The 57,671-nt window shown below is 49.9% G+C and carries 46 protein-coding genes and 1 pseudogene (1 of these 47 running past the window's edge); 23 read left to right on the top strand and 24 right to left on the bottom strand.

What is annotated here, in order from left to right; all coding sequences use genetic code 11:
- Positions 1-276, top strand: partial view of an urease accessory protein UreD gene (locus ACN4EG_RS12605; protein WP_431629883.1) — the end only. The gene continues 597 nt to the left of window position 1, outside the view; 276 of the gene's 873 nt are visible here — the last part of the coding sequence; its start codon lies off the left edge, out of view; it ends in the stop codon at positions 274-276.
- A gap of 157 nt (positions 277-433) precedes the next feature.
- Here ACN4EG_RS12605 and ACN4EG_RS12600 read toward each other — a convergent pair whose 3' ends face one another.
- Positions 434-1,366: a branched-chain amino acid ABC transporter permease gene (locus ACN4EG_RS12600; RefSeq protein ID WP_431629882.1), complete on the bottom strand. Its 933-nt coding sequence runs from the start codon at positions 1,364-1,366 to the stop codon at positions 434-436.
- Positions 1,367-2,006: 640 nt separating this feature from the next.
- Here ACN4EG_RS12600 and ACN4EG_RS12595 point away from each other — a divergent pair.
- The 3 genes from ACN4EG_RS12595 (at position 2,007) to ACN4EG_RS12585 (ending at position 7,746) form a co-directional block, all read left to right on the top strand.
- Positions 2,007-4,757, top strand: coding sequence for a glycoside hydrolase family 9 protein (locus tag ACN4EG_RS12595; RefSeq protein ID WP_431629880.1), 2,751 nt, complete (start codon positions 2,007-2,009; stop codon positions 4,755-4,757).
- A gap of 613 nt (positions 4,758-5,370) precedes the next feature.
- A complete protein-coding gene (locus ACN4EG_RS12590) occupies positions 5,371-7,056 on the top strand; it encodes an AIPR family protein (RefSeq protein ID WP_431629879.1) in 1,686 nt (561 codons plus the stop codon).
- A gap of 282 nt (positions 7,057-7,338) precedes the next feature.
- Positions 7,339-7,746, top strand: coding sequence for a GFA family protein (locus tag ACN4EG_RS12585; RefSeq protein ID WP_431629878.1), 408 nt, complete (start codon positions 7,339-7,341; stop codon positions 7,744-7,746).
- Between the two features lie 68 nt (positions 7,747-7,814).
- Here ACN4EG_RS12585 and ACN4EG_RS12580 read toward each other — a convergent pair whose 3' ends face one another.
- Positions 7,815-8,948 (bottom strand): cob(I)yrinic acid a,c-diamide adenosyltransferase, encoded by a 1,134-nt coding sequence (locus tag ACN4EG_RS12580; protein ID WP_190573333.1) that lies wholly within the window; start codon positions 8,946-8,948, stop codon positions 7,815-7,817.
- A gap of 739 nt (positions 8,949-9,687) precedes the next feature.
- Between ACN4EG_RS12580 and ACN4EG_RS12575 the strand changes: the two genes are divergently transcribed.
- From ACN4EG_RS12575 to larE, 6 genes are all read left to right on the top strand, one after another.
- Positions 9,688-10,971 (top strand): glycoside hydrolase family 10 protein, encoded by a 1,284-nt coding sequence (locus ACN4EG_RS12575; RefSeq protein WP_431629877.1) that lies wholly within the window; start codon positions 9,688-9,690, stop codon positions 10,969-10,971.
- Between the two features lie 125 nt (positions 10,972-11,096).
- The gene (gene fraC, locus ACN4EG_RS12570; RefSeq protein ID WP_431629876.1) at positions 11,097-11,654 is read left to right on the top strand and encodes a filament integrity protein FraC; all 558 of its coding nucleotides are present in this window, start codon (positions 11,097-11,099) and stop codon (positions 11,652-11,654) included.
- A 278-nt stretch (positions 11,655-11,932) separates the two neighbouring features.
- Positions 11,933-12,988, top strand: a complete 1,056-nt coding sequence (locus tag ACN4EG_RS12565) for a DUF5357 family protein (RefSeq protein ID WP_431629875.1) — start codon at positions 11,933-11,935, stop codon at positions 12,986-12,988.
- A 102-nt stretch (positions 12,989-13,090) separates the two neighbouring features.
- Positions 13,091-13,870 carry an ABC transporter permease gene (locus ACN4EG_RS12560; protein ID WP_431629874.1) on the top strand — a complete coding sequence of 260 codons (780 nt, stop codon included), beginning with the start codon at positions 13,091-13,093 and terminating at the stop codon, positions 13,868-13,870.
- Positions 13,871-14,052: 182 nt separating this feature from the next.
- Positions 14,053-16,224: an ATP-binding protein gene (locus ACN4EG_RS12555; RefSeq protein WP_431629872.1), complete on the top strand. Its 2,172-nt coding sequence runs from the start codon at positions 14,053-14,055 to the stop codon at positions 16,222-16,224.
- 379 nt (positions 16,225-16,603) lie between these two features.
- The gene (gene larE, locus ACN4EG_RS12550) at positions 16,604-17,461 is read left to right on the top strand and encodes an ATP-dependent sacrificial sulfur transferase LarE (RefSeq protein ID WP_431629871.1); all 858 of its coding nucleotides are present in this window, start codon (positions 16,604-16,606) and stop codon (positions 17,459-17,461) included.
- Between the two features lie 17 nt (positions 17,462-17,478).
- On the opposite strand, the gene ACN4EG_RS12545 is transcribed toward larE, so the two are convergent.
- The 6 genes from ACN4EG_RS12545 to ACN4EG_RS12520 form a co-directional block, all read right to left on the bottom strand.
- On the bottom strand, positions 17,479-18,336 hold the full coding sequence (locus ACN4EG_RS12545; RefSeq protein WP_431629869.1) for a PIG-L deacetylase family protein: 858 nt from the start codon (positions 18,334-18,336) through the stop codon (positions 17,479-17,481).
- Between the two features lie 33 nt (positions 18,337-18,369).
- Positions 18,370-19,626, bottom strand: coding sequence for a glycosyltransferase family 4 protein (locus ACN4EG_RS12540; RefSeq protein ID WP_431629867.1), 1,257 nt, complete (start codon positions 19,624-19,626; stop codon positions 18,370-18,372).
- 420 nt (positions 19,627-20,046) lie between these two features.
- Entirely contained in the window at positions 20,047-21,282 is a 1,236-nt protein-coding gene (locus tag ACN4EG_RS12535) for a class I SAM-dependent methyltransferase (RefSeq protein ID WP_431629865.1), read from the bottom strand.
- Between the two features lie 11 nt (positions 21,283-21,293).
- Positions 21,294-22,343: an NAD-dependent epimerase/dehydratase family protein gene (locus tag ACN4EG_RS12530; protein ID WP_431629864.1), complete on the bottom strand. Its 1,050-nt coding sequence runs from the start codon at positions 22,341-22,343 to the stop codon at positions 21,294-21,296.
- Between the two features lie 3 nt (positions 22,344-22,346).
- Positions 22,347-23,120 carry a glucose-1-phosphate cytidylyltransferase gene (gene rfbF / locus ACN4EG_RS12525; RefSeq protein ID WP_431629862.1) on the bottom strand — a complete coding sequence of 258 codons (774 nt, stop codon included), beginning with the start codon at positions 23,118-23,120 and terminating at the stop codon, positions 22,347-22,349.
- 38 nt (positions 23,121-23,158) lie between these two features.
- Complete coding sequence (locus ACN4EG_RS12520) at positions 23,159-24,142, bottom strand: glycosyltransferase family 2 protein (RefSeq protein ID WP_431629861.1); 984 nt, start codon at positions 24,140-24,142, stop codon at positions 23,159-23,161.
- Between the two features lie 1,356 nt (positions 24,143-25,498).
- On the opposite strand from ACN4EG_RS12520, the gene ACN4EG_RS12515 reads away from it, so the two are divergent.
- The 5 genes from ACN4EG_RS12515 (at position 25,499) to ACN4EG_RS12495 (ending at position 32,830) form a co-directional block, all read left to right on the top strand.
- Positions 25,499-27,304, top strand: coding sequence for an ABC transporter ATP-binding protein (locus ACN4EG_RS12515; protein ID WP_431629859.1), 1,806 nt, complete (start codon positions 25,499-25,501; stop codon positions 27,302-27,304).
- A 335-nt stretch (positions 27,305-27,639) separates the two neighbouring features.
- Entirely contained in the window at positions 27,640-28,956 is a 1,317-nt protein-coding gene (locus tag ACN4EG_RS12510) for a glycosyltransferase family 4 protein (protein ID WP_431629857.1), read from the top strand.
- Between the two features lie 43 nt (positions 28,957-28,999).
- Positions 29,000-30,172, top strand: a complete 1,173-nt coding sequence (locus ACN4EG_RS12505; protein WP_431629855.1) for a glycosyltransferase — start codon at positions 29,000-29,002, stop codon at positions 30,170-30,172.
- Positions 30,169-31,470: a glycosyltransferase family 4 protein gene (locus ACN4EG_RS12500; protein ID WP_431629853.1), complete on the top strand. Its 1,302-nt coding sequence runs from the start codon at positions 30,169-30,171 to the stop codon at positions 31,468-31,470. Before ACN4EG_RS12505 ends, ACN4EG_RS12500 begins: the two co-directional genes overlap by 4 nt.
- A complete protein-coding gene (locus ACN4EG_RS12495; RefSeq protein ID WP_431629852.1) occupies positions 31,451-32,830 on the top strand; it encodes an O-antigen ligase family protein in 1,380 nt (459 codons plus the stop codon). Before ACN4EG_RS12500 ends, ACN4EG_RS12495 begins: the two co-directional genes overlap by 20 nt.
- 59 nt (positions 32,831-32,889) lie before the next feature.
- Here the strand turns inward: ACN4EG_RS12495 and ACN4EG_RS12490 are convergent, their stop codons facing one another.
- From ACN4EG_RS12490 to ACN4EG_RS12470, 5 genes are all read right to left on the bottom strand, one after another.
- Positions 32,890-34,089 (bottom strand): VWA domain-containing protein, encoded by a 1,200-nt coding sequence (locus ACN4EG_RS12490; protein ID WP_431629851.1) that lies wholly within the window; start codon positions 34,087-34,089, stop codon positions 32,890-32,892.
- Between the two features lie 95 nt (positions 34,090-34,184).
- Positions 34,185-36,542 carry a DUF5682 family protein gene (locus ACN4EG_RS12485; protein WP_431629850.1) on the bottom strand — a complete coding sequence of 786 codons (2,358 nt, stop codon included), beginning with the start codon at positions 36,540-36,542 and terminating at the stop codon, positions 34,185-34,187.
- A gap of 13 nt (positions 36,543-36,555) precedes the next feature.
- Positions 36,556-37,695, bottom strand: coding sequence for an ATP-binding protein (locus tag ACN4EG_RS12480; protein ID WP_431629848.1), 1,140 nt, complete (start codon positions 37,693-37,695; stop codon positions 36,556-36,558).
- A 76-nt stretch (positions 37,696-37,771) separates the two neighbouring features.
- Positions 37,772-39,289 carry a DUF5691 domain-containing protein gene (locus tag ACN4EG_RS12475; protein ID WP_431629847.1) on the bottom strand — a complete coding sequence of 506 codons (1,518 nt, stop codon included), beginning with the start codon at positions 39,287-39,289 and terminating at the stop codon, positions 37,772-37,774.
- Between the two features lie 14 nt (positions 39,290-39,303).
- A complete protein-coding gene (locus tag ACN4EG_RS12470) occupies positions 39,304-40,629 on the bottom strand; it encodes an SWIM zinc finger family protein (RefSeq protein WP_431629845.1) in 1,326 nt (441 codons plus the stop codon).
- A gap of 365 nt (positions 40,630-40,994) precedes the next feature.
- Between ACN4EG_RS12470 and lpxD the strand changes: the two genes are divergently transcribed.
- Positions 40,995-42,020 (top strand): UDP-3-O-(3-hydroxymyristoyl)glucosamine N-acyltransferase, encoded by a 1,026-nt coding sequence (lpxD, locus tag ACN4EG_RS12465; protein ID WP_431629844.1) that lies wholly within the window; start codon positions 40,995-40,997, stop codon positions 42,018-42,020.
- A 173-nt stretch (positions 42,021-42,193) separates the two neighbouring features.
- Here lpxD and ACN4EG_RS12460 read toward each other — a convergent pair whose 3' ends face one another.
- The 3 genes from ACN4EG_RS12460 to ACN4EG_RS12450 form a co-directional block, all read right to left on the bottom strand.
- Complete coding sequence (locus tag ACN4EG_RS12460; RefSeq protein ID WP_431629843.1) at positions 42,194-42,949, bottom strand: ABC transporter ATP-binding protein; 756 nt, start codon at positions 42,947-42,949, stop codon at positions 42,194-42,196.
- 164 nt (positions 42,950-43,113) lie between these two features.
- On the bottom strand, positions 43,114-43,638 hold the full coding sequence (locus ACN4EG_RS12455; RefSeq protein WP_431629842.1) for a DUF4352 domain-containing protein: 525 nt from the start codon (positions 43,636-43,638) through the stop codon (positions 43,114-43,116).
- Between the two features lie 176 nt (positions 43,639-43,814).
- Positions 43,815-44,954 carry a branched-chain amino acid ABC transporter permease gene (locus ACN4EG_RS12450; protein ID WP_431629841.1) on the bottom strand — a complete coding sequence of 380 codons (1,140 nt, stop codon included), beginning with the start codon at positions 44,952-44,954 and terminating at the stop codon, positions 43,815-43,817.
- A gap of 170 nt (positions 44,955-45,124) precedes the next feature.
- Between ACN4EG_RS12450 and ACN4EG_RS12445 the strand changes: the two genes are divergently transcribed.
- The 3 genes from ACN4EG_RS12445 to ACN4EG_RS12435 all read left to right on the top strand — a co-directional run bounded on the left by ACN4EG_RS12445 (position 45,125) and on the right by ACN4EG_RS12435 (position 47,590).
- Positions 45,125-45,343, top strand: a complete 219-nt coding sequence (locus ACN4EG_RS12445) for a hypothetical protein (RefSeq protein ID WP_431629840.1) — start codon at positions 45,125-45,127, stop codon at positions 45,341-45,343.
- Positions 45,340-45,687, top strand: coding sequence for a cytotoxic translational repressor of toxin-antitoxin stability system (locus ACN4EG_RS12440; RefSeq protein ID WP_431629839.1), 348 nt, complete (start codon positions 45,340-45,342; stop codon positions 45,685-45,687). Before ACN4EG_RS12445 ends, ACN4EG_RS12440 begins: the two co-directional genes overlap by 4 nt.
- A gap of 301 nt (positions 45,688-45,988) precedes the next feature.
- Positions 45,989-47,590, top strand: a complete 1,602-nt coding sequence (locus ACN4EG_RS12435) for a glucose-6-phosphate isomerase (protein WP_431629838.1) — start codon at positions 45,989-45,991, stop codon at positions 47,588-47,590.
- On the opposite strand, the gene ACN4EG_RS12430 is transcribed toward ACN4EG_RS12435, so the two are convergent.
- The 3 genes from ACN4EG_RS12430 to pip all read right to left on the bottom strand — a co-directional run bounded on the left by ACN4EG_RS12430 (position 47,520) and on the right by pip (position 49,625).
- A complete protein-coding gene (locus ACN4EG_RS12430) occupies positions 47,520-47,792 on the bottom strand; it encodes a hypothetical protein (RefSeq protein WP_431629837.1) in 273 nt (90 codons plus the stop codon). The two genes, ACN4EG_RS12435 and ACN4EG_RS12430, sit on opposite strands and share 71 nt — an antisense overlap.
- 90 nt (positions 47,793-47,882) lie before the next feature.
- The gene (locus tag ACN4EG_RS12425) at positions 47,883-48,182 is read right to left on the bottom strand and encodes a ferredoxin (protein ID WP_431629835.1); all 300 of its coding nucleotides are present in this window, start codon (positions 48,180-48,182) and stop codon (positions 47,883-47,885) included.
- A 468-nt stretch (positions 48,183-48,650) separates the two neighbouring features.
- On the bottom strand, positions 48,651-49,625 hold the full coding sequence (pip, locus tag ACN4EG_RS12420) for a prolyl aminopeptidase (RefSeq protein ID WP_431629834.1): 975 nt from the start codon (positions 49,623-49,625) through the stop codon (positions 48,651-48,653).
- A gap of 159 nt (positions 49,626-49,784) precedes the next feature.
- Here pip and ACN4EG_RS12415 point away from each other — a divergent pair, with 159 nt between their 5' ends.
- A complete protein-coding gene (locus tag ACN4EG_RS12415; RefSeq protein ID WP_431629832.1) occupies positions 49,785-50,684 on the top strand; it encodes a response regulator in 900 nt (299 codons plus the stop codon).
- 42 nt (positions 50,685-50,726) lie between these two features.
- Here the strand turns inward: ACN4EG_RS12415 and ACN4EG_RS12410 are convergent, their stop codons facing one another.
- Together ACN4EG_RS12410 and ACN4EG_RS12405 are read right to left on the bottom strand one after the other, a co-directional pair.
- Entirely contained in the window at positions 50,727-51,794 is a 1,068-nt protein-coding gene (locus ACN4EG_RS12410) for an ABC transporter permease (RefSeq protein WP_431629830.1), read from the bottom strand.
- A 147-nt stretch (positions 51,795-51,941) separates the two neighbouring features.
- Positions 51,942-52,559 carry a Uma2 family endonuclease gene (locus ACN4EG_RS12405; RefSeq protein ID WP_431629828.1) on the bottom strand — a complete coding sequence of 206 codons (618 nt, stop codon included), beginning with the start codon at positions 52,557-52,559 and terminating at the stop codon, positions 51,942-51,944.
- Between the two features lie 466 nt (positions 52,560-53,025).
- On the opposite strand from ACN4EG_RS12405, the gene ACN4EG_RS12400 reads away from it, so the two are divergent.
- Entirely contained in the window at positions 53,026-54,096 is a 1,071-nt protein-coding gene (locus ACN4EG_RS12400; protein ID WP_431629826.1) for a fatty acid desaturase, read from the top strand.
- 279 nt (positions 54,097-54,375) lie between these two features.
- On the opposite strand, the pseudogene ACN4EG_RS12395 reads toward ACN4EG_RS12400, so the two are convergent.
- The 3 genes and pseudogenes from ACN4EG_RS12395 to ACN4EG_RS12385 form a co-directional block, all read right to left on the bottom strand.
- A pseudogene (locus tag ACN4EG_RS12395) lies at positions 54,376-54,522 on the bottom strand (IS701 family transposase); the annotation flags it as partial.
- A 34-nt stretch (positions 54,523-54,556) separates the two neighbouring features.
- A complete protein-coding gene (locus ACN4EG_RS12390) occupies positions 54,557-54,793 on the bottom strand; it encodes a hypothetical protein (protein WP_431629825.1) in 237 nt (78 codons plus the stop codon).
- A 91-nt stretch (positions 54,794-54,884) separates the two neighbouring features.
- Positions 54,885-55,400 (bottom strand): hypothetical protein, encoded by a 516-nt coding sequence (locus ACN4EG_RS12385; protein ID WP_431629824.1) that lies wholly within the window; start codon positions 55,398-55,400, stop codon positions 54,885-54,887.
- Between the two features lie 92 nt (positions 55,401-55,492).
- Between ACN4EG_RS12385 and ACN4EG_RS12380 the strand changes: the two genes are divergently transcribed.
- Positions 55,493-56,371 carry a DUF362 domain-containing protein gene (locus ACN4EG_RS12380; protein WP_431629822.1) on the top strand — a complete coding sequence of 293 codons (879 nt, stop codon included), beginning with the start codon at positions 55,493-55,495 and terminating at the stop codon, positions 56,369-56,371.
- 81 nt (positions 56,372-56,452) lie between these two features.
- Entirely contained in the window at positions 56,453-57,538 is a 1,086-nt protein-coding gene (locus ACN4EG_RS12375; RefSeq protein ID WP_431629820.1) for a dipeptide epimerase, read from the top strand.
- The last annotated feature ends 133 nt before the right edge of the window (positions 57,539-57,671 follow it).

Below are 57,671 nucleotides of genomic sequence, written 5' to 3'. Positions count from 1 at the left end.
GGACTGAACCACTGTCCGATCGTCGGTACCTTTGCTTGGATAGGGCGATCGCTGGAAAAAGCCGACCTGGAAGCGATTCGGCAACTCTGGGAACCGATCGCGGCTCGCTATCCTGGGGATCAATTGGGCGTCACCCGCTTACCGCAAGGCTTGCTTTGTCGCTACCGAGGCCATTCCAGTACGGCAGTGCGACAGAGCTTCATCCAGATTTGGCAATGGATTCGATCCCGCCAAGGCCGCCCCTGGGATGAACTTCCCCGCGTTTGGATGCTGTAAGTTCTCTGACCGCTGTTAGCGATCAAGGGTTTCGCTGACGGATGATCAGGTGTTGTGAATGATGTCAATGGTCGATCGATTTCTGATCAATGGTCGATCGACGAAATTTAATCCATAACGCGCATCATGACAACGCGCATAATTACAGCGCACATGATTACATGGTGCCGCGAAACAGTCCTTGGGGACGTAATAGTAAGACCAACATCATGATTAACAGTGCAATGCCGATTTTGTAATCTGGACTCATTAACTTGACGATCGGCGCGAGGACTGGATTTTGTAATAACGTCAGATAGGCATCTCCTAGGATCTGCCGCATCCCAGCCCCCACTTCCTGCGCCAACCCGATGACAAAAGCACCCACGATCGCGCCGTAGGGATTACCAATACCTCCCAGAATCACCGAGGCAAACAACGGCAGAATTAAAAACCAACCCATATTGGGATTAATTTTTTCAATCAGCCCCAACATACTGCCGGAAACTGCCGTCAGCCCCGCCGCAATCACCCACGTCCACAGGATGACCCGATCGACTTTAATGCCCGTCACCCGCGCCAGATCAATGTCATCGGCCACCGCTCGCATGGCTTTACCAATTTTGGTATTTTGCAACAGGTAATGCAGTCCCCCGATCGCCGCAAGCGCCATTCCCATCACCAACAAACTGTTAAACGGCACCCGCACTCCCCAAAAATTGAGCGTTTCCGCCACAGGCAAATCATAGTTTTGTGGACTCGCGCCCCACACCATAATCACCCCATTGCGAATTGCCAGGGCAAGGCCGATCGAGATAATGATCAGCGTGGTGGGCGTTGTCCGTTGTTTGCGCATGGGTGCCCAGAGGAACTTGTCCGTCAGCAAGGCAAACCCAATGACCACGATCGTAGACAAACCCATGGCTAACCAGATATTCAACCCGAGGCTATTGAACAAAAACGTTAAGTAAGCAGCAAGGGTCATCAAATCCCCGTGGGCAAAGTTGGAGAGTCGCAAAATGCCATAGGTCAGGGTCAGTCCCACCGCAGATAGGGCCATGATGCTGCCAAGGGACAGGCCATTGACGATCGGTTGAACCAGTTGCTCCATTGCCAAGCACCGAATGAAGGAGGATATCGCCCTTGATTGTCTCTGAATCCTGCGCCTTTGGAAAGGGGCTGTGGCGGTTGCTGAGCGAGGCGATCGCTGACTGGAGTAGGGCTTGGCAAGATTAGTCTCAGGGGATTCACTGAGTTGATCCCCCCTGACGCCCGTGATTACCGCTGGTGCTTTAATATTTCTTTAAAAAGAAAATCCGGTATTTAACGGAAAATTTGGGATACCTAAGTGATAAGTCAATCATAATTAGTAATCAGTGACTAGTGATGAGTGACCAGTCATTGATGACCCGTTATCCCTGATCGGTCATCTTTGATCGGTCAGTTGTTTCCTGTTGCTTTCTGTGCTCGTTTTCGTTGGATTACCTATTGACTATCCATTCTGTGCTGAGACTGTATCTGTGCTAAGACCATCCATTCTGTGCTGAATCTTTTCTACTCACGCTAACTCGTCATTCGGTGCTGAATCGTAATGATTTGCTGAGCCTGCGTACTGAGCCTGCGTACTAAGACATTGCTGAGCCTGCGTAAGACATTGCTGCTGAGCCACTTTGTGCTGAGCCGTTCTGTGCTGCGCATTGCTCGCAGATTGCCCCATGTTCTTTCTACTACTTGTGTAAGGAGATTCGGCCATGCTATCCACTGCATCGGTTACATCGTCGCTCAGTTTAGGGGGCGGCACGGGACTTAAAGCCGACTATTACGATAATTCCGACTTTACCAATTTGAAACTGACCCGAACGGATGCGACGGTGAATTTCAATTGGGGTTCGGGAGCCCCCGCATCGACGATCGGGGTAGATACCTTTTCTGCCCGCTGGACAGGACAAGTCCAGGCCGTCTATTCCGAAACCTACACCTTTTACACCACGGGCGATGATGGCATTCGGTTGTGGGTGAATGGGCAACAGTTGATCAATGGCTGGAAAAACCAGAGCGCAACGGAATATAAAGGCACGATCGCGCTGCAAGCGGGTCAGAAATATAATATTCGGCTGGAATACTATGAAAATGGCGGTAATGCGGTGGCCAGACTGGCTTGGTCTAGCGCCAGCCAAGCCAAGCAAATTATCCCCCAAGCTCAACTGTTCAATACCATTCCCGTTACAGATACGATCGCGCCCACGGCCACCGCAGCTTCTACAAACATTACAACTGCCACTGCCAATGGTTACACCTTTACCGTAACCTATAGTGATAATACAGGCATTGACGTTAGTAGCTTGGATAGCAGTGATATTCGTGTCACAGGGCCGAATGGCTACAGTCAACTAGCGACTCGCGATGCCGTTAATAGCACCACCAACGGCACCCCGCGCACAGTGACCTACCGGATTACCCCACCGGGGGGAGGCTGGGACAGTGCAGACAACGGCACCTACACGATCGCCCTGCAAGCCAATCAGGTACGGGACATCAATGGCAATTGGGCCACCGCAGGTATCTTGGGCACGTTTTCAGTCAATATTCCCACTGTGACTCCAGGACGGTTTAACTACGGGGAAGCGTTGCAAAAGTCGATTTATTTCTACGATGCCCAACGATCGGGCCGTTTGCCGAGCAATAATCGCGTTGAGTGGCGCGGGGATTCAGCCTTGCTGGACGGTTCCGATGTGGGGCGGGATTTGACCGGTGGTTTCTACGATGCGGGCGATCGCATTAAATTCAGCCGCACGATCGCCTATTCTGCCGCGATGTTGTCCTGGGGCTGGCTAGAAACGCCGACGGCCTATCAGTCCACTGGGCAGTCGTCCTTTTTGCTCAGTGATATTCAATGGGCCACGGATTACCTGCTGAAAGCGTTTACCAACGATACGCCGGGGCAGTATGAGTTCTATACCCAAGTGGGCAGCATGGGCAGCGGTCGTCGCGATGATCACCAAAATTGGGTACCCGCAGAAGTCATCCATGAAGTGACCGATCGGCCTTCCTATAAAATCAATATCCAGACCCCCGACTCCGCGATCGCGGGACAGGCGGCGGCAGCCTTGGCTTCAGCGTCGATCGTCTTTCGGCAAAATGGCAATGCCACCTATGCCAATACGCTTTTAACCAAAGCAGAACGGTTGTTTGACTTTGCCAATACCTATCGCGGCATGAACGCCCAAATTGCGCCCAACGGAAGTCGAGATACGTCATCGCCCTATCAAGATGTGAGTTTCTACGATGAATTGCTCTGGGGAGCCACTTGGTTACACAAGGCAAAACTGGCTCAAAACAATGCCTACGGCAATAGTTATCTCACCCGTGCGGAACAAATTTACAACGATGGTGCTGCCGGATCGATTCGGGGAAATTACACATCCGAGCAAAGCTGGCAATGGGTCGATAAAGGAGCCAAGGTATTGCTAGCGGAATTGACTAATAAAGCAGTCTATCGCACAGAAGTGCAAAATTATTTGGATTACTGGACAGTCGGCTATAACGGACAGCGGATTGCCTACACCCCCGGTGGTTTGGCTTGGCGGGATGCCTGGGGTTCCCTGCGCTACGCCACGACCCAAGCCTTTGTCGCCTTGGCCTATAGCGATTTAGTGTCTGACACGACGGTGAAGTCGCGCTATCAGAATTTTGCGGTGCGGCAGGTGAATTACGCCTTGGGGGACAATCCCTATGGTCGCAGTTACATGTTGGGCTTTGGAGCCAATCCCATGACCTCGGTACACCACTCCACCGCCAACGGGCCTTGGGCAGGCTGGAACCAGTTCACGTCCAGTACGAAACCCCGCCACATCCTCTATGGTGCGTTGCTGGGGGGGCCGAACCAGCAGGACGGCTTTACGGAAGATATGACGAACTACCAAACCAATGAGGTAGCGATCGACTACAACGCGGGACTAACGGGGGCTTTAGCGCGATTGTATAGTCTGTATGGTGGCAATCCTTTGGCCAGCTTCCCCGCGCCGGAAACGCGCAGTGATCAGTTCTTTGTGGAAGCGAATGTGAATGCGACGGGCAGCAATTTTGTGGAAATTAGAGCTTGGGTGAATAATCAATCCGGTTGGCCTGCGAAGGTGACGGATAAGCTGTCTTTCCGCTATTACTTCACGTTGGATAATGGTGTGAATCCCGCGAATTTAACGGTGACGATTCCCTATTCGGAAGCGGCAGTAACCAGCCAAATTCGCCAATACCGCGACAATATCTACTACGCAGACATTAATTTAACGGGAACTAAGATTTTCCCTGGGGGGTATGATGCCGCTGGCAAACCTACCTTCCGTAAGGAAGTTCGATTCCGCATCAATAGCCCACTGGCTTGGAGTTCTGGCAATGATTGGTCATTCCAAGGCGTTGCGGGGACGGGCAGCCAGCCAATTAAGGTGCGCAATATAACGGTGTATGACAACGGCGTGAAGGTCTTTGGGGTTGATCCGGTGTAGAGCTTTCTTAAGGGTTTGGGAGGAAGCAAGGAGCCGTTGGATTCCCGCAAGACACAATTCACCGATTCCATACGTTACGGTATGCGGATCAGATTCATTGGCGTCAACCGATGCCGATCGTCCATTCCGATGGACAATACATCGGCATATTGAGTCGCGAACAGCTGCAATCGTTATCGCAGCATCAGTGTCCCGCAGGTTGGTTTAGCAGTCTGTGGGCACTTTGGTTAGGGAGATCGGGGTTCTAGCAAAAGTAACTGGCTCATTTTCCCAGGAACCCGTCCACGGAAGCAGAGAGGGTGGTCATTGAGAGCGATCGGGGTGTTTTCTCCCTCATTTGTGTGATGCAGAGTTCGATCTATCTTTCAGGTGGATTCGTGGGCAGTCGTTTTCCGGCAAAAATCTAGAAAAACTTCATGATTAGCCCAGCCTAACCGATCGTCGCACCTGACTGGCAATGCTAAACTAGTTTCAGCAACAGCAACTCACAGCAGGTGAACTTTGCGTTATGCCACCTTCAGTTATCGGTAGGGTTAAATTTTTTATTTAAAGTTAAGATTGGTGACAGGTTAATTATTCGGCTACTTATGCAGTAGCTTTCAGTATAAAAAGTATGAGTGCTATTCACTTACGCCAGATTAAGGCATTTCTGGAGCAAACTTTTTCTGAAAAGATTGACATGAAGGACTGGAGCAAGAAATCTGCTGACAGCCGAGAGTTATCTTTTCTGTCAAGGAGTCTAGCTGCATTTTCCATTATGCATTTGACTGATATTTCTGCTGAAGAAGCATCAGTCTCGATCGTAGATGGAGGTAAAGATAACGGAATTGATGCAATCTTTTATGACAAAAGGGAGCGTGTGCTTTATTTAGTTCAATCTAAGTGGAAGCAAAATGGTTCGGGTAGCTTTGAGAGAGGTGACTTGCAGAAGTTTATTTGTGGTGTTAAAGATTTAGTCAATGAAAGATTTGATAGATTCAACAAAAAGGTTCAAAGTAAAGCTGATGAAATTGATGAAGCATTGAATGATTCTGACACCAAGATTATGCTTATCTTAGCGTATACAGGACAAGATTCATTAAGTGCAGAAGTGAAGCAAGATCTGGACGATTTTGCACGAGATACTAATGATGCAACAGACTTGATGTTTATTAAAGTCTTTGATCAGAAGTATATTTACTATGCAGTAGCTCAGGATTCCAAGGGAGTGCCTATAGACTTTGAAGTAATGCTATATGACTGGGGGCAAACTAGAGAACCATATCAATCATTCTACGGGCAAGTTTCCGCGGCGGAGTTAGCAACTTGGTGGGAAAAGTTTAATACGAAACTCTTTACGCCGAATATACGAACTTATTTGGGGGAAACTGATGTTAATAATGGCATTATTGAAACTCTAAAAAAATCACCTGAAAAATTTTGGTATTATAACAATGGTGTAACGGCACTATGTTCTTCGATTCGGAAAAGACCTATTGGAGGTTCCAGTCGCGATTCAGGGGTTTTCGAGTGCAAAGATGTTCGAATTGTCAATGGGGCACAGACAGTTGGCTCCGTTGCACGAGCATTTACTCTATATCCAGACTCGGTACAACAGGCAAAAGTTTCTATACGTTTCATCTCTCTTGAAGATTGTCCTGAAGACTTTGACCGAGAAGTAACACGCTCCAATAACACCCAAAATAGAATCGATAGCCGGGATTTCATTGCTCTCGATCCAGAGCAAGAGCGAATTCGTAATGAACTCCGCCTTGAAGGAATCATTTATGCTTATAAAGCTGGAGAAATTGCTCAACTGAGAGAGAAAGGTTTTGAAATTGAGGAAGCAACTCTAGCGCGTGCTTGTTCATTTAATGACGTTACATACGCTGTTCTAGCTAAAGGCAAAATTAGCAGACTTTGGGATGATATACAGAAAGCTCCATATAAAGCCTTATTCAATGGTAGCGTTACTGGCCCATCACTTTGGAGAGTAGTACAAATTATGCGTCTAATTAGTGAACAACTGGATAGAGAGAAACTAGAACGGAAGAAAAACAAAGAGCATCTATATCTTGTTCATGGAAACTTGTTCATAGCCCACGTAACTTTTAGAGCCATTCCAGAGAATTTAATTAAGAGTTTGGATAATGTAGCAGAAGATGACTCAAGAATAATTCAGAAAACGACCTTGCGTGTTTTAGATAGTGTTATTAGTTCTATAAATACACTTTTCCCAGACGTATACGCAGCTAATCTTTTCAAAAATCTCAAAAAATGCAGAGAATTGCTTGATTTAACTATCAGCAATCTGTCCTAACCTCCTTCGCATTATCGGCATAACATAGTCCCTGAGGCTGACAGCACAAGGGTTATCGGTGAAAATTCAAGTTTGTCTGCCGCCGTACAACTTCGACGTTATCTGGTTTTGAATCGCTGCTGATTGAGTTGTAGGTGGCAGTAATATAGCTTTAAGGAAATCAACCACTAGATACAGTATCCCTTAAGATCATGAGTTGGAGGAAAATGGACAGGATACAAACTGCTTCTAACTTGAGCCACTACACTTTAAATTGGAACCGTTTACCTGGAGGACAATGACATGGTAACAGGCAGTTGTCTTTGCGGTCAGATTGCATACGAAGTAGAACTCATACCAGAGAAGACCTTTAACTGTCACTGTTCCTTCTGCCGCAAAGCTCATGGCTCTGCTTTTGCAACCCTAACCCTTGCAAAAGGGGATACCCTCAAAATCACAAAAGGCGGAAACTTACTCAAAGAATATAAAAACGCTTTGAATGGCTACAGAGCATTTTGCTCAAACTGCGGAACCAGGTTGATGAATTACCCGCAAGATAAATCGCTGTATCTCGCGATCGTTCTTTCCACAGTAGATACCCCGATCGACTTCCATCCTGTGGCCCATGTCAATGTGGAGTCTAAAGCCCCTTGGCATGAACCCTACGAAGGCATTCCATCCTTTCAAGCGCTACCCGATGGGATTGTATAATCGAGCGATCGCAGATTAATTCAATGGGTGATCAGAGTCAGCAGATTTGTTCTGACACCAGCAACACTCTAAAAATCCACACCCCGCTTCAAATCCACCCCGCGTGCTGCATAGTGCTTGTGGCACACCATTTCTGAATGCACACTGGCCAAGTCAAAATAAGCCGGATGATTTTTGCAACGCCCAGTGATAATCACCTCGGTATCCTTGGGCTTGCGCAGCAACGCCTGCACGATCGGTTCCTCAGGCAATAACTCTAGATCGATCGTGGGATTTAACTCATCCAAAATAATCGTCTTATACATCCCCGACGCGATCGCCGACTTGGCAATTTCCCAGCCCCGCTCCGCCTCCACATAATCAATATCCTGCTGCTGCCCCCGCCAAACGATCGCATCCCGGCCCGATCGTTGGTGATCGACCAGGTTGGGGTAACTTTGGCGCAGGGCTTGAATCGCGCTGTCCTCTGTGTAACCCACGCCACCCTTGAGCCACTGCATAATCAGCACCCGATGGGACTTGTCCTGACTAATGCCTCGCCCGATCGCCTGCAATGCCTTACCCAACGCACTCGTCGATTTTCCCTTCCCTTCCCCGGTATAGATCTCAATGCCTGTAATGCCTTGCCCCTCTGGTAGCGTGTGATAGTGCGGCTTCATTTCTGAATGCAGATCGGCAATATCCACCAGCGCCTGGGGTGCACCCCGACCCGTCGCAATAATTTCCATATGCTCTGGTTTGCGTTTCAGTGTCCGCACCACTTCATCCACAGGCAACAGTCCCAAATCCAACACCGGATTCAGTTCATCCATCACCACCACGGAATACAGCCCCGACGCAATCGCCCCCTTAGCCACATCCCAGCCCCGTTGCGCTTCTAGGCGATCAAACTTAGTAATCTCCTCCGCTCCAAAAAATTCCGCCCGCCCCGTACGCACTTGGTCGATCAAGTGGGGAAAGCCCCGTTGCAGCGCCTCGATCGCGGCATCTTCGTCGTAGGTACGCCCCGGCCCCTTCAAAAACCGCAACAATAACACCCGCGTTTGGGAAAAGGTCTGGATGCCTAGGCCGATCGATCGAAGCACCACCCCCAAGGCTGCCTGGGACTTACCTTTGCCCGCCCCATCATAGACATGGATCTGCCCGACCAGTCGTTCCGTCCGATCCTGTGCTGTACGAATGCCAATGCCTGTCCGAACCATAGGTCTATTAACGAGAAGGGCCAACGAAAGGGAAACTTCAGAACCGTCGCATTCTGAGAAAGATTGCTCAGTCGGCTAGAGCAAGAGGTTCCCAAGCCGGAGGAAGGCTGAGAGAATTAGGCCAAACCGACCAGAGCAAGGGTGATTGGAAATGTGAGCATATCTTAGCGAACTTTTGCGTTTTGGAACAGGATTTTATTGAAATCAACACTAGATATAGTGTCTATTTTGCCAACCCAAGACAGAAGTAGGTGTTGCAGGTGTGAACGTTGCAGGCATGAACGTTGCAGCGGGGAAGGGAGACGATGATGGCTAAAGGCAGGAAAATGCCAGCCAAACCAAGGTTTATCCTGAAGCTAAGCCCCGATCGATGAAACCAGAGGATAGGTCATTTCGCCCCTTGTGCCCTGACGGTGGGGAATCACGGGTTGAAAGCTTGAAAGCATGGTTGGCCATCATCCGTTGGCAATAACCGTTGCAGGGAACAATTTGGACGATTGTCATTTCAACAATCAACAGTAGCGTGCTCCAGCGTCTGTTCTATCACTTGCCCCAGCCGTTGAATTCTCCCATTCACCGCCCGCGATCGAGTTCCCAAGCAGAGAAAAAGGATCCTTGTAGACTGGAGAGCAATCTATCCAGAGTGATCAACATGGATCCCGGTTGCCTAGCAAGTGCCGCTGCCTAGCTCGCTTAAATTTGCTTTCTCCTGATTGATCGTGCACTTCTGTAGATACCCATGAGCATCTTCTCCTCCCTTCCCTTCCCCCATCCTCCAGCGTCCCGCCGTTCCCATCGGTCTACCTCATTGTGGCGATTGCGTCTTCGGCTACGATGGCTGTGGCCCATCCTCTTTCTACTGTCCTGGGGGATTGTCCTGCTGTCAGGGATGCCTGCGATCGCCCAGTTGGATGCTTTTCCCATCGCGCCTCCGCCCCAATCCCCCCGGCAGGAAATTCGGGGCGTGTGGATGACCCTGAACGACATGGACGTGATGCAGGATCGCCAGCGCACCCAGGAGGCCATGGGCCAACTCAGCAGCCTCCACTTCAATACGATCTATCCCGTCATTTGGAACTCGGGCTATGTCATGTACTCCAGTCCCCTAGCCCAACAAATGGGGATCCAACCTTTTCTATACCGAGGATCCGACGGCCACGATATCTTGCAGGATCTGGTGAACCAAGCCCATCATCGGGGTTTGCTAGTGATTCCCTGGTTTGAGTTTGGCTTTATGACGCCGGAAACTTCAGAACTGGCGATGGCCCATCCCAATTGGCTGACTCAGAAACGGGATGGTAGCCAAACCTCCGTTGGGCCTGCCGGAGAAGTCGCTTGGCTCAATCCCTTCCATCCTGAAGTGCAACAGTTCATTACCCAACTCGTCTTGGAAGTCATGGATCAGTACGACATCGATGGCATCCAGTTTGACGACAATATGAGCTTGCCCCGTGAGTTTGGCTACGATCGCTACACCAGCGAACTCTATAAGAAAGAAACGAAAAAAGCACCTCCCACTAATCCCGCTGACGAGGCTTGGGTTAAGTGGCGGGCTGACAAAATTACCGCCTTCATGACCCAGTTGAACCAAGCGGTCAAAGCGAAGAAGCCCCAAGCCATCTTCTCCGTATCCCCGAACTACTACGACCACGCCTACAAGTTCCATCTCCAAGACTGGCTGAACTGGGTGCGTAAGGGGATCGTGGATGAACTGGTGATGCAAGTCTATCGATCGGACTTGCAAAGCTTTGCCGCCAAATTGTCTCGTCCCGAAGTGCAAGAAACCCAGCAAAAAATTCCCACCGCGATCGGCATCCTAGCGGGCCTGCGCAATAAGCCCGTTTCCATCCAGCAAATTCAATCGCAGGTGTGGGCAGCTCAACAGGCGGGCTTAGGGGTCTCGTTCTTTTACTATGAAACCCTGTGGGATCAGTCACCCGATCCCTTGGCCGATCGCCTCGCGGGTTTCCAATCCCTTTTCCCCAATCCCGCCGCCCGCATCGCAGGCTCAGTGACCCATTAACCTCACCGCTAGAATCTCCATGGCGGATCTTGAGTTTCCCTGCCAAAGTTCCCGACCAAAGTTTCCGTTCCAAATAGAGAGAACGCGCGTAAAATCGTGGGAACAGAGCGCTAAGTTGGGTCGAAATGCCACCGATCACCACGTATACCGATGTTTTGCCCCTGCGGGCGATCGCCTTTCAGTTACTGTTTCTGATTTTGGCGATCGCGGTTGAGGCTGCCGTTTTGAACGTCCGGCTGGATTTAGGACGCAAAGTCAGCATGCAGTATGCCGCTACTATCAATCTATTTACGACGGTATTAGGATGGATAGTTTTCTTTGTCGTAGAACCTTTGCTGCCAGAGTCCTCGCGCATCATGGTTGTTGAGTATGTATTTTTCGGGATCAAGTCAATTCCTCCAGCCATGATCGGCGTTGGGTTTGCAATTTTCTTGGCCACATTTTTACTCAAATTACAGGGCATTGAATGGCTAGAGTTGCTCCTGGAAAAAAATAAGATCGTAGAGAAAAAGAGCAATGAGCCCCCTAAATTTAAAGGGCGTCGGCAACAGCAAAACCCCGTCTTTGAGATCGAGGCAAACCGCCCCTTAGCAGTTCTTTGGGCCAATGCCTTCAGCTTTACGGCGATTAGCATTATTTTGGCCATTCGGATTCTGGTTCCCCCGTTGCCCGTGCCCCGGTAGCTCTAAGCTTGGGTGGCTCTAGGCTTTGGTAGAGTTCACTAGATCGGTTCACTCCATAGACCCGCTGAGGTCTAACCCACGAGTTCCTCGCTAATCAGTTCCTAATTAATTCAGTTCCTACTGTCAGTTCCCAATCAGCGTACTTTCGAATTCATGATTCTCGATTCATAATTCCCTAAGAAACGCTGGGGCCTGTAGAAAAAATCGTCTATTCCTTTGATCGTCTGGGCCACCTTGCTGCCAGACCTCCTCAACACAGTTGCCATGAACATGCTGCTATGAAAGAGTTTATTCAAGAAATTCGTGACTTTCTCACCCCCAAACAGCCTGCATCCTGGCAAACTTTGTTGTTGCTAAGTTTGTTTTCGTCATTCATTGCGTTTTTCACGACCTCGATCGCGCAAAACATCATTTCATCCTGTGGGTGGATTTTCTTGATTTTGGCGGCTTGGTGGTTTGTGTATGAACCCCCCATCAAAAAAGCACTGACGTTTCCTGGTATTTTTACTCAAATCTTTATTGGGCCTTGGATTGTCGCTGCATTGATCTGTCTCTTCCTGTTTGGCAGTTGGGGCAACTATGGTCAACTGACGGCCATTACCCCCCCTGCTTTTATTGTCTGGCCGCTCTTATCCGCTGTCATTGGTCTGATCCCCAACTTCATTAAAACCAATGGTGATAGCAAAACCCCGGAATTTACTTGGCCTGGAAAAGATAAGCGCCAAGGGATGGTGCTATTTCTGATGAGTCATTTGTTGGTAGCCTGCTGGTTCCAATTTTATTTTCTCTTGCAAGGTTGGCTGAGCGTCTATCCCAGCTTGCTATCCGATGACTTTACAAGTAGTTCATTTGTTGTGCGGGTCTCGAACTTCGATCGGGGATCGCCCTTGGGTAAAGATGTTTTAAATACGGCAGAAGCTCAACTGCGCAGCCGGCTAGAGAAGCAAACTTGGGGCGAAATTGAACGATGGTTCTTTGAGAACAAAGCCCAAAAACAGTGGGTCAACGATCTGGAATCCGATGTTAGTAAACAATTGACCCAACGATGGCGCTTTTTTGAAGGTCAACTGTGGGATCTCCAGGGCAAAGTCACCACCGATCGCTTCGATACGGGAGCCATGTATAACGTGCAGTTAGACGCCATTTGGCAAGGCCCCAGTTCTCAACAGTCGGGGTACTACCTAACAAAAACCTGCGAAATCACTCCCAGTCGCCAGTTTTATCGCAAGGCGGGTGTCACGCTTCCTAGCAGCCGAGTGATCGGTCGTCTCAAATGCAGCGAAGTGAGCAAACCGATCGAGATTAAGCCCGACTCCAAACCCGTGGGAACCTAGAAATATGCATAGGGAAGGCTTACGGATAGAATAAGATCCACTATCTAGCTGTTTTCTCGATCGAGTTCTCAAGTTCAGCCGTTTCTCTAGCTCACTACGTCTATGTTCGGTTCCATCGCCAGAATTACAGTCATTGCATCGAATGTCTTTCGGGAAGTCATTCGCGATCGTGTCCTGTACTTGGTCGGCTTTTATGGCATCACCTTAATTTTGGCCCAACGGCTCTTGCCGGAAATTGCCGCTTCTACTGAACAAAAGATCTTGCCTGATCTGGGCTTAGCGACGATGCAGGTTCTGGGTTTACTGTTGACGATTTTTGTGGGAACGGGTCTGGTTAATAAGGAAATTGAAAAACGCACAGTATTTGTTCTGATCGCCAAACCCGTCAGTCGATCGGAATTTATAATCGGCAAGCACTTAGGATTATCTGGCGTCTTAGCGGTACTGGTTGCGGCGATGACTGCGCTTTACGCTGGCGTCCTCACCTTGGGACGAATTGATTTTAATGGACTCGCCCTATTGTGCCATTCTGCCTTTCTCTGGCTCCAACTCTCGCTGATCACTGCGATCGCCATTGGCTTTGGGGTGTTTACCAGTTCCCTGCTTGCTGTGCTTATGAGCTTTGCGGTGTACCTCATGGGAGCGCTTAGCCGTGACTTGGTTACATTGGGCAAAGTGTCTAAAAATCCGATGATCGAGCAAGTTACCCGCTATCTCTACATGGTTTTGCCCGATCTCTCTCGGCTCGATCTGAAAAACCAATTGAACTATAACCTCATCCCTGGCACGGATGTCCTTTTAGCGAATGCTGGATATGGTTTACTGTATATAGTTCTTGTCTTGGCTCTGGCTTCGTTGATTTTTGAGCGACGAGAGTTTTAATAGTAACCATGGCTCGATCGTCCTATTGAGTGGCTCATTCTAATAACCCATAGGCTTGACTGCCTAGGTGTTGACTGCCTAGTGTTGACTGCCTAGGTTTGACTGAGCTTAGGCCCAAGAGCTAGATAACGTGAACTGGATCACATGAATGCGACCAAGCTGATGTGTCTGATTGTGTCCCTATGAACTCTTCGACTCAGTGTTATTGGGCGGCTGCCCTCATTTCAGGTGACTGCAACCAGGATTTCGCCTGTGAAGTCCCTTACGAAGTCGCCCATGGAGTTACAGAGGGTACAGATAGCATGCCTGGGAATCACGATCGCGCGGTTGGCTTGGAGATCGCTACAGTGGAGCACAAGTTGCATGCCTTTCGGGATGAATTGGATGATTGGCTAGAATCCTGCACAGTCCAGGGAAGAACCTATGCGGGCGATCAGCAGAATCCACGCTTGCTTCCGTGGGATAGTTCCCAGGAGCCACTGCTTCAACAATTGGTGCAGGCGATCGCCCGTCTCTTGGTGGGGGAAGAAGTGGCGATAGCCCTAAACTCTGTATTTCGAAATATTTTGGGGGCAAACTATCTTTCTATTGATAATTGCAGTTCAGGTAGTTCTAGCTCGAATAATCTACCCGCTACGCCGTTGACCTATCCTAAGGGGCAGGAACTTGGAAGGAGTGACCGCTCAGCTAATCACAGCTCAGCTAGCTACACCCTTGCCGCCTATGTTGGAAGCTGTTTACTGGCAAATCCTCCCTTGGGTTTGAATCAGGCGATCGACGCCGAAATGTTGCTACAGTGGGAAGCTCAAGATTGCTGCTGGGCTTGGCGACTCACGGTTCATAACCAGGAAATGGGTTGGCTGATAGTGCGTCCGCAGGTGAAGGATGCTGCCCTTTTAGAAGCAATTCTCCAGCCGGCTAGGACGGCTTTTATTCAACGGGTTGCGGCTTTGGTGGGTCGATATCTAAGCCATGCACGATCGTACAATCAATTCCAAGTACAAGCCCAAACGCTGCAAACGAGAAATCAGGAATTACAGCAAATTAGTCAACTCAAAAGTGAGTTTTTAGCCAATACGAGTCACGAAATCCGAACGCCGTTAAGTTCCATTCTTGGGTTTACCCATCTTCTGCGTGAACAGGGCTTTAATCCTGGAAGTCTGCGCCACCAAGAATATCTCAAAATAATTCTCACCAGTGGTCAACATCTTTTAGCCCTGATTAATGACATTCTTGATCTATCTAAAATTGAAGCGAATCAACTGGATTTGCATTGGGAGCGGGTTGAGCTAGAACCGCTGTGTCGCACAGTACTAACCCTGGTGCAGGAAAAGGCCAACGATCGGGGGTTATCCCTCAAGTTGGATATTCCGGATCATCTCAGTGCGATCATGGCCGATCCACTCCGCCTCAAGCAAATCCTGTTCAACTTGCTGTCCAATGCCCTGAAATTCACCTCAGAGGGGGCTGTGGGATTACGAGTGGCTCAAGAAGGTGAATTGATGCGGCTAACGGTTTGGGATACAGGGACAGGGATTCCTCCAGAACAGCAGAATTTACTGTTCAAACCCTACCAACAGTTGCCTAACACTGTAACGAGTTCCACGGAAGGAACGGGATTAGGATTGGCCTTGACCCAAAAGTTGGCTGAACTCCATGGGGGCTGGGTAGAGTTGCAATCGGAATTAAACCGGGGTTCAGCGTTTACGGTCGTTATCCCAACTTCTTTACCCTCTGCCTCAGATCTTGGCCTTGAGGCTTTAGATCAGAGTGATTCTACGCCGTCAAGATCGCGATTCAACTCTCAAGTTCGTTGTGCGGATTCTTCTCTGTCTTCTGCCTCTGCTCCTCCTAAAACCAAAACCCTTACAGAAAATTATTCAAGGCAATCAGCCCAGAAAATAGCGAGTCAAACCGGAAATCAAGCTGAAAATCTAATCGAGCAACAACAGGAGAGTAAACGGGTTTCTGGTGAGATTCTTCTGGTGGAAGATAACTTGTTTAATGCTCAGTTGCTCATGACCTATTTAGGAAAATTAGGTTATCAAGTGTCTTGGGCAAAGGATTCTGAGGAAATGTGGCAATCCCTGGCGCATAGTTTGCCGCAGATGATTTTGATGGATATTAATTTGCCGGAAGTGGATGGGTTAACGTTGATTCGTCAGTTACGATCGCAGGCGTGCTACCAAGAACTACCCATTATTGCCCAAACGGCAATGGCGATGTCAGGCGATCGAGAAACCTGTCTAACCGCAGGTGCAACGGATTACGTAGCAAAACCGATCGATTTGAAAAAACTCGCGCTTTTAATTGCACAATATATCTCCCAAAACATCTCTGGTAAGGCACCCTAGATTAATTTGGCTGGGTAACAGGTTGACTTGTTAAAATGCTGAAGTGTGGAATTGCTAGAGTGCGAGTATCTTTATGTGACCTGCTCTGATATCTGGATGATTATAGCGGTAGCCAAAATCATTAGGACAAGCCTATTTTTTGCTTGCAAACCGTTCGATCTCCCTAAATCCCCTTAAAAAAGGGGACTTTAAAAGAATTTAACCGAATTCCTTCCTTATTGGGGGGATCTAGGGGGGATAGAATCGATTGCATTCATGAATCAATTTGATATCAGTGGTCTAGGCTCATTGGCTATAGCTATAACTTAACCATGTCCACTAGTGAGCTCAATTGTGACTAGTTTTGTGTTTGATTTACTGTTAAGAGGGTTTTAAGCTGATGAATATCGCAGATCGCCGACCGACGCTCGATCGTCTGTGTAACTTGTTTGCAGAAATGGATAAAGCCTTGATTGCTTACTCTGGCGGTATTGATAGTACGTTAGTGGCCAAGGTCGCCTACGATGTTTTAGGCGATCGTGCCTTGGCGATCACCGCAGAATCCCCCTCCCTGCTTCCGGAAGACTTGGAAGATGCTCGTATGCAGGCTGCCTACATTGGCATTCCTCACCAAGTGGTCCAAACCCACGAAATGGACAATCCCAACTACACTGCCAATCCCATTAATCGCTGTTATTTCTGCAAAAGCGAACTGCACGATACCCTCAAACCCTTAGCGCTGCAATGGGGGTATCCCTATGTGGTGGATGGCGTCAATGGCGATGATTTGCGGGATTATCGACCGGGTATTCAAGCGGCTAAAGAACGGGGTGCCCGATCGCCGTTAGCAGAATTGGGGATTACCAAACTGGAAGTGCGGGAATTATCGAAGGCATTGGGCCTGCCCTGGTGGGACAAGCCCGCGCAACCTTGTTTGAGTTCTCGGTTTCCCTACGGCGAAGAAATTACGATTCCGAAATTACAGCGAGTCGGTCGGGCAGAATTGTATTTGCGTAAGTTAGGTTGGCAAAATATTCGCGTGCGATCGGAGGGAGAAACGGCCCGCATTGAAGTCTTACCCGAGCAAGTCAAACAATTTGTTATGGACACCGATTTGCCAAACCTGGTTCAGGTCTTTCAAGAGTATGGGTTTCTCTACGTCACCTTGGATTTAGAAGGCTACCGTAGCGGTAAGTTAAATGATGGGTTGATGCAGCAGCAAATGAAGACAAAATCGTTTCGTGGAATTCTAAGTTGACGAGATTATCATTTTGGCTAGCGTGTTTTGTTGGATTCCCAGCAATAGAAGATTTCCTGGGGTTGCAACAAGCAATCTAGAAAGTCTCCCTCTGAGACTTCCGCCAAGGTTGTCCATTTGGACATCTCAAACAACTGCTCCATCTGGGACTTGTGACAGGCTAAGGCTCGTTGCTTCTGGTTCAAGACTGGGGCAATATCCACAGCAACGGTGAAATCCTTCCAAGGATACCAACCCTGTTGAACAGTCCGAATCAGAGATTTGATCCCCATCTTAAAACGACCGATCGCGCCCACCTGAAGCCAATCTAAGCGCATCCAAGGCCAATGGCACCAAAACCAAATGGGGTACTCATAGACCGTGACCTTGAGCGAAGTCCGTCGCAACGCTGTGGTGACGATTTGGTGGGTCGATCGGTGATCGGGAATAAACCCCGGTTCACGATAGTAGGGAATAAAAATCTGTTGAGGCTGGAATTTTAAAAGAAGTTGTTCCACCTGGGCGATCGCCGCCTCTTGGTGACTGGCTAGTTGTCCATCAGGAAAGCCTAGGAACTGCACCTGCGACTGAGGTAAACCCAGGGTTTGAGCCGCCGCGATCGCTTCCTGGGTACGGATTTCCGCTAACTGTTGCGGGGGAATTAAATGGGCATGGGATGCCTGTCCATCGGTCATAAAGACCACTTGTACGCTAGCCCCAGCCCGGTGTTTTTGGATGATTGTGCCGCCGCAACCCAGGGTTTCATCATCTTCATGGGGCGCAAAGACGATCGCCGACTGAGAATATTCAGCCGTTGCCATCGCTGATAACTGAGCCTGCAATCGTCGCCGGAGTTGAGCTTTTCTCCAATTCCGCAAGGAAAACCATTTAGCCATAAGTTTCATCAGACATCGTCGCAGGGGTTGCTGCTAGATGGGTGGGGTAGTTTGATACAGAAATTCTAGACGTTGAATCAGCGGCTGCCAATCAAAATCGACCACAGCCCGTTGACGATTTTCGATCGCGAGTGTTTGCCGTTGTTGAGACTTTTCTAACAACTCAACGATGCCTGCTGCGAGGGCATTTGCATCGTGGGCGGGAACCACTTGACCTTGGGCATGATTTTGCACTAATTCCGGCAAAGCGCCTTTATCGGAAACAATAACTGGCAGACCCGCTGCCATCGCTTCTGCCACGGGCAGCCCGAAGGCTTCGTTGCACACCGAGGGGAAAACGAATAGATCAGCCGTTTGGTAATGCTGGGGTAAATCGTAAAATTTCACATTCCCTACAAAGCGTACCTGTTGACCTGCTGGACGCGATCGTTGCCACTGGTGTAAGTATTGCTGCCACTCACTTTCAGGGTAAAACCGCTCTAAGGCCAGCACCTGAGGATCGTCATCCATATCAATCAGGAACCCCATGGGTAGGACTTCCTGTGGCCCAATTACATCAAGCTGTACATCGGGAAATTGTCGATGAACTTGCTCAAAGGCATCTAATAAAACGTGAATCCCTTTTTCCGGCGAGAGACGGCCTATGTACAAAATTTTCAGAGGCTGGGTAGAGGGTGGCGCGGAGGATCGATTGTTCGCGGGCCTAAAGTAACTCGTATTGACCCCATTAAGGACTGTATGGCAACGATCGGCAATCTCTGGAAATCTTTGACGGATGCCATTAGTAATGAATTCACTGCATCCAATGATTAAATTGGTTTGATGAAGCCGAGGAGCAAGCAAGGTCTGATCCAACTTTGTCAACCATTCGCAGTGCATGTGTAAAACAATTTTAATCTTTGGATTCAACCATCGAACAATGGGAATCAACTGAGAAAAGTTATGAATATGAACAATGTCACAGCCCATTGTCCTCAGCGCCATTGCCAATTGCAAACCATAGGAAAAATAAGTCAGTTTTGATGCGAAAAGCGGATTGGTTGATGACCAAATTGGCAACTTAGATAAAATCTTAAGAACTACTTTGTCTAACAAGATCGGTAAATAGCGATAGACAATATTTTTATGTCGTTTCGTTGTTTGAAGCCACTTACCACGATTGAAAATATAAATTTCATGGCCAAGACTGGCTAATCTCTGGGCAGTTTCATGGATTAGGATTGGGATAGATCCCGATGGATTTTCTGGATTTAAATCGCCCCAGGGTTGATTGACAATTGCAATTTTCATAAACATATGAACGACTTCAGACTGAGTGGAAAGAGAGACTGTCGGATTTCGGATTTCCCCAATCAAGATAATTCAACTTCCTCAAAAATCCTTGTCATCTCAACTACATCAATCCACAAAATTTAGTGATTTTCAACCGTGAGATTACCCTAAATATTGATGCTTGCTTTTTAAGTTACTTTTGTAAAAATTCAAATGAATTGCAGGCAAAAATATTATTTCTTAACTGTTTAGCTATAGGTGCCAACTCAAAAAAGACCTATCGGCAAATGTTTGAAACTCACTCACTTGAGCGATCGCTGTCAAGCTGCTAGCATGTCTCAAACCATTACTCGATAGGTCTTCACTCAAAATACAACTTAGAGTTGTGAGGCTAGTTAACCATGGTTAACCCACTTCATGCCTGTTTCCCTAGGCGAATTAACCCACAATCTTCGGCGTTGGAATAGGCACAATGAATTTACCCCCTCGGCTTTGGTATGTCGCCTGTTGCTTAATGATTTCATCTGCAAAGTTCCAAGCCAAAATCAACACATAGTCGGGTTGATCTTCCAACAGGCGACTGGGAGGCACGATCGGTAAATGGTTCCCGCCCATATAGCGTCCCTGCTTGAACTGATTGAGATCGGCAACGTAATCTAACAGGGTCGTATCAATGCCGAAGTAGGCTAACAACGTCGTCGCCTTGGCCGCAGCGCCATAACCCACAATCCGTTTACCTTGGGCTTTCAGATCCTTCAGGATTGCCAGCAGGTCAGTTTTAATCTGATTAACCCGCTCTGCAAAGGTCAGATAATAGTCAATACGATCGACCTTACGTTCCACTTCCATGGACAGCAATTGCTTAACCGAATCCTGCACATTTTCCTGGGGCTCGACGAACAAGCGCAGAGAACCCCCGTGGATTTGGGTGCGAACAATGTCATTCAGGTACAACCCATGGCTACGGAAAAGCCGATCGAGGGCTGTCACAGAAAAATAACAGAGGTGCTGGTGATAAATTGTGTCAAATTCCCCATGATCAACCAGATCTACTACATAGGGACATTCGATCACAGCGACGCCATCTTCTTTCAGCAGGATTTTAATCCCCGCCACAAAGCCGTTCAAATCCGGTACGTGGGCTAGCACATTGTTGGCGAGGAAGACATCTGCCTGCTTACCCTCTGACCGTAACTGCGTGGCTAATTCCTGGGTAAAGAATGTATTCAGGGTGTTAATTCCCTTTTCCAACGCGGACTTAGCGGGGCCTTCTGCTGGGTCAATGCCGAGAACGGGAACCCCTTTCTCAACAAAGTTTTTCAGCATGTAGCCATCATTACTAGCTGCTTCGATGACAAGGCTCTTTTCGTTTAACCCTCGCCGATCGATTAACGATCGGGCACTGCTTCCAAAGTGCTCCATCAACATGGGAGACACCGAAGAAAAATAAGGATAATCGCGACAGAACAGAATTTCCGGGGGAACCGTCTCTAAAATCTGCACCAATCCGCTTTCCGGGCAAAAGGCCAGGGTTAGCGGCACCATGATTTCGGGTTCATTGAGCTTGTCTTCTCGCACAAGGGCATCCGCAAGGGGCGTAATCCCAAATTCAACGATCGTCTGTAAATTAGAACTGCCGCAGGCCCGACAGCCCTGAATATTTTCGTAGGTCATGGTGATGCTTCCTAGACTTCAACCGTGGGCAGAACCGCCGTTTGCCAGCGCAGATTGGTATCAATTAAGCCATCGCGCATCAGTAGCTTGATGTGGGCAATCCGTTTGTACCGCTCCCCTTCAAAATCATCCAGGGTCAGGCCAATTTTCTTGTAGGTGTTGTACAGTTCCTCTGCACCCTTGCGTGCCGTCCACTGGGGTTGGTATTCCGGCAAGGCATTGGTAATTTTTTCGCAACTGACTCGATAACAGCGCTTATCTGGGCCTGCATCCGCCGCAAAGTCAATTTCGCAGCCAGGTACTACATCCTTGACAATATCCGCAATTTCCGACACCCGGTAGTTTTCTGTCGATCGGCCCACATTAAAGGCTTGGTTATGCACCACTTCGCGGGGAGCATGGAGCACCGCCAAAAAGGCGCGGGAAATATCCTCAATGTGCACGATCGGACGCCAAGGGGTGCCATCACTCTTGATATGCACCTTTCCGGTGGTAAAGGCCCAAGCCACTAGATTATTCAGCACCAAGTCAAACCGCAATCGGGGAGACACGCCATAGGCAGTCGCACTGCGCAGGAACGTGGGCGTAAAATTATCATTCGCCATGGGAGCCACATTCCGCTCCGTTAAGACCTTGGACGTTCCATAGGGCGTTACGGGATTGAGTTCTGAGGTCTCATCCACTGGCGTTTCCCCCGCCGCCCCGTAATTACTACAGGAAGACGAGAAAATAAACCGTTGTACCCCAGCAGCCTTAGCCAGTTCAGCCAACCGAACGGAGGCCAAGTGGTTAATATCGTAGGTTAGTTGGGGATTTAAATCCCCGAGGGGATCGTTCGATAATCCCGCTAGGTGAATCACCGCATCAAATCCTTGCAGATCCGATGCCACTGCTTCCCGAATATCTTTGCGAACCGTGGGAATCTCGGGAATGCTATCCCCGAAAGTGCAGCGCTCGTACAAATCCGTATCCATTCCCACCACATCATGCCCTGCTGCCAGCAGCATAGGAGTCATGATCGTTCCAATATAGCCACGATGCCCTGTTAATAAAACGCGCATTGCCTAGTCCTCCCAAGTTTTCCAAGGTGCCTTTCCACTTTCCCACAGCCCTTCCAGGAGTTTCTTTTCCCGGATGGTATCCATACACTGCCAGAAAGAATTGTGTTTATAGGCCATTAATTGCCCATCGGCAGCCAACCGTTCTAAAGGTTCCTTTTCCCAATGGGTTGAATCGTCATCAATATAGTCGAAGACCTTGGGTTCCAGAACAAAGAAGGCACCGTTAATCCAGCCTTCACCAATTTGAGGCTTTTCGGTAAATTCAGTAATTTGATTGTCTTCTAGCTGCAAGTGTCCAAACCGAGCGGGAGGACGCACTGCGGTCAGGGTGGCTAACTTGCCATGGGATTTATGGAAGGCGAGCAGATCGTTCAAGTTGATATTGGAAACCCCATCCCCCCAGGTCAACATGAAGGTTTCGCTACCCAGATAGGGTTGTAGACGTTTGATACGTCCACCGGTTTGGGTTTTCAGGCCAGTTTCAATCAGTTCCAGGGTCCAATCAGGCTTAGACCCTCCATGCTGTTCCACTTGGCCCGCCTGCAAGTCAACCTTAAGGTGTCCATCCAAGGAACAGTAATCAACCATGTATTTCTTGATGTACTCACCTTTATACCCGAGGGCAATGACAAAGTCTTTCATTCCATAGGTGGCATAGTGCTTCATGATATGCCAGAGGATGGGCTTGCCACCAATTTCCACCATGGGTTTGGGTCTAGTTTCGGTTTCTTCCGCTAACCGAGAACCTAACCCTCCCGCCAAAATTCCAACTTTCATAAACGGTTCCTGTAGGATTAATTCCTGAATTCGCTGGTTTACGAGGAAGCTAGTTTACGATTGCTACCGCCTCGTAAGACTGCTCTTAAAATTAACTCACCTGCAATCAAAAGGTCACGTACCAGTTTGGGAATATGGCGGATGAACCAATATCCGACGGCCCCGTAGCACGCTAAACGCTCTGAGAAGCTTAGGGGTAATAAATTCACAGAAGAGGCATATTCCCGCACAAGATTCCATTCGGGAAAGGTTAATTTACCTAGCTTGGCAGGATCAAACCACTCTGTTGGCGGTAATGGGCCGACCCCTAACCATCTAGAGACTTGGGTTTGACTGCGAATGGTGATCGAGGCAACCCGCGACGATCGATTGCCGTGTTCTCGATTAAAGAATAAAAATTCTGGAATTTCATGGAATCGGCCAAATAGCGCAACTCTGGCCAGAAAAACGCTATCCCCACGGGCATATTTGCCTTGTGGCGGAATTTTCAGCATCATGTCTCTCCGCATTAATCCGAAAATTTCGATCGCAGAATGGCGACGGTGATCCACACACATCAGATTCTGAAATCGCTGCGCTCGGTTTGGCTCATCGGCATGAATATCGTAGTGATAATGGTCGAGGATTTCTCCGTCGGGATTAATTACACACATTTGGGTGTAACACAGAGAAACCTGAGGGTTTTGATCCAGAACGGTCACACAGCGTTCTAACCATTCCGGAGCACAGACATCATCGTGGGCGGCCCATTTGAAATATTCTCCCCGCGCCAGACGAAAAACTCGATCGAAATTGACGATCGGCCCAATGTTGTGATCGTTGCGGTAATAGCGAATTCGCTTATCCCGAGCCGCGTACTCTCGACAAATGGTTTCTGTACTGTCCGTCGAGGCATTATCTGAAATGACGAGCTCAAAATCGGAAAAGGTTTGGTTCAACAGAGAATCCAAACAATCTCTTAGAAAAGCTTCACCGTTGTAGACGGGAATGCCAATACTGACACGGGGTAAGGCTTCTGACATAGTTCAGCACTTCCAATACTCATAAAAATGGGGTTAATTGTATGCACAATCTGAAGACGATCGAACAGAGAAACCGAGGAGCAATACTCTAGTGCTTATTTCCTAAGTAGTCCAATGCCCATTTAACTTATGTAGAAAACTTAAAATGTTCGTTCCACTGTAGTTCCTAATACTAGTACCAAAGGGATATGCACAATTACCAGTCCTTCAATTGTCTCTTCACTAAAACAAAATATTCCATTCCCCCTAGGGCGCGTCATCAATTCATCCTAGAAGCCTTAAGGGATAAGCGTTACTGCGTCCCGGCCCTGCTTCATAAGCTGAGGGCTGAAACCGCTACGGCCAGAGTGTCCGACATCTCATGATGACAGCCCCTAGACTTTGAGTAGCCTGAACATTCAGCAGCTTGATATTCCACGTTCCTGACATACCCCCGATTCAGAAGCTGCGGAGAGCTTGGTCTACCCACAAACCTCAGTTTGCGTTCAGTTGTATTGTGTCCCCCACCAAGTTGTGTACCCCAAGGCTTTATCTGACTAGTTTGCAGATTATATCTGCCTAAAATGTTCTCTCCTCACTGACTGGAAAATGAATCCTGTACAAACTTGAAGATTAAATAAAGCTTTCTCAGCCTTCCTCTGAGTGAATATACTGGTGTAGAAAATGAACATTTTAACCTGCTTGAAAAAGGGATCTCCCGTACTAACTAGTAACGAATATCTAAGACTATCTCGGCTATTGTATTGCCAGCCATCCCTAAGTCCTCCCTTCGATCGAAGAAGAGATAAAACTCCAACACGATCGAAAAATCGATTCCACTAGAGTGGATTCAATGGAGGTCAGGTTATGTTGGTTCTAGAGTTCCGAACTAGATTCTGGCAATCAGAGTCCGGTTTGGATAGAGGGCAAATTTGACCCGCAGAGTCCCTCAACTCGTGATCCTCAACTCGTGATCCTCAACTCGTGTCCATCAACTGGTGCCTTCCAAAGAAGAAGCTCTGAAACCTGAAAGCTAAAGATTAACGATTGAGCTTTATGCCCTATCAAGATGAAATTGCAACCCTGGGCTGTTTCCGCCCCCGATCGTTGAAGCTCCCGCTGTAATTGAATTTCTTCTTGCTTGTTCTAACTATATTTTTGCTTGTTTGAACTTGTTTAAACTTGTTTGAACTTATTTGAAGCCCCCTAAACACAGTGATAGTAAACGAGGTTCAACCCATTGATTTTATTTTAGCGTAGATTTTTAGATGGGTCTGGCCTGAGTATACTTTTGGAGAGAAGCTAATTTTCTTGGATTTGTGTCTTTGCCAAGCCTGGTTCTTGTAAGACACAATCTTGCTATCGACTCGCAGAGGAATGATCTGGATGGAAGGATATTTATCCAAGTTTTTTTACGTTCTATCAGGGCGCAAGAAGGAACTAGGACTTCTTACAGCGTTGGCTACCATGGCATCCATTCTAGAAGCCTTTGGGATTGGAATGGTGGGGCCATTTATTGCAGTGGCAACCAACCCCGAGTCGCCAATTTTGGGTTGGTTCCAGCAACGGTTTAGTTGGCCGACACAACAGATAGTTCTTTTCCTAGGACTAACGGTTGTTGTGGTTTTCTATATCAAGACGTTTGTCAGTTTTTGCGTCCAGCGCTACATTTTTCAGTACGGCTATCGGCAACAAGGGCTACTTTGCTCGCGGTTGATGTACGCTTACTCCCGCGCGCCCTATACCTACCATCTCAATCATAATTCTGCGGAATTGACGCAGAACATGATTAGTGAGACGGAATTGTTCACAAATCGGGTGTTGCTCCCGCTGCTTTTTCTAGGGGCGAATGTCGCAGTTATTACCGCGATCGTTATTCTGCTAGTCGTTACCAATGCCATCGCAGTGGTCATTGTCGGGGGAGTCTTCTTTGTCTCCTTTTTGCTAATTAATCGCTTTAAAGGGCGTGTTTCCGGCTGGGGGCGCGATCGATCAGAAGCCTACGAAGAAATGATTCGTATTATTAATCATAGCTTTGGAGGACTGAAGGAAATTCGGGTGATTGGCTGTGAGCCGTACTTTGAGCGTCAGGCCAATACCCAGATGATGCGCTACGCCAATTCTGCATCTTCCTTCTTTGCCTTTACCAATTTGCCTCGCTACACGATGGAGGCCTTTTTGGTGACGTTTTTGGTCGTTTTCACCTTTCTATTTCTGCAATTTAGCGGGGATAAACCTGAGAATCTCAATGCGATTCTGGGTATTTTCGCCATGGCCTCTATTCGGATGCTGCCTGCCGTCACAATGGTGATCAATGGTGTGAGTGATATTCGCTATGCCACCTCGGCTCTGGATCGAATTTATTTGAGCCTTCAGGAGCTGGAAAAAATTGCAGGTCAATCCAAACTCTTACCCTACAATCCCGACTGGGTTGGTAAAGATAAAGAGATTTCTCCCATGCACTTCGATCGGGAAGTCGCTTTAGACCAAGTTACCTATCGCTATCCTGGATCCGCCGAATATGCCCTCAAGGGCGTTTCCTTAAACCTCAAGAAAGGAGAATCTATCGGCTTAATTGGTCGATCGGGGGCAGGTAAAACCACATTAGTCGATGTGATTTTAGGCTTGCTGGATCTGGAAACAGGGCAGATTAGCGTCGATGGCGTTTCCATCTATGACGATCTGGCCTCCTGGCAACACTTAATTGGCTATGTGCCGCAAACGATTTTTCTGACTGACGATACCTTGGAGAGAAACATTGCCTTTGGGGTGCCTGATCCCTTGATTGATCAGAATCGGTTACAGAAAGCGATCGAAATTGCCCAACTCACAGAACTCGTAGAACGATTACCCCAGGGCATTAATACTATTTTGGGTGAACGAGGCATGCGCTTGTCCGGGGGGCAACGGCAACGGGTGGGAATTGCTCGCACGATTTACCACGATCGCGAAATTTTGGTGTTTGACGAAGCCACCGCAGCCCTCGACAACGAAACTGAAAGCTTGGTCAGTGAAGCGGTGAAAGCCCTAGGCGGCTTAAAAACGATGATTATCATTGCCCACCGATTGACGACGGTGGAACACTGTGATCGCATCTACATGATGGAACGGGGGCAAGTGGTGAAGTCAGGCACCTATGAGGAAGTTGTTCTCAATTCCTCCCCAGCCCCTCGCCAAGTCTAGGAAACCGGGGATTCGAATTAGTCATAATTCGAATTGTGACTAATGTGTTATTGGCCGCATCTACTCAACCTTGATATCCTTTGCATCTAGGCTTGTCGATCGATTGGCTAACGTTGTTTCAGGCTGAAGCATGGCTTCAAACCATGATGTTATAACCATGATGTTTAAACCATGATGTTCAGCCCTGTAGGATCTATTGGCCTGAATGATAATTCTCCCTTTGAAATCGTTGCTAGGTCAGGCTAACGGGCGATTGCTTCCATCATTGATTGTCAGAAACTCTATCAGGAAGATGCTTCGCATAGAAATCTACCGTTATCTACACTCACAATTTCATGAAAGTTCTGCTACTGAATGACTCCGATAACCAAGGGGGAGCTGCCCGAGGAGCCTATCGCCTCTACCAAGGTTTACAGCAACTAGGGGTTCACGCAAACATGCTGGTTCGGTACCAATGCACGGAGGATCCCGGCGTTTTTTCCCCGAGGACTCTTTGGGCTAAAGTCTCGCGCCGCATGGGCAATCTACCGCTGTTGCGCTATCCCGATCGTCAAGTGGGATTATTTTCCAGTCAATGGTTTCCCAATGGAACAGTACGGCAAATTCGTCAGTTACAGCCTGATATTCTGCATCTCAATTGGATCTGTAGTGGCTATCTAACGGTGGAAGCGATCGGGCAACTGCGTCAGCCCCTCGTCTGGACATTGCGGGATATGTGGGCCTTTACGGGTGGCTGTCACTACAGTCAAAGCTGCGATCGCTATGAACAAACCTGTGGTCACTGTCCTCACCTCGGCAGTTCAGTGGATCAAGATTTATCACGTTGGATTTGGTACCGCAAAAGAGCTGCATGGCGAGACTTAAACTTGACGTTAGTGGCTCCCAGTCAATGGATGGCGGATTGTGCTCAAAGGAGTGCCCTCTTCCACAACCATCGGATTGAGGTGATTCACCATGGCCTCAATTTGCAAACCTTTCATCCCACGCAAACTCGCATCGCCCGAGCGGCCCTCCAGCTTCCCCAAGATAAGCAAATTGTTGTCTTTGGTGCCCCCAATGCCCTAGAGGATCCCCGCAAAGGTTTTCAGTACCTATTGCCTGCTTTGCAGCAACTGATTGCGAATGATTGGGGCCAACGGATTCACCTCGTCATCTTCGGGGCGGATAATCCTGAAATGTCTATCCAGCTCAATTGTCCGGTGACTTCGCTGGGCCACATTGATTCCGATCGTACCTTGGCTCTCCTCTACGCGGCGGCGGATGTCATGATCGTGCCCTCCCTACAGGAAGCCTTTGGCCACACGGCCTGTGAAGCCATTGCCTGTGGCACTCCTGTTGTTGGCTTCAATGCCACAGGTATCAAAGACATTGTGGCCCACCAACAAAGTGGCTATCTGGCGAGGGCCTATGAGATTGATGATTTGGCGCGGGGCATTGCCTGGGTACTTCAGGATCCAGAGCGCCATGCCCACCTCCGGCGAACCGCACGATCGCAGGCCGTCGCCAACTTCGACTATGTGAAACAGGCAACCTATTACACCCGACTCTTTGAGGATTTACTGGAACAGGAGCCAGCCCTCTCCCCACAAAGGGTTCCGCTGAGTCAAAAGATGTCAGATTTATTGCCCTCCGTAAGTCGTTGGAAAGATTAAGTTCACTGTCAGGCTGGTTGCGTTAGGGAAGAGGAGCACCGAGATGAAGATTTACTGCTATTTAAAGCATTTTCCCTTTGATAAAGATCCCCGCTCCGAAGGAGTCAGCAAAGCTGTCCATGGGTTGGCCTCCGGCTTGGTCAAACAGGGCAGTTCGGTGACGGTGCTCTGTGAAGGCAATCCTGCGGGACAACGGATAACTCCGGAAGGCTATGAGATCCACTGCTTTCCTAGCGCCAGTTCTTCGCCCAGTTGGAACCTTGCCCCGGAACTGCAACAATTTCTCCAGACTCAATTTAGTCAGGCAAGGGCAGAGGAGGCGATCGTGCTTCTCAATGGTATTTTCCATCGCAGTGTCTTCGCTGTGGCTCAGCAACTCCGGAAATTGCGAGTTCCCTACATTGTGGCTCCCCACGATCCCTATCACCCAGCAATCTTCCAGAAAAATGCCCATCTCAAGTGGCCCTACTGGTTTTTAGTGGAAAAACGATTATTGCAACAGGCCAGGGCAATTCAGGTATTGGATGCCCAGCACAAGCAATGGTTAACTCGGCTTGGGATTCACAGGCCGATTTTAGACTTACCCAACGGTTTTGAAGCCCAAGATGTGCTGCCAGAGACGGAATTGCAATGGCAACGCAATAACCCCGAGCACCCCAACCCGGTTACTCGATTTTTCTTTCTGGGACGCTTGGATGCTTACAACAAAGGACTCGATCTACTGATTGATGCCTTTGCCCAATATCAAAAATCGACATCCATTCCCAGTGACTTGACTATTCAAGGCGCGGATTGGGGCGATCGGGCCAGCCTAGAAGCCCAAGTAGAACGATTACATTTAACAGGAACTGTGAAGTTTCTACCCCCGGACTACCACACCAGCCCCTCTCAGTTAGCAGTTCAGTATGATGTCTTTTGTATGCCCTCCCGGTTTGAAGGCTTTAGTCTTTCGGCCTTAGAAGCGATGTTGGCCGGGCGCGTCCTACTCGTTTCAGATGTCGCAGGCATTGCCACCCATATCCAAGCCAGTGGTTGTGGGGTGGTGGTGCAAGCCAGTGGGGAGAGCATTTGTCAGGGGATGCAACAGCTTGGGAATTGTCGCGATCGTTGGCCCGAGATGGGCTTAAAAGGTCGCCAATATGCTCTGGAAAATTTACAGTGGGAGCAAATTGCTCAAAGAGCATTGCAACAGTACCGTCGTTTGGAGGCTGTATGAAAATCTTGCTCTCTGCCTATGCCTGTGAACCCAACCGGGGATCGGAACCGGGAGTTGGGTGGAATGTGGCCTTGGCCTTGGCTCAGTATTCCTCAGTTCAGCAGCCAGAACCGCATCAAGTGTACGTGCTGACGACCGCCGCCCACCGGGCTGGTATTGAAGCGGAATTAGCTCAGAACCCGCAACCCAACCTCACGGTGGTTTATCTCGATCCCTTCGGTTGGATTTATGACTGGAGCCAGGAAGGCAAGCATTACACTTGGTCAGTGAATTTACATTATTATCTCTGGCAAATTAAAGCCTATTTCGTCGCGCGATCGCTGCATAAACAGCATCAGTTGGATATTGCCCAGCACGTTACCTACGTCCGCTATTACAATCCCAGTTTTCTGTCTTTTCTACCGATTCCCTTTATCTTCGGGCCAGTGGGAGGGGCAGAAATTGCACCAGAACCTTTTCTAGCGACGTTTAAACCCAAGGAGCAATGGTTCGAACGAATTCGCGCCTTGGCTAAACGGGTTGGTGAATGGGATCCTTTCCTATGGCTGACTGTGAGACGCAGTGCCCTAGTGTGGGTTACCACCCAAGACACAGAAAAGCGAATGCAAGCCTTAGCGGTTCCCAAGGTAGAAATTCTCAGTGAATCTGGGATAATTGATTCTGAAATTGAGCAATTGAATCAATACAAATTGCCGAACCAGGACAAGATTCAATTTATCAGTATGGGACGCTTACTGCATTGGAAGGGCTTTCACCTCGGCATCCAAGCCTTTGCCCAAGCTAATCTTCCCAATGCGACCTATTGGATTTTGGGGGAAGGCCCCGAGGAAGGGCGACTGAAGGAATTGGTCAGTTCCCTAGGGTTAACCGATCGGGTTCAGTTTCTGGGTAAATTACCTCGGGCAGAAGGGCTGCAAAAACTGGCTCAGTCCCATGCGTTGGTACATCCGAGTCTTCATGATTCCGGTGGTTGGGTCTGTCTAGAAGCCATGGCAACGGGGCGGCCTGTTATTTGCTTAGATTTGGGAGGGCCAGGAACGCAAGTTACCTCAGCAACCGGGTTTAAAGTGCCTGCTCACGATCCCGATCAGGCAATTCAAGACTTGGCCCAGGCCATGGAACAAATTGCCAGCGATCGCGTCCTCCGGGAGAACATGGGAGCAGCGGGCAGAACCCGTATTCAACAGCATTACCGCTGGGCCAACCGTGCTCAATTACTGACAACAACCTACGCCAAGATTCTCCAATCTCGTTCCTCCAAACTGGTAAGGCAGAACCATGAAGAAGTTAGGAATTAGCCGACGATTTCTAGGGTGGCATACTTGGGTTTTGCTGGGCTACTCCTTGTTTGGCCGGGGATTTTCCTATGTGGGGGTTGCGCCGCTGTACATTGGCGAATTCACCCTATTTTTGGGATTCATGACTCTGATCTTGAATCGTTCTTTGTCCAAGCTGATAGGGCATCACTTACCTCAACTATTCCGTCAGCCTGCCCCCTGTTTCCTGGCGATTTTTGTTATTTGGTGCATTCTACAAACGATTCCCTATGTTCCTAAGTACGGCATTGATTCGATTCGAGATGCCGCAATGTACTATTACAGTTTCTATGCCTTTATCATTGCGATTCTTCTGACTGCCAAGCCAGATTTATTACTATTTTTACTGCGGCGATATCGCAGCTTTATTATTGCTTTTCTACTGATTTTGCCAATCACTTGGACGATTTATCAAGCAGGAATTGCTCCAGATATTCCAGGGGCACCCGCAAAGGTGGTTGACATCAAAATTGCAGATGCTATGGCCCATTTAGCGGGCTGTCTTGCTTTTTTTGTTGCCCTCAAACCCCCGATCGCTGCATTTTTAATACTTTTCTTACTGAATGTGGGGTATGTGGGTTCCCAGGCTAACCGATCGGGAACCGTTGCCTTTGCGCTTGCTTTTTTAGTGGTTGGAGTTAATCAAATTCAAAGTAAACGACTTTGGCAAATTTTGATTGTTGTTGGAATTGCCTTAACTTTTATCGTGGCTTTGAATCCCAGTTTGATTGAGGTGGTTTCTGCTAAGGTTGCAACTATTTTTTCCGATGAAGGATCAACCCGCTACCAAGGGACAAAAGAGTGGCGACAAAAGTGGTGGGCTAAGATTATTGACTATACGTTTAACGGCGAATATTTTTGGACTGGGCGAGGATTTGGCATTAACCTTGCAACGGTGGATGGCTTTGATCCCTTCCAAAATGGAGTATTGCGAAGTCCTCACAATGGCCACATTAATTTCTTAGCCAGAACGGGAGTGCCCGGTTTTATTCTTTGGTTGTGCACCCAGGCGAGTTGGGGCAGTACGATTTTGTTAGCCTATATTCATAGTCGGCTGCGGGGATTGAAATACTGGTCTGGGTTGTTTATGACCTTGCTGACCTATTGGTTGGCATTTATGACAACGACGACCTTTGAGGTGATCATTGAAGGGCCAACGGGTGCAATTTGGATTTGGACAATTTTTGGGGTTGGGATTGCTGCGGTTCAAATTTATCGAACGACCCCGGAATTGCTTGACCTTTCCTCCTCACAGACCGTAAATCTGTCTCCGGAGGAGGAAGCGCTGGCGTTACAACCTGCATTGACTGAATCTAACGGGTTAATTGGCTCGAAATGGTGATGGTTCCCTTGGGGGCTCATTGGGAATGAGGCGTTGCAGCAGCAGGCGGAGTTATTCGGTTAGCCGATCGTGATCGATTGGGTCGCAGCCCATTGATTCAGATCACGGCGGGCGATCGCGGCGGCCATCAAATCTGGAAACAGGTCAGGCGTGCAGCTAAAACTGGGGATGTCCATGGCGGCAAAGGCTTTGGCATTTTGATGGCAATAGCAGGGTTTCCCTTCATCATTCAGCGCGAGCAGGGCAATCACCTGAACGCCACTGTTGACCAACGTTGCCACCCGCTTCCGCATAGCCGCATTATCGCCCCCTTCGTACAAATCACTGATTAACACTAAAATCGTGTCCTGGGGCTGACGGACTAACCCTTGGCAATAGGAAAGGGCACGGTTAATGTCCGTTCCACCGCCCAACTGCGTGCCAAATAACACTTCGACGGGATCTTGTAGGAGTTCACTCAAATCCACAACGGCGGTATCAAACACCACCATCTGGGTTTTCACCGCAGCCAAGGAAGCCAGGACAGCACTAAAAATGCTGGCGTATACCACGGAAGTCGCCATGGAACCACTTTGGTCAACGCAAAGAATGATATCCCGCAGGGCAGATTGTTTGCGGCCAAAGCCAATGCGCGTTTGGGGAATAATCGTTTTGTGGGCCGGTTGGTAATGCTTGAGGTTGGCGCGGATGGTGCGATTCCAATCAATTTCGCTGTGGCGGGGACGGCGGTTGCGGATCGATCGATTCAAGCTGCCCATGACCGCTTGGCGGGTGGGTTGCTCTAATTTGCGTTGCAATTCTTCCACCACCCGCCGCACCACGATTCGCGCGGTTTCCTTCGTGCGGCTAGGCATGATGTGACTCAAGGACACCAGGTTAGCCACCATGTGAACATCCGGTTCGATCGCCTCCAGCATCTCCGGTTCTAGGAGCATTTGCTGCAAATTCAGCCGTTCCAAAGCATCCTGCTGCATCACCCGCACCACGGAACTGGGAAAATATTGACGAATATCCCCCAGCCACCGGGCTACCTTGGGCGCACTGCTGCCGAGTCCACCGGAGCGATCGCTATTGTAAAGGGCTTCCAGGGCTTGATCCATGGCACGATCGGCGGTTCCTAGGGTTAATGCATCGCCATCGCTACCTGCCCCACTCTCACCATAACCAGCCCCAGCCCCAATGCCATCCGCTTCCCCGCCACCGAGAATCAAGCGCCAACGTCGTAATCGTTCTGTTTCCGAGAGGGGATGGCTATTCATTTCCATATTTCAGTGAAGGCTGTACAGTGATGTAGATGCTTGAGATTGATGATCAAAAGAGCGTTAATTTAGCATTACTATTCCAATTTGCATTCCTATCCCGATCGTGGCCCCAAGAGAAGCTGAAGCATAGGAATTACAGCATTGGCTCGATCGTAGTCAAGATCCAAATTAACCATTTCCGCTGGACGGCCATGGCCGAATCCTTGCCGCACCTGTTGCCCCATTTGCCGCCGTTCCGCAGCGGGAAAATCCGAAAAGGTTCGACGTAACAAGGGCAAGACTGATGAAAAATGATCCGCCGCAAGCTGGCTCAACCAATCATCTATGACTTGCAACAAAACGTGATTGTGGAGCAATAACAGCCCACTGCCCTTTAAGAGGCCGCTAATCCAAGCCGCAGATTGGGCCGGTTGATTGGCGATCGACAGCGCTACGCTTAAGCGATCGGCGACAGTATCCGCAGTCAGGATCCCCGCATCCAGCAGCAACCGACAACAACGCCCCGCAATCAGCCCGGTTAAATTACTTTGATCCGCTAATTGTTGCAGCACCCGTTGCCAGGATTCGGTCAAATCCGGCAGTTGCAACAGGTTAATGGCTTGATTGACCGCAATCAGGTGCTGATCCATTTGCGCCGCTGCATCGTCATCCAGATTGCCGCAGGCGAGGGGCAAACTGATGCAAATGCGAGTCACCAATCCCTGGACGATCGGGTACAAGGTGTCTGCGTTAAAGGATCGCACATTGCCGTAGCGCATCACTTGGGCCAGGGGCGGCACCGCATTCATTAAATGAGAAATATCCTGGGCGATCGCGGCCTCTGCTTGAATCCGCTGCATTAGGGTCGGAATGGCTGACGTTAAATCCGCCAACAACGCCCGATCGAGCAGTTCCGTGAGCGCGGGGAGATTATCAGCGGTTTGGGCCAGATGCCCCAGATAGGCTGTCGCAGCCACTTCCAGCGTATTTCCCCAGGTGCCTTTTTCAATCAATTGCACTTCAAATTGGGGCTTCCAGACGATCGCCCAGCCTTCCTTAAAGGTGCCTTTGCTGCGGGTCGTTTGTGCCTTGCCCCAGGGAATTCCCAGCAGATTTAAGCGATGGAACAGGTGCGATCGCAGCAGATCCGTTTCCTGCCGCAGATCCAGGACTAATTCCTTCAGTTCCGGACTGGGCTTGAGTCGTAGCCGCTTCTGCCAGCGTTGCAAATCCTGCTGCAAGGGGACCATGGGCGTCTCGCTGGGCACTTTTCCCAGGCGATCGTTGATAATCAACTGCTCATGGATCACCCGCATGGGCAACTCATCCCCAAAACACAGCACCGTTTGGGTGGCTTCATTCAACTCTGCAAGTCCAGGTAAGGGATAGTGGCGCAGGGCGGCCAAGGATTCCGCCAGCCGGATCGCTTCAATCACGCTGGCGGAGGAAGCATCCAGCCCCTGTTTGCGTAACAAACGGGCCACGTGGGTCAGCCAGCGAGTACTGATCAGCGTTTTGGGGTCGGCGGAAATGGCCTGCGATCGCCGTTTCGGCTGGGGGTTGTAGGATTGCCAGAGGTGCTGGTACCAGCCCGGAGATTCAATTCCCGCGCCGTAGCCCGTTCGCAAGGCTAAGCGGCCCTGAGTCCAGGGAATCCAAGTGGCGCTGACCTTTGTTTTGGTCAGTCCCTTCAATAACGCTTGATCCTGCTTGACCGGGAGCATTTCAGCTAAGGCGGGGGCATGCCACGCCCCACAGACCACCGCAATTTTGCTAAAGCCTTGTTTTTGGGCATTGCGAATGGTCGTCCGCATGAAGGCTTCCCGTTGCTGTTCCCGTTGCGTGTTGCGGAGGTCTGGCAATTCCGATCGTAGCGCCTGCATGGCTTCCAGGATTGCCTGGAATAAATCCGTACTATCTTGTCGCTGTTCCACTAGCCGTTCCCACCAGCATTCCGCATCACTATCCCCGGCTGCTTTCGCGAGCCAATCCAGCGGATCGGGCAGGAATTCGCCCTGGTCGGTTAGGGTTTCGAGAATGTCTGGAGTGATTGATGGATTAGTAGGTGCTGCTGTCTCATCCGTGATTTCAGGGATTGTTCCAGTTTCGCTTTCATTTAATGCTTCGATCGTGTCTTCAATTTCTGCCTCTAATACCTGGAGTTGATACGCCTGGGGCAAGTCCATAAACTGGACAGCAATCCCACGGGCTAAGGCATATTGCAGCCCTTGCCATTCCGGCGAAAATTCCGCAAAGGGATAGTAGACTGCCTGCTGGGGTTGCTCCGTGGCATAGATCAGCAGGGCCACGGGGGGCTTCATTCCGGCCTGTGCCGCGATCGGGATTAAGGCATCGGCATCCGGCGGCCCTTCAATCAGCACAATATCCGGTTCCAACGCCTGCAACGCCTGCTTGAGACTGTGGGCTGAGCCAGGGCCGTGGTGGCGAATCCCAAAAATATGGATGGTCATAACCTCACCCTGCCTAGAGCACTTCACGGCTAGCGCGATACAAGTCTTTCCAGCCTTCCCGCTCCTTGACGATCGTTTCCAGATACTCCTTCCACACCACCTGATCCTGGACGGGATCCTTGACGATCGCGCCGACCAATCCAGACACTAGGTCGCTGGCCTGAAGAGTCCCGTCGCCGAAGTGGGCTGCCAAGGCCATGCCACTACTCATCACGGAAATGGCTTCTGCGGTGCTGAGGGTACCCGTGGGCGATTTCAGCTTGGTTTTACCATCTTCGGAAAGGCCGTGGCGCAGTTCCCGAAAAATCGTCACGACTCGCCGAATTTCTTCCAAAGCAGGCGTTTCCCCCGGTAGTTCCAAGGCTCGGCCCAGACTGGTCACCCGCCGTTGGACAATATCCACTTCTTCTTCGATCGAATTGGGGACGGGCAAAATGACGGTATTAAAGCGGCGTTTGAGGGCGCTGGACAGTTCATTGACCCCGCGATCGCGGTTATTTGCCGTTGCAATCACGTTAAAGCCCCGTTGCGCTTGCAGTTCGGTGTTGAGTTCCGCGATCGGCAGCGTTTTTTCCGACAACACGGTGATTAACGTATCCTGCACATCGGAGGGAATGCGCGTCAGTTCTTCCACCCGTGCAATCTTTCCCGTTTCCATGGCCCGCATCATGGGACTGTAAACGACGGCCTCCGGCGATGGGCCTTCCGCAAGCAATTTGGCGTAGTTCCAGCCGTAGCGAATGGCTTCTTCACTAATGCCAGCGGTGCCCTGAATCAGCAGCGTAGAGTCACCGGAAATGGCCGCGCTCAAATGCTCTGACACCCAGGATTTGGCCGTTCCGGGTACGCCGTAGAGCAACAATGCCCGATCGGTGGTCAAGGTGGCGATCGCGATTTCCATCAGCCGTCGATTACCAATGTATTTCGGGGAAATTTCGACGCCGTTATCCAGGGTGCCGCCCAGTAAATAGGTGGCCACAGCCCAGGGAGACAACTGCCAGTTGGGGGGACGATGGTGGGTATCCTGCTCCGCCAGCGCGGCCAATTCGTGGGCATACTGTTCTTCCGCATGTTGCCGCAGGACTTGCTTAGCAGTGGATTCAGCAGTAGATTCAGCCGTTTGGGCTTTGGTTTTTGATTGTGCCGTTGCCATAGTGATGAAAATTGAAGAATGGGAAATAAGGACTGAAGGGAACCCTGGTCGAGAGGGGAAAGACCGGTGGGATTGCTTATCCAGATTCCGGTTGCAGCGCTTGCACCATATCCTGACGAAATCGCACCAGTTCGTAAATTTTCTCCAGTTGCTGCTGGGTGTAATGGTCTTCCGATCTCAATGCTTTTAGCGATTTAATAACCGTTATCTGAGTGAGATCGAATTGGGTAACTAACTTGTCATTCAGCCAATAGAAGATCGTCCACAGTTGGCTCTTGGATTGTAGTTTTTCCGCAATCATTGCAATAGCAATTTCCGTCACAGCAGCATTCCAAGGCTGGGTAGAATCCTGAACGAGTCGTCCCAAACGCTCCTGCTCCCCTTGGGCATAACAGTACTGGAGCAATTGATTGGCTTGCTCGGCAGAGAGTAAGGGAAACAGCAATGAATCGGCTTCGGGAAGATAGCGCAGCAACTCCGCCGCAACGATCGCATGGCATTGATTGACGGCGGCATGGACTAAACCCGTGACGATCGCATTGCGCCAAGGACTATGGGTGGTTTGTTCCAGCAAGTCGGAGAGGGTGATCTTAAACTGTTCCGGCCAACTGGCTAGGGGCACCCAACTGATGATTTGTGCCAATTCCATCGCCGTTTTCCCCAGTTTGAGATCGGTGGAGAGCGGGGAAATTTTTGCGACTTTGAAGGGTTTTAAGGTGGCCTCTAGATTTTTGGGTAGATTCACTTCCACCTGCCCCGTAGCCAATCCTGGCAGGTCGATCGCCCCTTGCAGGACGGAAATCGCCAACTGACACAGGGTGGATTGCGGCAACTGCGTTAGTAACCCGATCGCCACCTGTTGCACTTCCTGGCTACGATCGCGTAAACACTGTTCCAACAACGGCAAATCAGCGTCACTTAAATCGATTTGTAGAATTTTCAAAAAGGCAGCACGATCCTTAGCGGATTCCTGGGCGATCGAACTTTCTAACAGCATCCTGGCCTGTTCGGAATCCTGTTGCCGTAACTGTTGTAGGTATTGTATTCGCTGTGCTCGCTTGCCTGTGTCCCAAATCGTATCATCCAGGAGCCCGTTCTCCGAAGTGACGATCGCATAGTTCCAGATTTCTTGCTGCTGGGCTAACCAGCGACCCCGCTGTCCCAGAACGGGCAGAATCACGGGTTGGAGTTCCGATTGCTTCGCACCTCGATCGAGCAATGCAGGCAGCAAGCGATCGGGAATGCGCCAACCCGCCCGAGCCACCAAGCTTAAACATTCCGGTAAGAATGCAGGGCGATCGCCGCGAATGGTTTGGTGCAAATAGGACAGCGTAGACGGGGGTGCAGGCGGTAAATCCGCGAGGTCACAGGCAATCGGGGCGGGGGCGTTGAGCTGAGTCGGTTTCTGACCCGCTTTGCCATAGAGCGTCAGAGCTGCGGCCTGCTGGAGGAGCGCAACCTCCTGAGGAGCAGGCGGCAACTGGGTCAAAAATTGCCCGATCGCACTGGAATCCACGAGTTCCGGCGGCGTTTGGCGATCGGTGCCGATCAGCGCAGCCGCCACCAACGTTTGCCAAAGAGTTCCATCAGCCATCTTGTTTCTCCTGCCTACAGCACCACAAATTCACCCTGCACCCAAGCCGACAGCGGATAGAACTCACTGCCATTCCACTCGCCCGTCAGATCGATCGCGTGGCCCCCTCCTAGCGCGATCAGTTCCCACAGGGTGGGATAGTTCGCCCCAATTGGCAGGGCGTTATTGTGTCGATCGCAGACAGCCCCCTGCCCCTGCCTCTGCACCACCGTCACCGCCTGCAAGGTCACTACAAGCCTTTCCAGCCAAGGCTGCTGACTGAGGGCGTGGCTGTACTGGGCGAATAAATCAACAATGTGGGCGGTTTTAGCAATGATCGCGGGGGTAATGGCTTCTAAGGTGTCCGATCGGGATTGCACGATCGCCCGCTGGGGATAGGTACTGGGAAAAAACGCCAGTTCCGCTGGCACCACCGTGCCGGGGAGAAAACTGACCTCAAAGGGCTGTTTCCCGTGGGCAAAGAGCAGAATGAGCGCTAGGGTTTGACTCGTGACGCCCTGGAGCCAAATCCGACGAATGCGTAAGGGATCTTCCACCTCGTCCCGCTGCCCCAAAACGACCCAGTGATCGGTCACCACCTGCGCCGTAGCCAAAACTTCCTCTTGGCTCATCGTCCAACCTATCTGCGATCGCACATCGGCCTGTAGGGCAGGCGGCAGAGTCTCTAAGCGCTGGTAACTCTCCAGCAATAAATGGAGGGCTCCCAGTTGGCTGAGTAACCGTTCTGGCCAGCCAGTGCCGGAATGGGCCGTTCCTGCCATGGCTTGTAGGCGTCTGGCTAACCCTGGTGCTTGGGCATCCACCATCCTCGCCGCCACCTGCTCCCATTGCTGATAGGACAGTTCCGCAGCGCTGGCTAGCCCCCGGCGCAGCAAATCCGCGAGCCATTGTTGTAGCTCAGCCACCCCAGCATCTACCTTTTTGGCTCGTTTTTCCTGCCGTTTGGCTTGGGCTTGGGGATCGGCGATCGTGGCGGCTTTTTCGGCGGCTTTTTCCTGTTGTTTGGCTTGGCGCTGGTGGCGACTTTCCAGCCATTCCTGCACCCAGTCGGGTGGTGTGGGGTCTGTAAACAACGAGTCGGATTGGGCTAGCAGCAAGAACAATCCCAAGCCATGCTTACAGGGAAACTTGCGACTGGGGCAACTGCACCGAAAGGCAGGTTCAGCTAAATCAATTTGGGTGCGGTAGGGTTTGCTGCCGCTGCCTTGGCATTCTCCCCAAGCTACAGACTCCGATCGACCACAATTCTGCCATTTCCGCCCAGTGGCTAAACTCTGACCGTTTTTGGCGGAGGTGGCGTCTGGGGCGAGGGCCAGGATTTGCTCGGCAGTCCAATTCATAGGCAAAGGGGGGGCTGGGTAAAGGGGGGGCTGGGTAAAAGGGGGAGTAGCACATCCCTGGGTTAATGTTCCCGCTGGTAACGGTAAAGCCACGGAGTTGTTAACAAAGTTTATCCACCAAGTTCATTAACCAAGTTCATTAACCAAGTTCATCCATTAAGCGCCATGAACCAAGCTTTAATTGACCAACTCTTGTCTAGGGCGGCAAAGTTACAGCCGAAAATTGACGGTTCAAGGATAGATCAATTGTACTATATCAATTCCTGGGGGACAACCGAAAGTAGTCGAATCATGCTAGACTGCAGCGCGCATGATAACTTAGATCACTTAGTTGGGTCAGTGGCACAGGTGGGCTAGAAAAAACCATGAAATTCGGTGAGATTATTGATCGGTTGGGGGCAACTCAGTTCAACGGCGATCGCGCCTTGGACATTACCGGAATCGCGGCGATCGACCAAGCCAAGGCTGGTCACCTCAGCTATGTGGAAGGTACAAGATTTGCAGCCAAAATCACGACCACCCAAGCCAGTGCCTTAATTCTGCCCTCCCAGGAAGCCTTACAAGCCCAAGCCACCGATCGGGGATTGGCCTGGATTGAAGTGAAACATCCCCGATTAGCCTTTGCCCAAGCGATCGGTCTGTTCTATCAACCCTACAAACCCGCACCCAGTATTCATCCCAGCGCTGTGATTGACCCCACAGCAACAATTGGCGATCGGGCAGCCATTGGTGCAAATGTGGCTGTTGGCGCAAATGTTGTGATTGGTGATGATGCTGTTATTCATCCCAATGTTGTCATTTATCCCAACGTGACGATCGGCGATCGGGTTACTTTGCATGCTAACTGTACGGTTCAAGAGCGCACGCAGATTGGCCATGACTGTTTAGTCAATAGTGGTTCTGTGATTGGGGGAGAAGGCTTTGGCTACGTTCCCACGCCCAACGGTTGGTACAAAATGAATCAATCCGGCTATGTGGTACTGGAAGATCTGGTAGAAATTGGCTGCAATTGCACGATCGATCGGCCTGCGGTGGGGGAAACGCGGCTCAAGCGAGACACCAAACTGGATAATATGGTGCACATTGGCCATGGCGTCACTGTGGGTCAGGGTTGTGTCATGGCGGCTCAGGTGGGCATTGCGGGCGGCACGACCCTAGGCGATCGGGTCACGTTGGCGGGGCAAGTGGGCGTGGGTAACAACATCACGATCGGCGAGGGGGCGATCGCGTCATCTAAAGCCGGTGTTCACAATAGCATTCCCCCAGGTCAAATTGTTTCAGGCTATCCAGCAGTGGATCACAAGATTTACCTCAAATCTTCGGCTATCTATAGCCGATTACCGGAGATGTACCAAGTGTTCAAACAAGTCAAGAAACGGCTGGGGCTGTAGGGTTATACCAAATCAACTAGTAATTGCAACACATAACGATCCCCCTAAATCCCCCTTAAAAAGGGGGACTTTGAAAGAATTTGCCTGAATTCCCCCCTTAAAAAGGGGGGCTAGGGGGGATCGGATCTGTAGCATTATCTGTAGCATTAATTAATCAATTTGGTATTACGAGCCTAATTACCGAGGTAGGCTTCTAACACCTGAGTATTGGTTTGGATTTCCTGGGGTGTCCCGACAGCGAGGTTTTTGCCTTCCGCCAGCACCCAGACCCGATCGCACAGGGACATAATTACATCCATGTTGTGTTCGATGATCAGGAACGACAACCCTTGCTGATTCCAGTAGGTGATGTATTCGCAAATCTGGTTAATCAGGGTTGGGTTCACCCCGGCGGCAGGTTCATCCAGCAAAATCAGTTTTGGGCGGGTCATCAGGGCACGGCCAATTTCTAGCAGCTTGCGTTGACCGCCAGAGAGTCCCCCTGCATAGTCCTGAGCTTTGTGGGCTAGCCCGATCGACTCCAGAATCTCCATGGCGCGATCGCGGGATTGCTGTTCTTCCGTAGCAATTTTTCCCGGTTGTAGCCAAACCTGCCAGAACTTTTCTCCGGTTTGCTGTTGTGTGGCCAGTAGCAAATTTTCTAGAACCGAGAGTCGGGATAGGGTGCGGGCGACTTGGAAGGTTCGTACCATGCCCAATCGCGCAATTTCGTGGGGCTGTAACCGTTCGATCGAACGTCCGTTAAACATCACTTGGCCGCGATCGGGGGCAATAAAGTTAGACAACAGATTAAATAATGTTGTCTTGCCTGCACCATTTGGGCCAATGAGGCCAGTAATGCTACCCGTTGCAACTTCAAGATCAGCGCTGTCAACAGCTGTGACACCACCAAAGGTTTTCACTAAACCAGATGCAGAAAGCAGTGCCATAGTTCAATTTCCTTAATCTGAATTACTGGGAGTTACTTACATCAGAAAGTGGACTGCGGAGAAAGCAACTTCACGGACTGCATACCTAGAATACCAAAAACCATACTCCGAGCACTGACTTGATTGAGTGTGCTGGAGTATGCAGGTTTTTGTTCAACCAATAATTAACGGGTTAAGGACAGCCGAATCGGCGTTGGAAAAGCATCAACTTCTATCTGTCCTAAAGATGCATTTCGCGGTACATCATAGAGTAGCGTGATTGTCCTTGTTTCGTTAGGAGTAAAGGGCTTCGTGGTATCGAAGTCTGTATAACTTGAAGACGCACCATAGTCTACAACATATGTTCTACCAGGACGAGTATCAATTAACTTAGAATTGTTCTCGTAAAACCCTTCTAGATTGATTGTGCTCTGAGTTCGGTTAGTGATGCTGAGCTTAACTGCTGCCCATGTACCTTTCGCTGTTAGTTCTTCGTATTCAGTTTTTAATGTTTGACCTGGAAAAGCAACCTGAACCACACAGATTTTCCACTGTTGAATCAGTTCTACAGGTTGACTAGCACATAACGATGTTGACTGTAATTTGGGCTTGGGCTTAGGTTTAGGTTTAGGGGCAGCAATAGAAGAAAACTGTCCTAAAAACATTATCGTGATTACCAAGGCAACTAATGAGCGTGAAGTATGAAGCATGAGAAGTAATTTCGAGAAAATCAGTTGGCACAAAATAATTTAGCTATAAAATTATTTTTCTTCAACCCTGATTTACACACAAAAATATAGGATTGACAAGGAGCTCAAAGAATGGCTGTAGTCAACTAAACTTTTGGCTGTAAAAGTATGGGAAATATGAAAGGGGCAAGTTCGAATTATTTCCCTAAAGTCAGCTCATCGCGATTGCCTAAAATGCCCTGGGGCCGCCACACCATCAGGCCAATCAATAACAATCCAATAAACACCATCCGAAACGCATCAATCTGCACGGTGGGGAAGGGCAAAATCTGATTTAAATCCCGTGTCAGTGCGGTATACATCCAAAAGATGACTGCGCCTAACAACACGCCTGGATTGGTTCCTGCACCCCCAAGTACCATCAAAATCCAAACATTAAAGGTCAAATTCGATCGAAAGTTATCCGGGTAAACATTGCTCTGTTGCCAAGCGTATAACGCCCCACCAATGCCCGTTAGAAAACCGCCAATCATGAGCGACTGAAGTTTGTAGGCAAAGACATTTTTACCCAGCGCCTTGGCAATTTCTTCGTCCTCTCGAATGGCTTTCAAGACCCGGCCCCAGGGCGATCGAATTAAGCGTTCTACCACCCAAAAGGCGATCGCGGTTACAATTAACGCCACAAACAACAACCCATTTCCAGCCTGATTCGCGCGGAAATTGGACAGGGAAATGGCCGTTACCACATAGGCCCGCAACCCCAGCAATCCTGCTAGTACCGCTACGGCTGTAATGGCCACTTTTTGTTTTTGGGCTGCAGATTTTAAGCGCCGATTAGCCCATTGCCATAGTTGCCACAGGGCTAGACCAAAAATGACTGTGACGATCGCAACCATGCCGACCCGCGTGAATGTCGTAGGCCGAAAACTTTCCAAAGGCAGCGGAAACCCATTAATGCCCATGGAGCCGGGGCGACTGTCATACAGTTCCTCATTATTGAAAACTAGGCGAACCAGTTCCGATGCCCCGATCGTCACGATCGCCAAATAATCCTCCCGGAGCCGCAGGGTGGCAAAGCCCATGAGCAGACCAAACAGAGCCGCGACAAAGCCCCCTGCCAGCATGGCTAATATGATCGGTACCTGGGTCAAACTTAAAATGACGGTTACATAAGCGCCCACCGCCACAAAGCCCGCAATCCCAAAGTTAATTAGCCCTGTAAAACCCCACTGCAAATTCAGTCCCAGACCCATTAGACCGTAAATGGCCATACTGGTCAGCAGAAACGCCACATAGTTCAGAATTCCAGGATCAAAGGAAAACAGATAGTTGAGCATAGGGATTACGCAGGAGAAAAAATTCGATCGAACCAAGTAGGAGCGGTTGTCTCACCGAACCTAGGCATGGAATTGATTGTAGGTGGAGTGGAATTGATTTTAGGTTAAATTACGGTCAGTCTACAGAAAAAGTGGGTATGCTGGATTTAGATCCTCCTCTCGGCTAAACCATGCAGTCCCTTCGCCATCGCGCCCACAATCTGATTAACGGGTTGACCGCCGATCAGCTAACTGTGATGTGGGATGTTATGAAAACTCACTATTACGATCTTTATATGCTCAGTGCGATCGAGACAGCCAAGGAAACCCTCCAACCTGGGGACATGCTGACCCGCGAAGAAGCGATCGTCCTCTTAACTCAACCCATTGAAGTTCCTGAATCCCGATGAGTAGTAATTCCCCCTCTGGGCCAAGGAGCGTTGAATCGACTAGCAAAGCCGTCACCCACAAAGCAGTGACTAACAAAGCAGCCAATGCCAGTGTTGAAGTGCTTTACGAACGTTCCTTTATCCTGGATCTTAAACAATTACCACTGGTTGTCCGCCAGCAGGTTCAAGAATTTGTCTTCAGCGACTTTTTTCAAACCAATCATCTTCAACTATTGCCCGACTTTCGGCAGATGGGGAATAGCGGAATTTTCTATCGCTTCACCCTAGCGGAGCATTTGATCAGCATTGAAGTGACGGGACAGATCATTAAGTTTCTGCGGGTGCTTCCCAAACCAGAAGTTTAAGGAGGTTTGAGCCCTGAGGCTTTAGCTAGGAAACTTTAGCTGAGAAACTTGAGCCGGGAGAAGAGGCCGGATGAAGGCGGACGTTTCCCGAGATCGTGGGCTAAGGGGGGATAGTTGCCGTTAATCGTCTGCTTAATCGGTAGACGATCAACTCGCCATTGCTGGGTGCTATGTCATCGTTTAGGTACTTATTCAGGGTTCGATGACTTTTTGCTCACATTAAACTTTCCCGCTACTGTTAAGTCGATAGGCTGGAGGCCGAATACACTGGTCAGTGGAGTGAGAGAAGGAGATAACAATAATGCATAATACTATGCTGGATCCTACTGAACTGTGGCAACGCTACCAAGATTGGCTGTATTACCACGAGGGATTGGGCTTGTATGTCGATATCAGTCGCATGCGCTTTGATGATGCCTTTGTCGCGCAAATGCAACCCAAGTTGACCCAAGCATTCCAATCAATGGCAGATCTGGAGGCTGGCGCGATCGCGAATCCCGATGAAAATCGTATGGTCGGGCATTACTGGCTGCGCACTCCGGAACTAGCTCCGACCCCAGAACTGCAAACGGAAATTACAACGACGTTAGATCAGATCGATGCCTTCGTCGCTAAGGTGCATCAGGGCGTGATTCAGCCGCCGAATGCCCCCAAGTTTACCGATGTGCTGTCGATCGGCATTGGCGGCTCGGCCCTTGGCCCTCAGTTTGTCTCCGAAGCCCTCTCTCCTGACTCCCCCCCCCTCAACCTCCACTTTCTGGACAACACCGATCCTGCCGGGTTCGATCGGGTCTTAAATCGCCTTAAGGATCGCCTCAGCACCACCCTAGTTATTACCATTTCCAAGTCCGGCGGCACCCCCGAAACCCGCAACGGCATGCTGGAAGTGCAGCATCTTTACCAAACCCTGGGGCTTGACTTTGCTAAACACGCGATCGCTATCACCACCGGCGGCAGCAAGTTGGATCAAGTCGCGCAATCGGAAGGCTGGCTGGCTACGTTCCCAATGTACGACTGGGTGGGAGGCCGCACCTCGGAACTCTCGGCGGTGGGATTGTTACCCGCTGCCCTGCAAGGTGTAGACATCCGCGCCATGTTGAAGGGAGCCAACATCATGGACAGCGCCACCCGTCAGCCAGATCTCAAAACCAATCCCGCCGCGCTGTTGGCCCTAGCTTGGTACTTCTCCGGCAATGGCAAGGGCGAAAAAGACATGGTGGTACTGCCCTACAAAGACAGCTTGCTCTTGTTTAGCCGCTACCTCCAACAATTGGTCATGGAGTCCTTGGGTAAGCAGTACGACCTGGATGGCAATTTGGTTTACCAAGGGATTGCCGTCTACGGGAATAAAGGCACCACAGATCAACATGCCTACGTGCAACAGTTGCGGGAAGGTGTGCCGAATTTCTTCATCACGTTCATTGAAGTGCTCAAGGATCGCAGCCAGGGATCGATCGAAGTGGAACCCAATGTCACTTCGGGGGATTACCTTTGTGGGCTGCTGCAAGGCACTCGTAAGGCCATCTACGACAACGATCGGGATTCCATCACCGTAACCGTTCCAGAAGTGACGGCAGAGATTGTCGGTGCGCTGATTGCCCTTTACGAACGGGCTGTGGGGCTGTACGGCTTTTTGGTCAATGTCAATTCCTACCACCAACCCGGTGTGGAAGCGGGCAAGAAAGCTGCGGCTGAGGTGCTGGAACTGCAACGTACGATTCTGACGGTGCTGTCCCAGGATAAAACGCCCGCTCCTCTGATGGATTTAGCCATCAAAGCCAACGCTCCCAGCGATGTGGAAACGGTTTATAAGATTGTCCGTCACCTCGCCGCTAACGATCGGGGCGTGAAGTTGCAAGGGGATCCGGCCCAGCCCAGCAGTTTGCTAGTGTCGATGGCCTAATTTCGTCGCCTTGGCCAAGCCAAGACTGCGATCGCTCAATGGCTTCGATCGCTTCATGGATTCGATCGCTCAATGTTCCAGGCTGGGGAAGTCCCGCGATCGTTGGGCCAGATGCATCAGCAACCCTGCTGTCAATGCTAGCCGTCGAACCCACGGTAACCCAAACCCATTGAGCCGCAAAGCGAGGAATTGAGATCAGCAAAGCGGGGAACTGAGTTTCAGTTCCCCGCTTTAATTTGCAACTATGAGAAGCGCGAAGTTGCGTGTTTAAGAAGCCTAGAAATTGTACAAATTAGTACAGAGCTTCTTCTTGGTGGGTCATGATGGTGCAATCAGAGCTGGGGTATGCGACACAGGTCAACACATAGCCAGCTTCGATTTGATCATCATCCAAGAAGGACTGGTCAGACTGATCAACGGTACCAGCGGTGATTTTACCAGCACAGGTGGAGCAAGCACCCGCACGGCAGGAGTAGGGCAGGTCAATTCCTGCTTCTTCTGCTGCGTCAAGAATATAAGTGTCATCATCCACGTCGATCGTGGTGTTCAAACCTTCAGCTTCATTGATTAGCGTGACCTTGTAAGTTGCCATGCAGTGGTCCTCTCTATTAAACAAGAATGGCTAATGTGCCCAATCCAAATGTTAGATGGCGACACCATACACCAATGGGAATCGGCAAATGGAACTAGCCTCAATATCAGATACTACGGGAAAAACCTAAGTTATGACGATCGAGATTGCTCTTGGATGAATGGGATTCGTAATCAGACTTGGCGATTTGATCTACTTATACTTATAGGACAGTGAGAAGATGTACCGATTGATGTATTGGAGCCAACATTTGACAAGGGTTTCAGACACTCTTGAACGATAGAAGTTTCTCTGTAAACAACCTCGAAGAAATGCTTTCAATCACGAATGAATCCTTACAACTACTCATTCAGAAGCATTTCCTGAAGTTCGTCTTATGTCTTTTAGAGTAATGATTTTTTCTGCTTATGTTTTGACTACACGCCTTCATGTTCCTGCCGCAGATTAGGGGATGGATCAGGCGAGAGATCACTCCATTGACTGGGTGAATTCTATGGATTGATGGGCAAAGCGATCGGTGGCATCTAAGAGCGCCGTCAAGATACCCGGTTCCGTCATGGAATGGCCAGCATCGGGCACCACAATCAATTCTGCTTGGGGTAACACTTTGTGCAGATCCCAGGCCGATCGCATGGGACAGACAACGTCGTAACGCCCCTGAACAATCACCGTGGGAATGTGTTGAATGCGATCGCAATGCTGCAACAGTTGATCGTCGGTTTCAAAAAATCCTCGATTCACAAAATAATGGCACTCAATTCGCGCAAAGGCTTCTGCAAATTCAAGTTCACCAAACTTTGTTAGGAAATCAGGATCCACAAATAATTTGCTGGTAGAGCCCTCCCACACAGACCAAGCTTGGGCTGCCGTAGCACGGACTTGAGGATCCTCGCTGGTCAGTCGTTGATAATAAGCGGTGAGTAAGTCGTCCTGTTCTGCGGGGGGAATGGGTGCAAGGTAAGCCTCCCACGCATCGGGAAATAGGTAGCTCGCCCCCGACTGGTAAAACCAAAGGATTTCCTGGCGACGCAACAGAAAAATTCCCCGTAGGATTAAGCCTGTGCAGCGATCGGGGTGGGTCTGGGCATAGGCTAAGGACAGGGTACTGCCCCAACTGCCCCCAAACACCGTCCAGCAATCGATCTCCAAATGTTCGCGTAGAGTTTCGATGTCTTGGACTAAATCCCAGGTGGTGTTTTCTCGTAGCTCGGCATGGGGGGTACTGCGCCCGCAACCCCGCTGGTCAAATAGAACAATGCGCCATTGCTGGGGATCAAACATTTGACGATAAATCGGCAAACTGCCCCCTCCTGGGCCACCATGGAGAAAAATTACGGGTTTTCCCCCAGGATTACCCACCTGTTCGTAGTAAATTCTGTGTAGGTCAGAAACTTGTAGAAATCCTGATTGATAGGGTTCGATCGCAGGATAGGGTTGGCGCATTGCAAAACCTACGGTAGAGAGCAAATTGTATTGTAAAGAGTAGATTGAAAAGCGCAAAATCTAGTTGTAGGACGTAATTGGTGGGTTGACTCCCTTCAGCGCTTCTCTTAGAAATCATTCCGCCAACACCAGCCTGTTGTTATTTTTCCACTACCTTCTATGCAATCCGCAGCTTTGCCAAGCCCACTATCCAGCCTCTCCATCTTGTTAGCCGAGGACAACCCCATCAACCAAGACCTCTTTAAACAAATGCTAGAGCGCCTTGGGCACCGCGTTCATGCCGTGGGGGATGGAATTGCGGTTTTAGAGGCGTTACAGCAGCAGACCTATGACGTGGTGCTGTTGGATTTGAAAATGCCTCGCCTAGATGGTCTTGCAACGGCTGTCCGCATTTGCCAGATGTCTGGGCCTCGTCCTGTGCTAATTGCCCTCACGGCTAACAGTCACCTGGAGGATCAAGATCGCTGTCTGCAAGCAGGAATGGATGATTTTTTGAGCAAACCGCTCCGCATGATGGACTTAAGCCGAATGCTCGATCGCTATGCCCTGCGTCGGGCTGATATGGCGGTGTCCTCTGGCAAAGAAGTGCCTGATTCCGATCGACCTATTCATCCTTCAGTCAATTCTTCAGATCATCCTTCCCCAGCGCCTGCGGTAACCAGCGTCTCCGAGCCTCCGTCGGCCCATCTGCCGATCGATTTTCAGCATCTCCGACAACTGAAAAAGGAACTCGCTGACGATGATAGTTTTTTTAGTGAAATGTTGCAGAGCTACTGGAGAACGAGCGCTACATTAATCCAACAGATTCAATTTGCGGCCCAAGAGGATGATCCGATCGCCCTTGAGTTTGCCCTGCATGGGTTAAAGTCCATTAGCGCCAGTATCGGGGCCTATCCCCTTGTCCAGTTGGCCGAGCAAGGGGAACAACACAGTCAAGCAGGGACGATCGAGCCAACCACAATTGATGCCGTCGTTCAGGCCCATCAAGCAGTGTGTCAGGCGCTTCAGCAAGAACTGACGCGGTTATCGCTGGTTCATCTAGACACCCGATTAAAGTAGCGATCGTGGCTTCGATGGCAATCGCTATCCCAAGGCTATGCGCTACCGTTCTAAGCTTCTGGGATCCAAGACATCTCGCAAACCGTCTCCCAGCAGGTTAAACGCCAGCACCGTCACCACAATTAAAGCGGCTGGTGCCCAGATCAGCCAGGGCTGCAAAATCAAAATTGAAGCATTGGTCGCCAAGGACAACATATTGCCCCAGGATGGATCCGGCTGCTGAATTCCTAACCCAATTAAGCTGAGGATTGCCTCAGCAATGATGAAACTGGGGACAGACAGCGTCGCGGAAATAATCACATAAGTAGCTGTTTGGGGCAAAACGTGACGCACGACGATATAGAAAGGCTGTCCGCCCATGGCGCGTGCAGCTTGGATAAATTCCCGTTCCTTAATGGACAAAACCTGACCCCGAATGACCCGCGCTAGACTCGCCCAGCTAATCAGTGACGTGATGAAAGTGACGAGCAAAAATCGCTGGGAACTGGTCAGACCCGGTGGGAGCACTGCGGCCAAGGCAATCAGGAGGTAAATCCCCGGAATCGTCATCAGCACTTCAACCAATCGCATTAGGATGACATCAACCCAGCCGCCAAAGTAACCTGCGATGCCACCCACCAACATCCCGATCGGGAAGGAAATGGCAATCCCCACCAGCCCGATAAATAGGCTGACGCGCCCACCGTAAACTAGACGGCTGAACTGATCGCGGGCTTGCTCGTCGGTTCCCAGCAGGTTCAATTTGCCGCCGCTGCTAGTGCCGAAGAGATGCAGATTACTGGGAATCAAGCCAAACAGCTTATAGTTTGCACCCTGCACAAATAATCGCAGGGAGGAAGGTTGGCTACGATCGACCCGAAGTTCCCGTTGTCCGGTTTGCACATCGATCGGGCCTTGGGTTGTGGGGTAGACGTGGGGACCAATGAATTTGCCAGATTGATCGGCCCAGTAAATTTGGGTCGGGGGCAAGAGTGCACCATCGACCTGGGAATCGTAGGGATCATAGGGCGCAATGAATTCAGCCAAAATCACAATGACGTAGAACAAGGCCAAAATCAGGCCACCCCAGCGAGCCAGGTTATTTTTCTGTAGCCGTTGCCACCAATCCATAGCAATCTCTGTTTCTAGAAGACAATTGAAGTGACGGAAATTAGTTTCTATTGTCTATGGTTTTCTAGAAAACGTCTGGAATTTCCTGGTTGAGCGATCGTTGGTTGAGCTTCAGTTGAGCGACCGTCACTGGCAATTCTCTCAGTGCTAATCATCCGCACTCAGCACCTGCGCCGCTGTTAGCTGCAACGTTGGAAAAGTTGGCGACTGGAGCAGCCCATCCCCTTGAAACGTCACAAACTCATAGTGATCGGTCTCCTGCCGATCGTCCTGCCGATCGCTGACTAAACGCCCAACTCGCACCCAGGCCCGTTCTGGATCAATTTGCCAAAACTCTGGAATGCCACGATCGCCATACTCCCTGGGCTTTTGCACATAGTCCCGTTGATAGTTTTCTGTGGCTTCATTCCCCGGTGAGACAATTTCAATCACGATCGCCGGATTGGGTTCATGTAAGAACAAACAAGCCTGTGAGCGACCTTTAATCGCCAAGCGAGACTCCGCCGAATGTACTAACAGATCGGGATCACGGGCACTCGCATGGGTGCTGCGGACTTCTAGCTTTTGCTTAATGCCTAAGCGCTGAAACGGTAGACCAGCTTGCAAAAATGCCGCGAACAGCAAGCTAACGATCGCCGTGTTAATCGTACTTTCCGTCCCCATGTTCACCAACGCTCCATCCACCAACTCATAACGGGTTTCCTGCCCGTCGTCGTAGGCCAAGAATGCTTCTAGAGTCATCCGTTCTGTCGTGGCGATCGTCATGGAATCGTTCCTTATTTGCCGCTACGGTCTTTCCATTCTATCGAACTGATTCTCGCGCATCATGCGTTTACTGAACCGACGTTCCTTTTTCTTTCCGACGGGAACTCGCGAAAAATTCTCAATCAGCCGAACTTTCCTGGAAAAACCGAGGGGAATTCTGACTTACAGAAGGGGCCAATCATGATATAAAGGTTTAGGTTTCGTAACAAATTTCTTAATTCGTTACTTAGCCCGTTCATCAGTTCACTTGTGATTGCCCAAAAAACACGCCAAATGCCGAAAACCGACCTAATGATTCTTTCTAATGGCTTGTGTTCGTGGGATTTGTGTGCGTGGGTTGTGTGCTGCGGGGGCTGGGCAGGTGGACCACTAGACTGCGGTGATGTTTTTGCACATCGCTGACCATCTTTGAAAGAGCCTGCGGTATCTACTGTGGGCAGTTTTTGTGCGTCTTTATGGAGTAACAATGACGGCAATTGTCCAACCAACCCAACCGAAACCCCATCCGCTGACTGCGCCGGGAACAAAATTGCGCCTCAAGGATATTATCAAAACTTTGCCCCGGGAATGCTTCCAGAAAAATGCGCGGAAAGCCTGGACCCAGGTCGTGGTTAATATCGCCATGGTCGCTCTGGGATATTGCGCGATCGCGCTGTCTCCTTGGTATTTGCTGCCCCTGGCGTGGATTTTTACGGGAACTGCGCTGACGGGATTTTTTGTGATTGGGCATGATTGCGGTCATCGCTCCTTTGCCAAGCGGCGCTGGGTGAACGATTTAGTGGGCCACCTCGTCTTCTTGCCCTTGATTTATCCCTTCCACAGTTGGCGTTTACTGCACGATGTCCATCACCGCTACACCAACAAAATGGATGTGGACAATGCATGGCAGCCGTTCCGTACGGAGTATTACGATAGCTTGGATCCGGTCAAACGGAATGGCTATGAGTTAATGCGTGGCAAGTTCTGGTGGATTGGTTCCATTCTGCACTGGGCTTTGATCCACTTTGATTTGGAAAACTACAAACCCCGCGATCGGGCTAAGGCGAATTTTTCCAACTGGTTTGTGATCATTGGCGGTGCGATCGGTCTGTCGCTGTTGCTTGCCTTCACTGGCCCTTGGGGACTGGTCAAGTTCTGGTTGATGCCTTGGATGGTGTATCACTTCTGGATGAGCACCTTCACGATCGTGCACCATACCCTGCCCGAAATTCCCTTCCAAGAGCCGGAAGTGTGGGATGAAGCGAAGGCTCAACTGTTTGGAACCGTGCATTGCGACTATCCCTTCGGCGTTGAGTTCCTCTGCCATAAGATTAACGTTCACATTCCCCACCACCTGTCCGTTGCGATTCCGTCCTACAACCTGCGCATGGCCCACAATCGCCTGAAGGAAATTTGGGGAGATGAACTAGTTGAGCGGCGGTTTAACTGGGACTTGGTGAAGGAAATCACCGATAACTGCCACCTGTACGAGCCAGAAACGTCTTTCTATCAAACCTTTGCGCAATACAAAGCCAAAAAGTCTGCGGGGTTGAACTAGTACAACTTAGCTAACTCGCTTGAGCGAATTGAATCAATTCATTAAATTCATTTGTCCAGGCAAAAAATAAGCTGCAAGAAAAAGAGATGATAGGAAATTCCCTGTCATCTTTTTTAATGCAGATTGAATGCAGACCTTCGATGCAGATTGCTGAGGAGTCACTAGTAGCCTGAGGCGGAAGTGTTGGCTTGGGATTGATGTAGGCGGCTAAAGCCGCTCGTGTCGCTTTTCATCACCCGACTGAAGTACGGGGGCTTTCAAGCTTCCGCTATTTTTGCATGATTTCCATTTGATTTCGCTAATCAACCCCAGATGCAAGAACTTAAACGATGCAAAGCTGCGAACCTCTGCAAACAAATCCCCATAGAGTTGGCAATACTCATCGACAAAGCGAATCGTTAGTCGAGCGGCTCTGGAGGTGGAAATCAGTTGCTAGGCTCTCTAAACCCTACTCTCTCCATCATAAATTCCTCTGCTTAAAGTGACGGAAGAGGGATATGACCAGTCCAATGCCATCATGAATCCAGCCCAAGCTTGACCGATTCAACAAGCGATCGAAGTCGTTGAAACCCCATCGCAAGAAAATCAGAATTTGTTGCTCAACATTTTGCAGAAGCGACTCTAGTAGCAACGGCGGCACCCGCTGGTTCGTGACGTGCAGGCAGTTCAGCAGGCAGTCCAGCAAGGTACGATTCAATGTAGAACGGTTGAAGCCTTTCTTGCGGAGTTGAATGCTTGAAACGAATTGCCTAGACCGCCCCAAGTCATCAAGTCATTTATCAAGTCATTTAGTCTGCAATGGCATAGCGAAGTTTGGGTTCACCATTGACGACTTTCTGGTAAGTAATTTCACTATCGGGTAGATTTTTAACGGCATCCAAGTCAAAGCGGAAATAAACAGAACCAAATTGAAGCCACACGTTGTACAACAGGGACGGATTTTTTGCGGGATCGATCCAACCGATGCAATTTTTGTACTGCGGTTTCAAGGGTGCGCTAAAAATCACTACTCTGGGTTTGGAGTCCATATATTTTGCGGTGCCTGCGATCGCGCTCGTTTTCAGTACCACGGTATGCTCTGAGCCGCCTTCGTAGGGCCGACTTTCCACATTTACTGTAAGGGTTTTGGGACAGTTACCTTTCTCACGATGCAGGGGCAGATCAACGGTTTCTCGATAGACTTGGGGTTGGGCCGCTTGGGTAGGAGGCATACCTGCGATTAAACCAGGTACGAGTGCCAATGCAGGGATGAATGCAGGGATGAATGCGGCGATCGATCGAGAAACGGACACCAAGGCAGCCATAAATAAACCCGTTGATGGATGAATATTTAGATTACTTCAAAGTCTAACCAGCTGATTCCTGATCATTCACCGTATTATCAACATGAATCAACATGAATCAACATGAGCAGTCCGCAGAAGAACTTGGTTGCTTCGATCGAATGGTACAATCCGGGTCAGACTGCCCTAGGGATGGGGGATTACAGGAATGCGTCTCGATGGTTGAAATTCTGGATTCTGCTGCGTTTGTCTATCAACCGCCCGATCGGGCTAAGGGTGCCCAGCGCATCCTAGTGAAGCCGAATTTGGGCTATCCCGCAGCCCCCCCGGTGACGGTGAGTTTGGCAGTGTTGGGACAAGTGTTGCAGGGCTTGCGGCAGGCCAGTCCCACAGCAGAAATTTTGGTTGTCGAAGGGGTCTGTTCTCCGGTGAGTTTGACAACGATCGCGGCGCAACGGAAACTGGAGCAGGTGTTGGACGCGGGCATGCGGTTGCTGGATGCGGATACGTTGGAACTGGCGGAATATGAGAACCGATCGCCCCAACCCGTGCGGTTCAAGACCCTCTGGGCACCGAAGCTGCTTCAGGAAGTGGACTGTCGTATTACGATCGGAGCCTTCAAGCGCACGATTTTGAAGGATGAGCCACTGATTTCGGCTTCGTTGAAGAATCTCTACGGGCTCTTTCCCCGCGCCAAGTACAAAGCCCGCAGTGCTAATTCTCGCGGTCAATTGCATCGCCCCAGTGTGCCGGAGGTGTTGCAAGATGTCTATTTTTCCATCGGCTATTTGTTTGATGGGGCAGTGGTGGATGCAACGGAACGCTTTGTCAGCCGGGATTGGAAACCCGATCGCGGCACGGCGGTTCCCTGCGGCAAGGTCTTTTGCGGAGAAGATACGATCGCCGTCGATCGAGCGGCCTGTGAAGTTACGGGGGAACCCATTCCACGGTATATTGAGGCGATCGAAGGTCTGCGAAGAATGGGATCCTAACATCCTGATCCTACTCAGTCCTTACCCTGGCCCTCTCCCGATGGAAGAAGGAACTCGATTGCGATTCTTTGATAATCCCCTATGCAAATCCGTCTACAAACTTTCACCGTCCACAAGCGCTTTGCCCTAACGATCAGCCGAGGCACCACCAGCCAAAGCACTAATTTATTTCTCCGGGTTGAACATGATGGCATTGAGGGCTGGGGAGAAGCCTCCCCGTTTTCCATCGGAGATCAGTCCCAATCGATCGAACAAATTGCCCGATCTCTGCAAAAAATTACGCCCCTGCTGGCTCCGTACAGCCCCTTGGAACGGCAAAGCCTCGATCGGGTCATGGATGATGCAGGGTTACCTTCAGCGGCCCGATCGGCGTTGGATTTGGCACTGCATGACTGGTTGGGGAAAAAGGCCGGGTTACCGCTGTGGCAACTGTTCGGCTTAAATCGCGATCGCATTGTACCGACGTCCGTGACGATCGGGATTAGCACGCCAGAAGTAGCCCAGGAACGGGTACGCCATTGGTTGCAGTTCAACCGGGAAATTCGGGTGCTGAAGGTGAAGCTGGGCAGTCCGGCGGGCATTGAGGCCGATCGGGCAATGCTGTTGGCGGTGAAGGCAGCGGCTCCCCACATTCAGCAGATCAGCATTGACGCCAATGGGGGCTGGGGATTGGCCGATGCAATCACCATGGCGGGTTGGCTGGCGGATCAGGGCATTACCTACCTAGAGCAGCCGTTACCTAAGGGCCACGAGGGGGATCTGCTGGGACTTTATCGCCAGTCGCCGTTACCGATTTTTGTGGATGAGAGTTGTTTTACCAGTCGGGATATTTTGCCCTTGGCCGATCGGGTGCATGGAGTGAATATCAAGCTCAACAAGTGCGGTGGCTTGTCGGAGGCGTTACGAATGATCCACACGGCCAAGGCGGCGGGATTGAATGTGATGTTTGGTTGCTATTCCGATAGCAGTTTGATGAATACAGCGTTGGCGCATCTATCCCCGTTAGCGGATCATTTGGATTTGGATAGTCATTTAAATTTGACGGATGATCCGTTTGTGGGAGCGAGTTTTCAGAATGGTTGTTTATTACCCAATATGCAACCCGGTTTAGGGGTAATCATTCGCAGTCAAGCTTATACCAAATCAACTGGTAATTGCAACACATAACGATCCCCCTGTGTTCGGTTGCAAAAGTGGGATGCGCCCTTTTGGAATTTTGGAACTGCTTAGGGATTTGCCAAGAAATAATATCCCCTCTTCATCCCCCCACCCTCCTACCCTTTTACTCTCCTACCCCCTA

The organism is Alkalinema pantanalense CENA528 (assembly GCF_050753345.1).
GTDB classification, from domain to species: domain Bacteria; phylum Cyanobacteriota; class Cyanobacteriia; order Leptolyngbyales; family Leptolyngbyaceae; genus Alkalinema; species Alkalinema pantanalense.
Note: the sequence above shows the minus strand (reverse complement) of the source record. Positions and strands in the feature narration are given on the sequence as shown.

Excerpts from the sequence above, each read along its gene's own strand:
- ACN4EG_RS12600 (WP_431629882.1), bottom strand. The coding sequence starts at position 1,366 with ATGGAGCAACTGGTTCAACCGATCGTCAATGGCCTGTCCCTTGGCAGC.
- ACN4EG_RS12595 (WP_431629880.1), top strand. The coding sequence starts at position 2,007 with ATGCTATCCACTGCATCGGTTACATCGTCGCTCAGTTTAGGGGGCGGC.
- ACN4EG_RS12590 (WP_431629879.1), top strand. The coding sequence starts at position 5,371 with ATGAGTGCTATTCACTTACGCCAGATTAAGGCATTTCTGGAGCAAACT.
- ACN4EG_RS12585 (WP_431629878.1), top strand. The coding sequence starts at position 7,339 with ATGGTAACAGGCAGTTGTCTTTGCGGTCAGATTGCATACGAAGTAGAA.
- ACN4EG_RS12580 (WP_190573333.1), bottom strand. The coding sequence starts at position 8,948 with ATGGTTCGGACAGGCATTGGCATTCGTACAGCACAGGATCGGACGGAA.
- ACN4EG_RS12575 (WP_431629877.1), top strand. The coding sequence starts at position 9,688 with ATGAGCATCTTCTCCTCCCTTCCCTTCCCCCATCCTCCAGCGTCCCGC.
- fraC (WP_431629876.1), top strand. The coding sequence starts at position 11,097 with ATGCCACCGATCACCACGTATACCGATGTTTTGCCCCTGCGGGCGATC.
- ACN4EG_RS12565 (WP_431629875.1), top strand. The coding sequence starts at position 11,933 with ATGAAAGAGTTTATTCAAGAAATTCGTGACTTTCTCACCCCCAAACAG.
- ACN4EG_RS12560 (WP_431629874.1), top strand. The coding sequence starts at position 13,091 with ATGTTCGGTTCCATCGCCAGAATTACAGTCATTGCATCGAATGTCTTT.
- ACN4EG_RS12555 (WP_431629872.1), top strand. The coding sequence starts at position 14,053 with ATGAACTCTTCGACTCAGTGTTATTGGGCGGCTGCCCTCATTTCAGGT.
- larE (WP_431629871.1), top strand. The coding sequence starts at position 16,604 with ATGAATATCGCAGATCGCCGACCGACGCTCGATCGTCTGTGTAACTTG.
- ACN4EG_RS12545 (WP_431629869.1), bottom strand. The coding sequence starts at position 18,336 with ATGGCTAAATGGTTTTCCTTGCGGAATTGGAGAAAAGCTCAACTCCGG.
- ACN4EG_RS12540 (WP_431629867.1), bottom strand. The coding sequence starts at position 19,626 with ATGAAAATTGCAATTGTCAATCAACCCTGGGGCGATTTAAATCCAGAA.
- ACN4EG_RS12535 (WP_431629865.1), bottom strand. The coding sequence starts at position 21,282 with ATGACCTACGAAAATATTCAGGGCTGTCGGGCCTGCGGCAGTTCTAAT.
- ACN4EG_RS12530 (WP_431629864.1), bottom strand. The coding sequence starts at position 22,343 with ATGCGCGTTTTATTAACAGGGCATCGTGGCTATATTGGAACGATCATG.
- rfbF (WP_431629862.1), bottom strand. The coding sequence starts at position 23,120 with ATGAAAGTTGGAATTTTGGCGGGAGGGTTAGGTTCTCGGTTAGCGGAA.
- ACN4EG_RS12520 (WP_431629861.1), bottom strand. The coding sequence starts at position 24,142 with ATGTCAGAAGCCTTACCCCGTGTCAGTATTGGCATTCCCGTCTACAAC.
- ACN4EG_RS12515 (WP_431629859.1), top strand. The coding sequence starts at position 25,499 with ATGATCTGGATGGAAGGATATTTATCCAAGTTTTTTTACGTTCTATCA.
- ACN4EG_RS12510 (WP_431629857.1), top strand. The coding sequence starts at position 27,640 with ATGAAAGTTCTGCTACTGAATGACTCCGATAACCAAGGGGGAGCTGCC.
- ACN4EG_RS12505 (WP_431629855.1), top strand. The coding sequence starts at position 29,000 with ATGAAGATTTACTGCTATTTAAAGCATTTTCCCTTTGATAAAGATCCC.
- ACN4EG_RS12500 (WP_431629853.1), top strand. The coding sequence starts at position 30,169 with ATGAAAATCTTGCTCTCTGCCTATGCCTGTGAACCCAACCGGGGATCG.
- ACN4EG_RS12495 (WP_431629852.1), top strand. The coding sequence starts at position 31,451 with ATGAAGAAGTTAGGAATTAGCCGACGATTTCTAGGGTGGCATACTTGG.
- ACN4EG_RS12490 (WP_431629851.1), bottom strand. The coding sequence starts at position 34,089 with ATGAATAGCCATCCCCTCTCGGAAACAGAACGATTACGACGTTGGCGC.
- ACN4EG_RS12485 (WP_431629850.1), bottom strand. The coding sequence starts at position 36,542 with ATGACCATCCATATTTTTGGGATTCGCCACCACGGCCCTGGCTCAGCC.
- ACN4EG_RS12480 (WP_431629848.1), bottom strand. The coding sequence starts at position 37,695 with ATGGCAACGGCACAATCAAAAACCAAAGCCCAAACGGCTGAATCTACT.
- ACN4EG_RS12475 (WP_431629847.1), bottom strand. The coding sequence starts at position 39,289 with ATGGCTGATGGAACTCTTTGGCAAACGTTGGTGGCGGCTGCGCTGATC.
- ACN4EG_RS12470 (WP_431629845.1), bottom strand. The coding sequence starts at position 40,629 with ATGAATTGGACTGCCGAGCAAATCCTGGCCCTCGCCCCAGACGCCACC.
- lpxD (WP_431629844.1), top strand. The coding sequence starts at position 40,995 with ATGAAATTCGGTGAGATTATTGATCGGTTGGGGGCAACTCAGTTCAAC.
- ACN4EG_RS12460 (WP_431629843.1), bottom strand. The coding sequence starts at position 42,949 with ATGGCACTGCTTTCTGCATCTGGTTTAGTGAAAACCTTTGGTGGTGTC.
- ACN4EG_RS12455 (WP_431629842.1), bottom strand. The coding sequence starts at position 43,638 with ATGCTTCATACTTCACGCTCATTAGTTGCCTTGGTAATCACGATAATG.
- ACN4EG_RS12450 (WP_431629841.1), bottom strand. The coding sequence starts at position 44,954 with ATGCTCAACTATCTGTTTTCCTTTGATCCTGGAATTCTGAACTATGTG.
- ACN4EG_RS12445 (WP_431629840.1), top strand. The coding sequence starts at position 45,125 with ATGCAGTCCCTTCGCCATCGCGCCCACAATCTGATTAACGGGTTGACC.
- ACN4EG_RS12440 (WP_431629839.1), top strand. The coding sequence starts at position 45,340 with ATGAGTAGTAATTCCCCCTCTGGGCCAAGGAGCGTTGAATCGACTAGC.
- ACN4EG_RS12435 (WP_431629838.1), top strand. The coding sequence starts at position 45,989 with ATGCATAATACTATGCTGGATCCTACTGAACTGTGGCAACGCTACCAA.
- ACN4EG_RS12425 (WP_431629835.1), bottom strand. The coding sequence starts at position 48,182 with ATGGCAACTTACAAGGTCACGCTAATCAATGAAGCTGAAGGTTTGAAC.
- pip (WP_431629834.1), bottom strand. The coding sequence starts at position 49,625 with ATGCGCCAACCCTATCCTGCGATCGAACCCTATCAATCAGGATTTCTA.
- ACN4EG_RS12415 (WP_431629832.1), top strand. The coding sequence starts at position 49,785 with ATGCAATCCGCAGCTTTGCCAAGCCCACTATCCAGCCTCTCCATCTTG.
- ACN4EG_RS12410 (WP_431629830.1), bottom strand. The coding sequence starts at position 51,794 with ATGGATTGGTGGCAACGGCTACAGAAAAATAACCTGGCTCGCTGGGGT.
- ACN4EG_RS12405 (WP_431629828.1), bottom strand. The coding sequence starts at position 52,559 with ATGACGATCGCCACGACAGAACGGATGACTCTAGAAGCATTCTTGGCC.
- ACN4EG_RS12400 (WP_431629826.1), top strand. The coding sequence starts at position 53,026 with ATGACGGCAATTGTCCAACCAACCCAACCGAAACCCCATCCGCTGACT.
- ACN4EG_RS12385 (WP_431629824.1), bottom strand. The coding sequence starts at position 55,400 with ATGGCTGCCTTGGTGTCCGTTTCTCGATCGATCGCCGCATTCATCCCT.
- ACN4EG_RS12380 (WP_431629822.1), top strand. The coding sequence starts at position 55,493 with ATGAATCAACATGAGCAGTCCGCAGAAGAACTTGGTTGCTTCGATCGA.
- ACN4EG_RS12375 (WP_431629820.1), top strand. The coding sequence starts at position 56,453 with ATGCAAATCCGTCTACAAACTTTCACCGTCCACAAGCGCTTTGCCCTA.